Origin of the sequence: Bifidobacterium tibiigranuli (assembly GCF_022655035.1) — a bacterium.
In the GTDB taxonomy this organism is placed as follows: domain Bacteria; phylum Actinomycetota; class Actinomycetes; order Actinomycetales; family Bifidobacteriaceae; genus Bifidobacterium; species Bifidobacterium tibiigranuli_A.
In genome coordinates, this window is sequence record NZ_JALCUA010000001.1 from 287,362 (window position 1) to 343,987 (window position 56,626).

Here is a 56,626-nt window from a genome sequence, read left to right on the forward strand (position 1 = left end):
CGCGCGAAGCGATGATCGCCTGATGGTCGATCGCGTAACGTATGGCCTGGCGCACGCGCCTGTCCGAGGTCTTCGCGCCCTTGGAGTTGAACGCCAACACGAACTTGTCCGTGCCGTCGCCCGCCTGAACCGTGTACTTGCCCGTGTCCTTGCGGAAAGGAGCTGCCAGATTGTCGCTTATCGGCGCAAGCACCTGCACATCCCCGGACTTGAGCGCATTCACGGCGGCGTTGTCGTCGGCGAAGTAGCGTATGTAGATATTCTCGATTTTCGCCTTGTTCGGCCCCCAGTACTTGGGATTGGCCTTCAAGGCTATCGAATTGTTGGTCACAAAGCGCTGCACCGTGTACGGCCCCGAGCCGACGGCGGTGGTTTTCGCATCATACTGCGCGTTTTTGTCGAAAACCAGCCCGGGCCTTCCAGTGAGCGTCCACAGCAAACTCGAGTATGGCGCACTCAGCGTGATTTCAACGGTTTTGGCGTCCACGGCTCGCACGGATTGGAAGTTGCGCAGTGACTCGGAGTCGTGATACTGCTTGGCGATGAGTTCGTTGATCGACCACGCCACGTCGCTGGCGTCGAGCTTGTCGCCGTTGGAGAAGCTCATGCCGGTGTTCAAGTGGAAGGTGTAGCTCTTACCGTCCTGGCTCACGTCCCAGCTTTTGGCCAGCGCGGGCACGACCTGATTCTTCGCGTCGCGCGCCACGAGGCCTTCGTAGACGTTGCCGATGAGAATCTGGTCGAGCGCGGACCCAGACTGATTGCGAATGTCAAGATTGGTCGGCGCCAGTTTGAGGCCGATAGTGATCGAATCCTTGGCACTGGCTGCTGGCGCGGTTGTGCCCGGCCGGTTATTGAATGCGAGTATGGCGGCGACGATTGCCACCACCGCTACGACCGCAATCGCAATCCATACCCATGGCCTGCGCTGGCTATGATCCGGCTTGCGCGGCTTGATGCTGGCGTTCAGCTCGGCATCGGTTCCTGCATTGGTTGCATTGATACCGCCTACGCCAATGCCGGCCTCATTGGCCGTGCTGGCGGTATTGTCTGTGTTGCTCTTGGTTGCGTCGGCATCGCCGTACGCACCGTTCTGCTCTGTCATCATTGCCTCGAATATGACTCGGTGTCGTTATGTTTTCAGTTCTACGCTGGCCGCCCGCATGGGTCGTCCGCATAGGCCTAGCATAGTCCTATGATGGGAAGTCGAATAGGCTCATAGCTTGTCACAGCACGTAGCAGTTGGTCGCAACTAGTCACAACTAGCCGCAACTGTTCACGGCATATGACGGCACGTCGCAAGCAATATCACCGGTCTGGAGGCCCCATGCTTATCGCGGTTGACATCGGCAACACCAACATTGTGCTCGGCTTCCTGCGCGGGCAGGAGGTCATCGGCACCTACCGCATGGCCACCAAGGTGAGCCATACCTCGGACGAATACGGCCTGATGCTCAGGCAGTTCCTGACGTTGAGCGGTCTGGAACCCGATGATGTGGACGATGTCATCATCGCTTCGGTGGTGCCCAAGGTCATGCATTCCTTCCGTTCAAGCATTATCAAGTTCCTGCGCATCGACCCGATGATCGTGGGGCCGGGCCTCAAATCGGGCATCGGCATCCGGCTCGACGACCCCAAATCGCTGGGCGCGGACTGCCTGGCCGACTGCGCCGGGGCATATTTCAGCTACGGCGGCCCAGTGCTGGTCGCCGATTTCGGCACCGCCACGACCTTCAATTACGTCAATGCCAAAGGCACTATCGTTTCCGGGTTCATCGCCCCGGGCATCCGCACCGCCGCCGCAGCGCTGTGGGGCGAGACCGCGCAGCTGCCCGAAGTCGAGATCACCCGGCCGGACTCCATTCTGGCCACCGACACCAAAACCGCCATGCAGGCCGGGCTGTATTACAACTTCCTCGGCGGCATCGAGCGCACGATTCGGCAGTTCCATGACGAGATCGACGAGGAGTTCACCGTGGTATCCACAGGCGGACTCGGCAGCATCTTCATCAACGACACCGATCTAATCGACATCTATGACCCCGAGCTCATGTTCAAGGGCATGTACGCCATCTACCAGCGCAACGTCAAATAATGAACGGCCAACTTATCTGATGGTGAAGCCCTGATTGACCCCGTACTCCTTGAGATCCTTCTGCCATAGGGCGATGCCGTCGCCCAGCGAGACCTGAGGCCCCGGCAGCTCGGGCAGCGTGATCTGGCTGCCATCAGGGTTGAGGGCCCCTGAATCGATACGAGACTGCGTCCGCGCGAAATCCCGCTCGGCGGTGGACCAGCGGTACGCTTTGCCCACAGTATCGTTGAAATCGCTGCGCGCATACACTTCGAAGGGCAGATACTGGTAGCCTACCGACACGTTTTCCGCAGCCTGGGAGAGCACTTTATTGAACTCCTGGCCGCCGAAGTACGGTACGTCGATGCCGCGCGCATCCCTGATGGTGGTTTTCGAGAGGAATCCGGGAGCATTGAGCGAGGCCGTGTCGGCTGGGAAGGAGCCGCCGTCCACGCGCGTGCGGATTCCGGCGGATTCGTGGCAGACGTATTCGACGAAGCGGAAGGCCGCATTCGGCCTGCGACTGGATTGCAGAATGCCCAGCGCCGAACCTCCATTTTCTGAATTCGTGGACGCTCCATCGGCGGTGGGCATCGGTGCCACACGCCACAGCCCCGCAGTCCCCGGCACATCCGCGAGCATCAGCGAAGGCATCCACGCCCCGGAAAACACCGAGGCCACATCGCCGGAGCCCAAGGCCTGCTTCCACCCGTCGGACCACGTGGGCAGATGAGTGTCGATAAGCCCTTCATCGATCATCTTCTGCCAAAACGCAGTGAAGGTCTTCGTGCCCGAGTCGCCATCCAGATTGACAGTTACCGTCTTGCCGTCGACCGAAGTGTGGAATGGCCGGCCTCCGGCGAGCCAGATCATCGCGGCGTAGAAGCTTGCGTCGCCGGAGTCGGCCGCGATGTACACGCCTATCGATTTGAGCTTCTTGGCCGCCTCGTAATAGTCATTCCACGTATGGATCTTCGAGGCATCCACACCCGCCTGATCGAAGACGTCCTTGTTGTAGAAGAACGCCATCGGCCCTGAATCCATCGGCAGCCCATACACCTGGCCATTGAGCCGCACGGAAGCCCAGGTGCCCGGCGTGTAGGCACCGCCGTAGGCCGAGGTTCTGTCGGTGAGATCACGCAACTGCCCGCTGATCGCATACTGCTGCAGCGCGAAGTATTCGAGCTGCACGACGTCGGGCATGCCATAGCCGTCCTGAATCGCCGTGTTGAGGTTCTCGTAGCCGCTCGTCCCCTTGATATCGACGCGAATGTCCGGATTCGCTGCCTCGAACCCGGCAGCCAACGCCTTCATGCTCGGCTCCCATGACCAGACCGTGACCACGGTGCGCGTGTCCTGCTGCCCGCAGGCCGCAGAGGCAAGCAGCATCAGCGCCGCAAGCCCCAAGGCCAACGCACGCTTTGCACGCTTCAATCCCATGCCTCGATCCTTTCCGCCGCAGCTAGTCGTCGCGCATCTCACTCATGTCGGCCGTCGCAACCGCTGACGTCGAGTCTACGACATTGGGCGTAGAACATGCGTGGGCCGCGCACTACTCGCACACCGATTCCTATAGTGCGCACGAAACGCACATTGCCCGTCTCAGCTGATTATCACGCAACCTTTTGCTCAGCAAGCTTCGCGCGGGAATGCAATCTGACTGACATGTGCGTTTCGTGCGCACTATGCAACGGCTCAGGCGCGTAGTGCACATCATCCCCATCCCAATCCCACCCGCGACACGAAGCGACGGGGCTCGTCAGTGATCGGGTCGATGAATTCCAGCGATCTGGCGACCAGTTGCAGGGGCTGCGAGAAGTCGTCGTAGGCGCGATTCTGGATGCTCGGGTAGAGCTCGTCGCCGGCTATCGGCAGGCCCAGCGCGTTCATATGCACCCGCAGCTGGTGCGTTTTGCCGGTTCTTGGCTCGAGCATGTACCGGCGGTAGCGCAGCGGCCAGGCTCGCGGCGTGCCCGCAGCCACGTCCGCGCCCACATCCGCCAGCCGAATCACCGTTTCGGCGTTCACCTCGCCGGGTTCCTCGTATGCCTGCAAGATGCCGCGCTGCTTGACGATGCGCGAGCGTCGCAGCAGCGGAAACACGGCGGGCGGGTCAAGCCGCGTGATGGTGCCAAATCTCGGGCGAGTAATCGGCGCGCTCGGTGCTAGGCATTCGTAGGTTTTCATGACCGTATGCTTTTGGAAGAGCATCTGGTAGGTCTTGCGCAGCCGGGGCTTGCGCGTGAACACGACGATGCCGGCGGTCGAGCGGTCCAGGCGATGCGCCGGCGTGATGTCAGGCTCGCCGAATTGCTCGCGCAGGCGAATCAGCGCGGTCTGCCGGTACCACATGCCGCGCGGCGTCGTGGCGAGGAAATGCGGCTTGTCGATGACGATGATGCCGCTGTCCTCGTACACGATGTCATATTCGAAAGGGATTTCCGGCTCGTCGCCCACCCAACGGTGTCCCTGAACCATGATTCGCCCCTTCCGCTCCGATTTTCCCCTCTGACGCTATCTGACTATATGAACAGGAACCATGAGCGCACATCCCACCACAGCCATGCGTTGAAAACCGGCGGGTCGGTGCGGAATAGGCTGAAGAACAGGAATGCGTAAGCGCACAACGCCCCGATAACGACGAAAACCGTCATGATTCGCGAGATATCGGACATCGCCGGAAGCGCTTGTGGCAAGGTCCGCGCTGCGCCTGCCTCCGAAATCCGTACCTCGCTCGTGCCTGCTCCGGGTATCCCGCGCATCAGGAATCCCTGCGGATCGCGATCCGCGGGTCGCACCATGCCTGTCGGCTCGCGCGGCCGGCAGGCATCGGCGGTGAGCAGATACATCGCAAGCATCAGCATGACGGCCCAGCCGAAGTCCAGGGTGTAGCGCACGTCGTATCCGGCGATATGTGCATTGGCGACGAGCACGGCCACCGCGTACAGCAGCACCGTCATGAACAGCGCGTTCATATGCGCCCGCTTCAGGCTCCCCCGCCATGCGATGGCAGCAAACAGCACGCAGGCGAACGGGGCGAGCGCCACGAACAGCCCGCCGTAGCTGAAGGTCTGCGGCAGCAGCCACACCGGCATGGGCTGCACCGTCTGATCGATGAAGGGGAATTCGGTCTGCACATTCGGCGGCTGCGCAAGATACAGCCAGACATAAGTGAAGACATGCGTCCAGGGGAAGGCCTGATGTGCCATGTCGAAATTGGTGAGATTGTATTTCGCGCCGAAATCGAGCAGACTGCCGAACCGCGCCTTGTTGTACAGCAGCGCCGGAATCACCGCTGCGATGAATGGCAGCAAGGCCGCAGCCCATACCGCGAGTTCCGTTCTGATGGCTTGCCGGGAGGAGCGCCCGTTTCGCCACAGCCGCACGATGTCTCCCCAGAACAGCGCAATCGCGATAATCGCCGCGAAGGCCATCTGCGGCCGGCACGAGACCACCAGACCCATGCATAGCGCCCCAGCAGCGAGCCAGCGCCTGCTCAGGCCGCGCATCGTGGACTCCATCCAGCATGACAAGGCGAGCATGATGAGCGTTATGCCCATCGTCTGCGGCAGCTGGTGGATGATGATCTTCTTCATGTCGATGAACAGCGGATAGCCGAGCATCATGGTGCTGGCGACGAGCAGCACGCTGCCGAGGCTCGGTGCGCCGATCCTGCGCGCGATGAGCCGCGTGAGTTGGACCAACAGCAGCATCGAGCTTGCCACGACAAGCAGCGCGAGCACCAGCACCGCCACCCCCAGTTCAAGATTCATGCCTGTCAGCAGCTTGTAGGGTGCGAACAACACCAGCGCCGGCAGCACGCCGAAATAGCTGTAGTATTTCCCGTTCTTGAACGCGACATCGACAGGAATTGGGACACCCGAGTGCGTATGGGCAGCAATCTGCTGGCGTGAAAGTGTGTCGTACGGGTTCGCCATAGCCGCCAGATCCGGGTTGACGGGGAAATCGAGCGATACATGACCGTGAATCAGCGCATCGGCCATCTGGTTGTAAAGCCCCGGGTCGTAGTAGTCCCCCGCTGGCGCTGGGCGCAGCATCGGCACGGCATGATTGCCGCCGAACAGCAGCCAGATGACTATGACAATCGCAATCTGCAGCAGGAACACGGCCGTCAGCCCCATCGCGCAGCGCCGGTCCCGCAGCGAGAAACGGTATCGATACAATCGCGAGCCGGGGCGGAACGCGATGAGGAACAGCGCCGCAAGCAGCTCAAGGCACACGCGCACCGGGGCAAGGCTGAATGGCATGCGCGGATTGACGGTGAAAGAGTTCAGCGCAACGGTAGCGCCGTTATGCGTCTGATAGTGGAAGCGAATGGTGTTCATGCCCCCGCCGATGCGGATGTACTGCGAATCCTCATACCACGGCGAGTACTGCTTGACGCTGTCGGGATTGCTCCGCAGCCCGCCCGCGGCCTTCTGCTTCGCATCCATCGTCCATGTGACGACGTCCGTCGTGTTATCCGCTGCGGCGACGCCCGACTCGGCATCGCCTGCTATGTGCCCCGCCGGCGGATTGACCCGCAGGTACTCAACCGGCGCGTCGCTCGTTATTTCAATCCACGCCTGATTCGCATCAGTGACCTTCGCCGCGGCATGGCCCTGCGCTTTCAGCCCCGGACCGAGCGTCACCTGCCCTTGCGCGATATGCGTCGGCGTGCTGGTCATCATCCGCCAGAACGGCATGTTGAACACGAATACCTCAGCGCATATCGCCAGCAGAATGACGGCGATATCGATGATGTGGGCAGCGAAAAAAGCGCGGCTGCGTTGGCGCATAGGCTGGCGCATAAGATCAGATAACTATTCCAACAGTACTTATCGAGCCGTGCTTATTCCACAGTCACGGACTTGGCGAGGTTGCGCGGCTTGTCGACGTCGTAGCCCTTGAGATTGGCCATATCCATGGCGAACAATTGCAGCGGGACCACATCGACCAACGGGCTGAGCAGCGTCGGGCAAGCCGGCCGCCAGAAGACCACATCGGCGTAGCGCTCGGCGTCGGGGTCGCCCTCCTCGGCCACAACGATGGTAAATGCGCCACGCGCCTTGACCTCCTCGATGCCGGAGATGACCTTGTTGTGCAGCGTGTTGCGGCCGCGCGCCGAAGGCACGATCACCACGACCGGCTCGCCTTCGTCCACCAATGCAATCGGCCCGTGCTTGAGCTCGCCGGCCGCGAAGCCTTCGGTGAAGGTGTAGGCGATCTCCTTGAGCTTGAGCGCGCCCTCCATCGCCACCGGGTATCCCACATGCCGACCCAGGAACAGGAAGGAATGCGCGTTGAGCATACGCTTGGCGGCCTTGTCGACCGTCTCGGCCTGCGTGTCGAGCACCCATTGAATCTTGGCGGGCATGGCCTTGAGCTGCGCGACGATGCCGCGAATCTCGTCGGGAAACATCGTGCCCTTGATCTGCGCCAGATACAGGCCAAGCATGTAGGCGGCCACGATCTGCGCCACGAAGGCCTTAGTGGAGGCGACCGCAATCTCCGGCCCGGCATGCGTGTAGAGCACAGCGTCGGATTCGCGCGGAATCGTGGAGCCTTGCGTGTTGCAGATCGCCAGCACGCGCGAACCCTGCTCGCGGGCGTGCCGCAAGGCCATAAGCGTGTCCATCGTCTCGCCGGACTGCGAGATGGCGACCACAAGCGTGCGCGGGGTCAGAATCGGGTCGCGATAGCGGAATTCGTGTGCCAGTTCGATTTCGACCGGGATGCGCACCCAGTGCTCGATCGCATATTTCGCGACCATGCCGGCGTAGCTCGCCGTGCCGCAGGCGACGACGATGATCTTGTCGATGGATTTGAAATCCTCAAGCGCGATGCGCACCTCGTCCAGCACGATGTCGCCGGCCGCGTTGAAACGGCCGATAAGCGTATTGCCCACGGCCTCGGGGTCCTCATGAATCTCCTTGTCCATGAACGACGGCCAGCCGCCCTTCTCGGCGGCGCTGGCATCCCAGTCCACGGTGAAGCGCTTGGAATCCGTGACGACGTTGCCCTCGAAATCGGTGACGGTGACGCTATCGGCGCTGATGCACACGGCCTGGTCCTGCCCCAGCTCCATGGCGTGCTTGGTGTAGGCCACGAAGGCAGCGACGTCGGAACCCAGGAAGTTCTCGCCCTCACCCAGTCCCACCACAAGCGGCGAGTCGTGCCGCGCGCCGACGACGATATCCGGCTGCCGGTCATCGACGGCCAGCAAAGTAAAGGCACCGGAGAGCATGCGTGCGACGCGACGCAGCGATTCGAACAGGTCCGCCTTGCCGGTCTCCTCGATGACCGTGGCGGCGACTTTGCCCAGCAGCTTGGCAGCGACCTCGGTGTCGGTGCCGGAAACGAAGGCGTAGCCTTCGGTCTGCAGGTTGAAGCGCAGCTCGTTGGCGTTCTCGATGATGCCGTTGTGAATCAGCGCGATATGGCCGTCGGCGCTGGTATGCGGATGCGCGTTGACATCGCTCGGCTCGCCGTTGGTCGCCCAGCGCGTGTGCCCGATGGCCACGGTCGCATCCGGCATCGGGCGACGCTCGAGATCCGTCTCAAGATTGGCCAGCCGGCCGGCCTTCTTGCGCACCGCGACCGAACCCATGCCGGGTGCCGTAAGCGCCACGCCCGCGGAATCGTAGCCGCGGTATTCCAGACGACGCAGACCCTGCAGGCAGACTTCCAAAGGCTTGCCGCAGGCGGTCGTGACATTTCCTGCATATCCAACGATTCCACACATGGTTCACCAGTCTATGGGAATTTTTGGAGACACACCCCGCTTCGCATGAATATTCACGCAGTCCGTATATTCACAGTCGTGTACGTGCCGTTATTACCAGCATTCAAAAATCCGAGCCACTACAGCACGTGGTTGAGGAAGTCCTTGAAGCGCGGCTCCTTGGGATTGTCGAAGATCTCCGGACCGCCCTTCTCCACGACCACGCCGCCATCCATGAAGACGATCTGGTCGCCCACCTCGCGGGCGAAGCCGATCTCGTGCGTGACAACGATCATCGTCATGCCGCCATCGGCCAGCGAGCGCATAACGCCCAGCACTTCGCCGACGAGTTCAGGATCGAGCGCCGAGGTCGGCTCGTCGAAGAGCATAATCTCGGGGTGCATCGCCAACGCGCGGGCAATGGCGACGCGCTGCTGCTGCCCGCCGGAAAGCTGCGAGGGATAGTAGTCCAGTCGTTCGGCCAGGCCGACTCGGGTCAGCTCCGCGATGGCTTCCTCGCGCGCCTTGGACCGGGATTCCTTCGCGACATGCACGGGGGCTTCCATCACGTTCTCGAGGGCCGTCTTGTGCGGGAAAAGGTTGAAGCGCTGGAACACCATGCCCAATCGCTCGCGCTGGCGGGCGATCTCCTTTTCGTTCAAAGCCTGCAGGCATTGCTCGCCATGCTTGGTGACCGGGCGGAAGCCGATGAGCTCGCCATCGATGGTGATGGTGCCCGCCGAAATCGTCTCCAGCTGGTTGATCAAGCGCAGGAAGGTCGATTTTCCGGAGCCGGACGGCCCCAGAATCACGGTGACCGTGCCCGGCATAACAGTCATGTCAACGCCTTTGAGCACTTGCAGGGAACCGAAGCTCTTCTGCACGCCGACGGCCTGCACGGCGGGCCTGGAAGACTCAGCCTCCCCGTCTTGGCTGAAATCAGAGGAATCGATCTGAGCGTCGTCAAATGATGTATTCGTTGTGGTTGTCATCATGCCTCATTCACGCGTTCAGGCCCACGAAGGTGGCCTGGTTGCCTTTGCTCACATCGTTCTTCACTTCGCTTTCGGTTTTGCCCGGCAGCGGCACGGCATCCTTCTGCGGCCACACGTGCCGCTGGTCGAAGCCCTTGCCGAAGTGACGCTCCAAGTACGACTGCCCGACCATGAGAATCGAGGTGATGAGCAGATACCAGATGCACGCCACGATCAGCAGCGGAATCGGCTTGTAGATGCGGTTGGCGATGGCGTTGGTGGCGAACTGCAGTTCGAGTCCGAAGGGCACGGCGGTGACCAGCGAGGTCGTCTTGAGCATGCCGATCGCCTCATTGCCCGTCGGCGGCACGATGATGCGCATGGCCTGCGGCAGGATGATGCGGCGCATGATCTTCGTGCTGCGCATGCCCAAAGCCTTCGCGGCCTCGGACTGACCGGGGTCGACCGCCTCAAGGCCGGCGCGCACGATTTCGGCCAGATACGCCGCTTCGTTGAGCGCCAAGCCCAGGATGGCCGGCAGAAGCCCGGCCTGAATGGCCTGGGTGAAGTGATCGGAGTCCATCGACCAGAAGCTGACGCTGGTGAATGGTATCCCCAGCGAAATCTGCGGAATCAGCACGGCGAACAGTCCCCAGAACACCAGCTGGGTCCATACAGGCGTGCCGCGGAAGAACCAGATGTAGAACCAGCTCACGCCACGTAGCACCGGATTTAGGGATTTGCGCATAACGGCGAGCAGCACGGCCAGAACGATGGCGATGAGCATCGAAGCCACCGTCAAGATCAGCGTCCAGCCGATGCCGTTGAGCACGTTCGTGTCGAACAGGTACTTCCAGACGATAGGCCAGTCCATGTTCTTGTTGGTGACCATGCCCTGAATCAGCATCAAGGCCAGGAGGGCGACGATGATGCTGGCCACGAGGGTTCCTGTATGCCTTACCGGCAATATCTTGGCACCCTCGTAGCTATCCGCATCGGATTTACTGTGTTGCGACATGAATATCCTCTTTCCGATCTGGGGTTCCCGACGCCCGCCGCCACGCGACCAGTTCCACCCGGCCTTCACGCGTCTTGGCGGCAGGTGGGACTACTCGACGCTGGGGTTGATCTCGGCCTTGTCGATGGCGCCGGAGGCAACGCCCCAGTGGCTGAGGACCTTCTTGTATGTGCCGTCGTCGATGAGCTTCTGCACGGCCTTCTGCACCGCCTGTGCGGTGGCCGTGTCGCCCTTCTTGACGACGATGCCTTCAGGAGTGACATCGACATCCTTGCCGATGGTCTGCAGGGTATTGTTGGTCTGCACAATCGCGTAGCCGGCGACCGGGGTATCAGCATAGAAGATATCCGACTTGCCCGAGGCCACGGCGGTGGTCACATCGGTCTGCGCCTTGAAGGACTGAATCTGGATGGACTTCTTGCCCGCAGCCGTGCACTGCTTATCGATCGTGTGCGCCGCGGACTCCTGGGTTGTTCCCGTCTGGACGGCGAGCTTGGCGCCGCACAGGTTGTCGGTGTCGATCTTCTTGGGATTGCCCTTCTGCACGACGAAGGTGGAGCCGGCATTGAAGTAGGTGACGAAGTCGACGGCTGCGAGGCGCTCCTTGGTCACGGTGAAGGAGGACATGCCGATATCGTATTTGGAGCCGACCGAAGGAATGATCGAATCGAAGGTGGAGCTGACGGTGACTCGTTTGAGACCGAACACGTTCGCGATGGCCTGGCCCAGATCGACATCGAATCCGATGGGCGTCTTGCCGTCGGCATCGAGGAATTCGGCCGGCGCATAGGATGTATCAGTGCCGATGGTAAGCGTGCCGTCCTTGGTCACCGAGGAGGGCAGCATGGCGGCTATGGCGTCATCCTTCTTGACGGAGCTGACATCAACGCCCTTGGCTGCTGCGGATGAGGACGACCCGCTTGAGGAGCCTGCATTGTTGGTGCCGCAGGCGGCCGCCGATACGATCATGGCTGCGCCGAGCGCGACGGCCGAAATCCGTGTGATTATCTTGCTGGACATACCCACATCCCTTTTTCTCTGGTGTTGCTCTTGTCTCGTTCGGCACATGGCCTGCGCCGCTCTGCGTTCACACACTAGGCACGCATTGCTACGAAAGCGTTACATGCCCATCATAGGGCAGCTGACAGAAGAGAAGGGATGCGGGCGGCAGCCCGGTTTCGCCGGTCAGACTGCGGGGTTGATCTCGGCCTTGCTGATGGCTCCGGAAGTAACGCCCCAGTGATCGAGGATCTTCGTATACGTGCCGTCATCGATGAGCTTCTGCAGCGCCTTCTGCACCGCCTGCGCGGTGGCATCGTCGCCCTTCTTGATGATGATGCCCTCGGGCGCGACATCGACATTCTTGCCGATGGTCTGCAGCGTGCCGTTGGTCAGCTTGACGGCGTATCCGGCGACCGGACTGTCCGCATAGAAGATATCCGCCTTGCCGGTGGCTACGGCGGTGGTCGCATCGCTCTGCGCTTTGAAGGACTGAGTCTGCATGGGCTTCTTGCCTGCGGCCGCGCACTGCTTGCTCAGCTCGCCTACTGCGGTCTCCTGGATGGTTCCCGTGCCCACGGCGAATTTGGAGCCGCACAGGTCGGCAGTGTTGATCTTCTTGGGATTGCCCTTTTTCACGACGTACGTGGAGCCGGCGTTGAAGTAGCTGACGAAGTCCACCGACTTGAGGCGTTCCTTGGTCACCGTGAACGCGGACATGCCGATGTCGTATTTGGAACCGACCGAGGGGATGATCGAATCGAAGCTGGAGGGGATGGTCTTCTCCTTGAGTCCGAGCACGGCCGCAATGGCCTTGGACAGGTCGACATCGTAGCCGATAACCGTCTTGCCGTCGGTATCGAGGAGTTCGGCCGGCGCATACGAAATGTCGGAGCCGACGGTAAGCGTGCCGTCCTTGGTCACCGAGGCAGGCGCGATGGCGGCTATGGCGTCATCCTTCTTGATGGAGCTGACGTCAAAGCCTTTGCTGGCTGTGGATGACGACGAACCGCTTGCATCCCCATTGTTGGTGCCGCAGGCCGCGGCGGATACGATCATGGCCGCGCCGAGTGCGACGGCGACAAGGGCTTTGAGCCCTTTGGCATAGTGGGACATGGCTTTGATTCTTCTCTCTGTGATTTCTCTGTGGTTGCTGGGATTACGCTGCGTTCATGCTGCGTTCATCAAAATACTGCACTATTATGACCGCCGTGTGTATAAGGCCGCTGTTTGACCGCTATGTGACCACAGCATGGCGTCATATCGCTGTGCCGTCACACCACTGTGACGTCATATCGCTGAGTCGTCCTCAGCGCATCATCGTTCTGCGCTAAGAACGCGAGCGCAGGTTCTTGTAGCGCATGGCTCGCTGTGCCTCGCGCTTGTCTTGTTCCTCGCGCAGCGCCTGGCGCTTGTCGTATTCGCGTTTGCCGCGTCCTACGGCGATTTCCGCCTTGACCCGACCATCCTTGAAATACAGGCTGAGCGGCACGATGGTGTATCCCTTGGCCTCGGTCTGACGGGTGAGCTTGGCGATCTGCGCGGCGTGGAGCAGCAGCTTGCGCTTGCGCTTGGGGGCGTGGTTGTTCCATGTGCCGTTGAGATATTCGGGGATGTTGGCGTTTTCCAGCCATACCTCGCCACGGCGGTCGATCGAGACGAAGGATTCGGCCAGCGACGCCCTGCCTTCGCGCAGCGATTTGACCTCAGTGCCGGTCAGCGCGAGGCCCGCTTCGTACCGATCCTCGATCTCATAGTCGTGCCGCGCCCTGCGGTTGAGCGCGATCGTCGTCGTTCCCTGTTCCTTGGCCACGCTATCCCCTCCTCTCTGTGCATGCTCTCAAGTTTGTGCATGCCATCACGATGACATGCTATCAAGCAGTGTGCATTCATCAGTGTCATTCACTCAGCGCACACTCATCAGCGCAATCTATTTATAGCGCGGCCGCACCATGAGGTACGACCGCGCTATGAATATGAATATGTGCTGGGTGAACTCTTTAATAATGCACTTTAGTAGTGCACGTACTGATAGTTCCACGAGTCGCTGATGGTCTCATACGCCGGGAAGCTCGCGAAGCCTGTGCCGCCTTCGGAGATCAGCACGGAACCGTCGGAGTTGACGCGCTCGACGACGGCGACGTGGCCATACTGCCAGTCGGCGGTCCAGTGGCCGCCGACGCTCTGGCCCGGGGCGAATACCATCGCAGCGCCGACATGCGGCGTGTTGTTCACTAGGTAGCCCATGCCGCGCGCCGTAGCGGCCCACTGGCCGCCGTTGCCCATGTAGGATCCGACCGGCAAGCCCAGTTCGGAGCGGCGCAGATAGGCCCACAACGTGCACTGGCGCGAAGGATAGGCGCTGCCGCCCGCCGTATTGCCGGTGTAGTGCCCGTAGCAGAATGAGGAGCCCGAGGGGCAGTTTCCAGGAACGCCGTAATTCATGCCGTTGGCACCGCCGCCACCGTTGTTCGGGGCAGGGGCCGGCGCGGGAGCTGGCTGGATGGGTGCTGGTGCAGGCGTGTAGCCGCCGCCACCCGAACCGCCGCCGGCATTGCCGCCGCCCGTGGTCTGCTGCTGGCCGCCGTTGCCCGGATCCGGGGCCGCTGCCGCCTGGGCGGCCATCTGCTCGTTGTAGGAGTCGATCTGCGATTTGAGCGTGACGATGTCGGCGGCCTCCTGAGCCGCCTTGCTGGTCAGTCCGCTCTTCTGCTCTTCCAGACTGGCACGGGCCTGATTGCCTTGCTCACGCAGCGCCTGGAGCTGCGTCTGCTTGTCCTGGGCGCTTTGCGCGGCGCTCTGGGCGGATGCGGCCTGCGCGTCGGCCTGTTGCTTGAGATCGGAGATCTGCTGCGCAATCGCGTTGAGGCGCTCCTTGCGGTTCTTCGATGTGTTGAGCGTCGTGGCGGCACTGTCCGCAGCATTCGCCTCGCTGCGCGTGATAGCCGCATCCGACTGCATCGAATTGACGAACTGATCGGTCGTCTTGGACTTGGTGACCACGTCCATCACCTGGGAGGCGCTGGAACCGTGGAAGCTGTCGCGGGCGAGCTGGGCGACCGCTTCCTTGGCGTCGTCATAGTCGGCACCGGTCTGCTTGATTTTCGCTTCGAGGTCACCTTGGTCTTTTTTGGCCGCGTCAAGCCGCTCGCTGGTAGCCTGGGCAAGGCTCTGCGCCTGATCGGCCTGCTGCTGGGCGGAATCCGCAGCCTGCTGAGCCTGTGGAATCTGATTCTCCGTCAAATCGTTCAATGACAGAATCTGGTCCGCCAGATTCTGGTTCACTCCGGCAAGCTGCTGCTTGAGATTCTCCTGATCCTGCACCTTGTTCTGATATGCATTCCAATCAGGCGCAGCCTGCGCCTGCGGCACTGCTATCATCGTGCCCATCGTGCCGGCGGCAAATATGCTGGCCGCAGCCAGCGCAATCCCCACAGCGGCGTTAATGCGTTTCGCGTGCGTCATTCTTGTAAAGCCTTCCTTAGCGCTTGGATTCCACAGTATCGTTGCATGTCACTATGCAGTTCAGTTGTACAACAGTTCACTTATCATCGTGCCGTTCAGTTGCACAACAGTTCAGCTATTATGCGGTTCAGTTATATAGCGTCATCACGCTGCACAGCGTTGTTAGGTAGCCCAGTGTAGTAAATGATTCTGAGCATGCCAAGGGTTCCGCGTGTGCCCAAGCATTGCAGGGCCTCTCACGCCTTGAGATAGCGGCGCAGCGAGAAGGCCGAGGCGAGCGCCGACAACGCCATCGCGCCAAGCACGAGCACCGGCGCTATGATCCAGACGGTTCGCTGATCGATATACGGCATCCACTGCACCGTCTGCGACAAACCGTCGGTGATGAACACCTTGACGATGCCGCTCAGCGCGCCGCATGCCATCAGGGACCCCAGGAACGAGGCGATGACGCCTTCCAAGATGAACGGCAATCGAATCGTCCAGTTCGATGCCCCGACCAGGCGCATGATCTCGGTCTCGTTCTTGCGCGAGGCCGCGCTCATGCGAATCGTCGTGCCGGTGAGCAGTATGGCGACCACCACCATCACGGCCGCCAGCACCACGGTGACGATGGTCGCCTTGTTGAGCACATTGAACACCGGATCGAATATCTGCCGCTGGTCGACCACCTCCTCGACGCCGGTGCGCCCGGAAAGCACTTCGGAGACGACCTGATACTTGGTCGGGTCGGAGAGCTTGAGTCGCAGCGTGTCCTGCATATTCGCGGCGGTCAGCGTGCGCCCCTCGAATACGCCGTTGGGATGCTGCTTGAGAAATTCGTTCTTGTAGAAGTCCGCACGGCTCTGATACGTGATCTTCGAGACCACGCTGCCCAGCTCCTGGTGGATGACGTTTTCGAGATCGACGATCTCCTGATTCGTCGGAGCCTTGCCGGAAGCGCAGGAGGCCGCCTGACTGGTGCCGTCGGGGCACAGCCACACCACGATCTCGACCTTGTCGTACCAGTCGCCTTTGGCCTTGGTGACCTGCGCCTGCATCAGGCCCGAGGCGCCGATGAAGAGGAAGGAGATGAAGGTGACGAGCATCACCGACAGAATCATCGAGACGTTCTGCTTCAGGCTCGTCCAGGTCTCGGAAAGTATGAATCGCGTCCTCATCGTCTACTGCTCCTCATGGTGGATGGTCTCGGTCTCTTGCCCGCTGCCGTCTGCGGCGTCGGCATTCTGGGGCACTGTATTCTGCGACACTGCGTTCTGAGACACTGCGTTCTGAGACACTGCGTTCTGAGACACTGCGTTCTCTGTCTCCGCATGCTCGGATGCCGCATCCCCGTCATCGGTCGCTGCGTCTGCGCCGTCGACCTGTGCGGATTCGGCATCTCCCGATTGCGCGGAATCGCGCGTCTGCTGCGCCGGCGGCGTAGGCGGTGCCGGCGGAACGGGCGGCATGGAATCTGCACCCTGCTGCTCGCCTTGACTCTGCTGCTCGCCTTGCTCCGGCGTATCGTTCTCCGGCGCATCATGCTCCTGCGCGGACGGCACATGCGCATCGATTTGGTTCTGCGCATCATCCCCCTGCGCAGGCGGTACATCCACATCACCTTGGGCCGCGATTTCGTCGACGTCCAGCCCACGCCCCCAGGTCATCGTCGTTTCGACCGATTTGAAGGTCTCGCCGTAGCGGCCCTTCCGCCCGGAATGCACCGACTTCGCCAGCCGCGCGATGCCTCCGTCGTCCTCGGAGTCGTCATGCATCGCCTCGACCACGGCGTTCATCGCCTGGAAGGTGCTGGCGTCGTGCTCCGGCATATTGCTCGCTGCCTCCACGGCCTCGATCGCACCCACGCCTGTGACCGTCGGCGCCGACGTCGCGACGACCTGCTGCGCCTTGGATTTGGACTCGGTTTCGGAATCAGGGAAGAACAGCGCGGAATCATAGGAGCCATGCTTCTGGTCGCGCACGATTTTGCCGTTGTGCAGCTCCACGACGCGCTTGCGCATCGAGTTGACGATCTCCTCGTTATGCGTCGCCATCACAATCGTGGTCCCGGTGCGGTTGATCGCCTCAAGCACCTCCATGATGCCCAGCGAGGTCGTGGGGTCGAGATTGCCGGTCGGCTCGTCGGCCAGGAGTATCTGCGGATGGTTCACATAGGCCCGTGCGATGGCCACGCGCTGCGCCTCGCCGCCGGAAAGCTCATGCGGGTAGTTGCTTTCCTTGCCCACAAGCCCTACGGTTTCCAGCACCTTCGGCACCAAGGAGCTGATCGTGGAACGGCTGGTGCCGATCACTTCGAGCGCGAAGGCGACGTTCTGCCAGACGGTCTTGTTGTTGAGCAGCTTGTAGTCCTGGAACACGAAGCCTATCGAACGGCGGTACTGCGGCACCTGGCTGTTGGCCAGCCGACGCAGGTCGTTGCCGGCGACGCGAATCTCCCCGTCCGTGGCCTCCTCCTCGTGCAGCAGCAGGCTCAGCAGGGTCGTCTTGCCCGAGCCCGAAGCCCCCACCAGAAAGACGAAGTCGCCGCGGTCGACATGCACCGTGACGTCGTCGAGCGCAGGTCGAGTGCCTTTGGGATAGACCTTGGAAACGTGGTCCAGCGAAATAAGTGCCATGCTATGCCATCCTTACCATTCACTCTGCTTTCAGGGTTTACTTCCCGGCAGTCTCTTCGGCTTCGGCCGCCTCGCGGCGCTGCTCATGCCGCCAGCGAATGCCCGCGTCGATGAACCCGTCGATATCGCCGTCGAAGACCGCCTGGGTCTGCGAGGTCTCGTAGCCGGTGCGCAGGTCCTTGACCATCTGATACGGGTGCAGCACATAGGAGCGCATCTGGTCGCCCCAGCTGGCCTTGATATCGCCGGCAAGCTCCTTCTTCTTCTTGGCTTCCGCCTCGTGCCGCATCACGAGCAGCCGCGACTGCAGGACGGCCATCGCGGCCGCGCGGTTCTGAATCTGGCTGCGCTCGTCCTGCATGGTCACCACGGTGTTCGTGGGCAAGTGGGTGATGCGCACCGCGGAATACGTGGTGTTCACGCCCTGGCCGCCGGGGCCCGAGGAGCAGTAGGTATCCACGCGGATATCCGAATCCGGGATGTCGATGTGATCGGTCTCCTCGACCAGCGGCACCACTTCGACAGCGGCGAAGCTGGTCTGGCGCCGGCCCTGATTGTCGAAGGGCGAGATGCGCACCAGCCGGTGCGTGCCGCCCTCGACCGAAAGCCGGCCGTAGGCGTACGGCGCGTTGACCTGGAAGGTGGCCGACTTGATGCCGGCCTCTTCGGCGTAGGAAGTGTCCATCACCTTGGCCTTGTAGCCGTCGCGCTCGGCCCAGCGCAGGTACATACGCAGCAGCATCTGCGCGAAGTCGGCCGCATCGACGCCGCCGGCGCCCGAGCGAATCGTCACGACAGCCGAACGGGCGTCGTACTCGCCGTCGAGCAGGGTCTGGATCTCCATCTCGTCGAGATCCTTCTGGATCGCGCCCACTTCGAAGCGGGCTTCGGCGAGCGAATCGTCATCGCCCTCCTCCTGGCCCAGCTCGAACAGCGTCTCAGCATCGTCAAGACGCTCCCCCAAGCTGTCCAGCTTCTTGACCTGCGACTGCTCCGCCGACAGTCGGCTCGTCACCTTCTGCGCGTTTTCAGGGTCATCCCACAAGCCGGGCGCGGACGCCTGGCGTTCGAGATCCTCGATCTCGGCCTTGAGCCGTTCGACATTCAGCGCCTTGGCGATGGACTCGTACTTGGTCCGCGCCTCGCCGAGCGCCTGGGAAAAATCAAAATCTGCCATCATTACCACCATACATACGTACTGTTTGAAAATATCATCGTCGACCACGCGTCAACAGGGCCTGCACAAACCGGCCCGCATGATCTGCCCGTCCGGCAAGCCCTGCTCGCACTATGCAGCATCGGGCCGCGAACCTGCCCAAGCGTATTCAGTGCATGGCGTATGAACGGGAATCATGCCGAAAGAGCCGCGTCAAAGCCCGGCGTAAATCGCCGGAATCACCAGCGCGAGCAGCATTGCTACGGCCAGCACGATGCACACCGTGCGCGTCACCACGCGCCGGCGGTTCTCGCGCCGCAGCCGATCATCGCGTTCCTTGCTCATAGGGCTTCACTGTACTCATGCGTGCGTACGAGCGGCAGAATCCGAGTGGGCGAAGCCGTGGCAGGCCGGTACTGGTGGATGTAGCCGTCCTGCTGCCTTCACCGGCACACTCTCATCGATGCAGGCGCATGTTCGGTATCGTACGTTTTCCTAATCGTTCATGGACTCCGTATTGGATAACGTACGCTTACTCGCATTCAGCGTACGTTATCCAATACGGAGTCCATAAGCATGCCATGCAACGTACGCTCGCCTAAGCTTCGTTGTATCGTGTGTGGTGATTATGGGACGGCAGAACGCACCGCCGAACCGGTATAACGAAATGCACATATGTAAAGGAGCACACATGAGCGACGAACGCACTGCATGGGGCTGGGGACTTGCCTCGATTGACGAATCCGGGGCCACCCTGGACGCTTGGTATCCCGAGCTGCACTTGGAAGACGCGCCGAGCGAAGCCGCGCGGCCGAAGCACGGATTCGATGGCGTATTGCATGAGGAGCCGGATGCACGAGGCGTGAGGCGCGTCCCGGTGTTCACGGTTTCGCAGCTCGATGGCGAGATTGTCGATGCAGCCGACGCCTACCTGCGTCTGCACCTGCTGAGCATGCGGCTGGCCAAACCGAACACGCTGAATCTGGATGGCATCTTCGCCAAACTCACTAATGTGGTGTGGACGAATTACGGCCCCTTCGCCGTCGAAAACTTTGCCCAGCGCAAGCTCGATGTGGAAGCAGCGGCAATGCGCACCAACCCGGGTGTGCCGCACGCAGCCGTCAACGTGCTCTCGATCGACAAGTTCCCGCGTATGGTCGATTACGTCGTGCCCACCGGCGTGCGCATCGGCGACGCCGACCGCGTGCGGCTGGGCGCCTACCTGTCCGAAGGCACCACGGTGATGCACGCTGGCTTCGTGAACTACAACGCCGGCACGCTGGGCACCTCTATGGTCGAGGGTCGCATCTCGCAGGGCGTCGTCGTGGGCGATGGCTCCGACATCGGCGGCGGCGCCTCGACGATGGGCACGCTGTCGGGCGGCGGCAAGCTGCGTAACTCGATCGGCGAGCATAGCTTGGTCGGCGCGAACGCCGGCATCGGCATCTCACTGGGCGACAACTGCGTGGTGGAGGCCGGCCTCTACGTGACCGCCGGCACCAAGATCACCGTCGTAGACAAGGCCAAAAAGGCCGCGGGAGAACCCTTCGACGTGGTCAAGGGCGCGGACTTGTCCGGCAAGGACAATCTGCTGTTCATCCGCAATTCGATCACCGGCGGCATCGAAGCCCGCCAGCGCAAAACCGGCATCGAGCTCAACGCCGCCCTGCACAAGAACTAGGCTGCCCAGATTCAGCTACCAAAGACTAATGGCACGAAAAGGCCGTTGACCAGTACTCAGCGGCCTTTTCGTGCCATTGCAGGAAGACTGCCGGCATAATAGACACAACCTGTGGTCCATTGAGCCCATTACGCCGCCGCTTATCCGCGCACGATGCGTTCGGTGGCCCCAGCGTATCGGTGCAGCAATTGCAGATTCGCGCCTGCGACAGCCGTTACCACAACAGTCCAGATGATGGCGGGAATCACGTCAAGAGCGTGGGCCGTAACGACCATCACCCCGATATTAATGGGCAGCATGACCGTGGCGGTGACGCTCCCCGGATTCCATGACCGCGAGCGCAGCGCGAACCCAAGATGTCCCAGCAGATGCAGCGAATTCGCAAATGTCACCGCAAACACCACTGGCGCAAAGGATACGAGGCCTGCGCAGAACATCGCGACACCATACAACATGATTTCCTCCGCTATGCAGGCAGCCAGCGCAGGAGTCGAAGGGTAATATTCCCTGTTCCTGATCCAATAGTCCCGCGCATACCGTTTATCGCTGGCATGCCTCTCGATCCAAGGCCTGCAGCGGACAATCTCTTCGAACTCATGAATCACGAATAACGCGAATGACACATATGCCAACCCCATGATGCTCATCGTTGCCGCCCTTCCCTGGTACGCCGCGCCGTCATGCATCTACGATGCCGAATATACCCCTATGCGTCAGCTAGAAATATCATGTGATTTCATAGGCATCTCATCCGATGATTGTTTGGGCAAATACCTTTACCTTCTGCTCGGTCATAAGGCGCAATGTACGATCGAAGATTGGCGGCGAGCTCAACGAATTGTTGAGCACCAACACATTGTTATACAATATGAATACATTCGTCATACGAATAGCTGAAAGAAGGTGAATACCTATGGCCAGTGCAACCATCGCCGTCCGCACTGATCCGGACACCAAACGCCAGGCTCAGGAGATCTTCAAAGATATGGGGCTCGACATGAGCACCGCCGTCAACATGTTTCTGCATCAAACCGTTCATGAACACCGGCTGCCGTTCCATCCCGGGCTCACTCAGTTCGAACAGGCCGTGCTCGAAGCCGACAGCGAGCCAAAACGCCGATTCGACAGCGTTGATGAGCTTATGAAAGAGCTTCGCAGTGCTTGAACACATTGAGCGATCGAGTTTATTTCTGCGACAGGTGAAGAAGCTGCGACGCAAGCATTACAACCTCGACCTCTTGGAAGCGGCAATACGGCACCTTATGTCGGCTGACAGGAGCATGCTCATTACCCATTACCGCGATCATGCTCTCACTGGAAACCTTCAAGGATATCGTGAACTGCATATCGACAGCGATTGGCTGCTCGTGTATCGCATCGAGAACAACACGCTTACGTTGGTGCTCGTCGCCACAGGAAGCCACGACGAACTGCTGTGACTGGTTATCAGTTCCACTGCTCTCGGTCAGGAATCTGATGGGTCAGCACAAGAACCACAGCAATCGCGGCCATGACGACCCACGCCACCCAGCCGAGCAGACCCACTACGGCTGGGTCCGAAGGAGCACCGGCGGCCGAAAACAACAGGAGCGCCACGCCCGCCGCATTGAACGCACCGTGGGCGACAACGGAGGGCCAGATATTGCCTGAGCGGATGCGGAGCCATCCGACGAGCACGCCATAGGCGACGCAGCCAATCACCATCAGCAGCAATCCAACGAGATTCGGACGGTTGAAGTTATAGCCGAGCAGGGCAATCGGAGCATGCCACAGCGCTCAGCGACCCCTTCGTGCCAATAAGCATGAGATATCGCTGTAAAGGAGCTACCGCTCCTCCATCGGGACGTAGTCACGTTTGGCTTCGCCGGTATAGACCTGGCGGGGGCGGCCGATTTTGGCGTCGGGGTCGGCGAGCATCTCGCGGTATTGCGCGATCCAGCCGGGGATGCGGCCCAAGGCGAACAGCGTGGTGAACATGGCCGGATCGAAACCGATGGCGCGGTAGATCAGGCCCGTGTAGAAATCGACGTTCGGGTACAGATGCCGGGAGACGAAGTACTCGTCGCTGAGCGCAATACGCTCAAGCTCGGTTGCCACGTCGAAGAGCGCACGCTCCTCCTGGGAGAGCTTGAGCGTGTCCTCGCGTTCGAGCAGCTGTTCAAGATACTGCCGTGCAATCGCAGCCCTGGGATCGTAGGATTTGTAGACGCGGTGCCCAAGTCCGGAGATGCGCCGCCCCTCGCTTTTAGCCTTGTCTACGAATTCCTTGACGCTCAGGCCGCTGTCGCGAATGGCTTTGAGCTGGCGCAGCACGGCCTCGTTCGCCCCACCATGCAGCGGTCCGGAGAGTGCGTTGATGCCTGCGGCGATGGAGGAATACAGATTGGCATGGGCGCTACCCGCGATGCGGACCACCGAAGTCGAGCAATTCTGCTCGTGATCGGCGTGGATGATAAGCAGCCGGCCCAGCGCGTGCACGTAGAGCGGGTCCGATTCGAACGGTTCGTAAGGCACAGCGAAGCACATGCGCAGGAAGTCGTCGACGTAGCCTCGCGCGTAATCCGGATAGAGCATCGGCTCATCGCGCCGGCGGCGGAAGATGTAGCTCACGATGGTGCGCACCTTGGCCATGATGATGGTCGCAGCCTCGTCCAGCTGGTCGGAATCGTTGGGATCCGTGGTATCCGGGTAGAAGGTCGCCAGCGCGTTGACCGCCGAGGCGAGCACGCTCATCGGGTGAGCGGCGCGCCGGAAGGATCCCAGGAAAGTGCGGAAGTCCTCCCCCACCATCGTGCGATGATTCACGTCAGAGCTGAAATTGTCGTACTGCTCCTTCGTCGGCAGCTCGCCGAAACGCAGCAGCCATGCGACCTCCAAGAAGTCCGATTGATCGCACAACTGCTCGATCGGATATCCCCGATAGCGCAGCACCGAATTGTTGCCGTCGATGTAGGTGATCTTCGATTCGCATTGCGCGGTGGTGAGGAAACCAGGGTCAAGCGTCACCCAGCCGTCGTTGCGCAGGCTGGAAACCACGATGCCATCCGGGCCGGCTGTGGCCTTGACTACTGGCAGCTTGAATTTATTCGTGTCGATATCCAACTCGGCTGTGGCCATCGGCGCTCCCCTTTCGGATCAGTCCGGCTGCTCGCAGCGACATGGGGCGCGCAATTGGCGTGTCCCGGCAGCTGGCACAACACCGTCAGCCCGTCGGATGGCGAGACCCGCGCATACGGGTACCGGGAAAGTCATACTATCAGACCAACACGCGCAATTCGGTAAACAATGTCACGGATCATCAGCCGTCATTGGCTGCGAACTGGCGGAATTGCGCGAAAACGTGTAGGCGGGCCGCCGCAACATGTGCGACGACCCGCCTACAGCAGTCTCGAAACTGCCTGACTAGCCTTTATTCAAGGTATTCAATTCTTCAGTCAATCAATCGCGCGTGGTGAGAATAACCGGCCCGTTGTCGGTTATGGCGATTGTGTGCTCGGTGTGCGCGCCGCGCGAGCCGTCAGACGAGCGCAGCGTCCAGCCGTCCTTCGGATCCTGATAGATCTCGTTGGTGGTCTTGAGGAACCACGGTTCGATGGCGATGACCAAGCCCGAGCGCAGACGGTACCCGTGGTGCGCCTTGCCGTCGTTGGCCACATGCGGATCGCCATGCATGATATGACCGACGCCGTGACCGCCGAAATCGAGGTTGATCGGGTAGCCTTGCAAGCGTGCGACGTCTCCGATCGCGTTGGAGATGTCTCCCAGCCGATTGCCCGGCTGCGCCTGCGCGATGCCAGCCACGAGCGCGTCCTCGGTGCACTTGATCAGCCGCAGATCCTCCGGATCCGCATCCCTGCCGACCACGAAGCTGATGGCCGAGTCACCGACCCAGCCGTCCACGCTGATCGCGAGATCAAGCGAGACCAGATCGCCGTCCTTGAGGTTGTAATCGTACGGCACCCCGTGCAGCACGGCATCATTCACCGAAATGCAAATGTAATGCGCGAAGGGACCAGTGCCGAAGTCCGGCGCATAATCCACGTAGCAGGATTCGGCGCCCTTGCGGTCGGCGATGCGTTTGGCGACGAGCTCATCAATCTCAAGGAGATTCGTGCCGACTTTCGTCATGGCTTTCAATTCCTTGAGAATGCTGCCGACAAACCGGCCGGCAGGCTTCATCGCTTCGATTTCCGCAGGTGTTTTCAGCTCTATCATGCCTTCACCCTACTGCGCGTGCCTAACAACGCCTAACAACAATACCTCGTCGTTTCCTGCGACGCCGTCAGGCTTCCTGTGCCACAGTCGGGCTTCCTGCACCGTCACCGAGCGGCTCGGTTTCGTTCTCAGTTCTTCTTGGCCTTCGCAGACCTGCCGAAGGAGAAGGCGCGGATAACCGCCGAAATGCCCATGACAACCAGTGCGATGCCTGAGAAGAGCATGAGGAAAGCCGTCGAGCTGAAAGGAGAGACCAGCACCACGATACCGGCGATGATCGAAAGCACGGCATACAGCACGCCCCAGCCTGAGCCTGGCGTCCGCCAGGATTCGGCGATGGCCATGATGCCCTCGATCAGCCAGCCCAGTCCCACGGTCATCGTCACCAGCACCGCCACAGCCGCTCCTGAAAGCACGGCGTTCTTCAGGATGACCACGCCGCCAACGGCCAGCAGCAAGCCGACCAGAATATCCAGCACGCGCCAGCCGCTGGGCAAGCCCAGCCCCACGATTGCGCTGACGATGCGGATGACGCCCGATACGACGAAGTAGATGCCCAGCACGACAGCCATTACGGACAGCACTCTGACCGGCCAGAACAGCAGCGCCACGCCGAGGATGACCGCTGCAACGCCGACCACGCCGTACACACCGCGCACCGCGTTGGTCGCCTCCTTGGAGAGCTGTTCTTCGACGAGCCTGAACGGGTTCACGGGCTGTTGCGGAGCATTATTCGAATCAGGGGTTGAGGCATCGGTAAAATCCGACATAACCACACCATCTTTCCTTTGTATTATTATTTCCAGATCATCCGCTATCTGCGAACGGGCACTTTGCCTACGTTCACACTATAAGCTTTGGTGCCAATCCTCAAGCAGTTTCAAATCGGCGTTCGCTGACGCAGGATTGTCACCGAACGCCGATAGGGTGAGGTCATGGAAACAGCTATGATCTCAGGCCTCGACCCGGCCTCTTTCTCTTCAGTCATCAAACCCGGCGACGACCTGTTCCGCTACGTCAACGGCCCGTGGATCGACACCTATCGTCTGCCCGACGACCGTTCGCGCTTCGGCTCCTTCGACAAGCTCGCACAGGACGCCGAAGAGCAGATTCGCGACATTCTGGAAGACGACGACTGCCCAGCCGCGAAATCGCAGGCGCTGTACCGCTCCTTCTGCGATACGCAGACCATCGAGCGCAATGGCATCGAGCCAATCAGGGCGGACCTGCAGGCCATCGACGCCGTTGGGAGCAAGGCCGAGCTGACTCATCTGCTCGGTTCGCTCAACCCCGCCGGAGGCCCTGACCTGTTCGGCATCGGCATCTATGGGGACCCAGGCGACCCGGATACGAATATCGTGCATATCGAGCAGTCGGGTCTCGGTCTGCCCGACGAAGCCTACTACCGCGAGGATCGCTACGTTCCCATCCGCGAGCAGTACACCGAGATGGTGGCCAAGCAGCTGCTGCTGGCAGGCTACGGCGACAAGCAGGAAACCAAGCAGCAGGCCGCGCGATTCCTGAGTGCCGAGACCCGCATCGCGGCGCAGCACTGGGACAACGTGGCCACGCGCGATTCCGAGAAGACCTATAACCCCACCGATTACGCCGCGTTGTCCGCCGCCTTGCAGCATTTCGACATTGACGCATGGGCACAAGCGTGGCAGGAGACCTACGCTGCGACAGCCGCCGCTCGCAGCCTGCATGTGGATATGATCGCCGCTTTGCAGCACACGATCGTGCATGAGCCCAGCTTCCTGACGGGACTCGATGAATTCTGGAATTCCGCCGATCTTGAGGATTTGAAGCTCTGGACGCGCGTGCATACGCTGACCGGTTGGGCCGGCATGCTTAGCCACGACTTCGACCAGACCAACTTCGACTTCTACGGCAAAGTGCTCTCGGGCACCACACAGCAGCGCGACCGCTGGAAGCGCGGCGTCTCCCTCGTCAATGGCATCTGCGGCGAGGATGTCGGCCGCGAATACGTCAAACGCCACTTCCCGGAGAGCTCCAAGGAACGTATGGAGCAGCTCGTCGGCAACCTCATCGAGGCCTACCGCGTCTCGATCTCGAACAGCGCATGGCTAGGCGAAGCCACCAAAGGCAAGGCGCTTGAGAAGCTCGCGAAGTTCACGCCGAAAATCGGCTACACGCAGCACTGGCGCGACTACAGCGCCTTGGACGTGCGCGACGACGCGGGGCTTATCGGCAATATACGCGCCGCTTCGCTCTACGAATCCGGCTTCCAGCTGTCCAAGGCCGGCAAGCCTGTCGACAAGGACGAATGGCTGATGAACCCGCAGACGGTGAATGCCTACTATGAGCCTTCGCTTAACGTCATCGTCTTCCCCGCCGCCATTCTGCAGCCTCCGTTCTTCGATCCGCAGGCCGAGGACGCCGTGAACTACGGTGGCATCGGCACCGTCATCGGCCACGAGATCGGCCACGGCTTCGACGATCAGGGCAGCAAGTACGACGGCGACGGCAAACTCAACGACTGGTGGACCGCGGAGGACCGCAAGAACTTCGAGGTCTTGACCTCCAAGCTGATCGAGCAGTACAACGCCTTTGTGCCCAGCCAGCTGGCCGCCAAATATGCGGACGAGCCCGGCAAGGCGCCGCATGTCAATGGCGCGCTGACCATCGGCGAGAACATCGGCGACCTGAGCGGCGTGAACATCGCGCTCAAAGCCTACGCCTTCGCACTCGATGAAGCTGCCGGACGGGACAACGACGGCTCGCAGGCCGCCATCGAGCGCACGCTCGGACAGGCTCCGAGCATCGACGGGTTCACCGGCTTGCAGCGCTTCTTCCTCGGCTATGCGTCCGTCTGGCGCTCGACGCAGCGCGACGAGCTCGCCGAGCAGTACCTGCAGATCGACCCGCACTCCCCTGCCGAGTGCCGCACGAACGGCATCACGCGCAACGTCGACCTGTTCTACACGGCCTTCGGCGTGGGCCCCGAAAACCGCATGTGGCTCGACCCGGAGCAGCGCGTACACATCTGGTGACTGACTCGCCTCAGAATTCGGGGCCGGCGAACTCCTCGGCATTGCGGGGTTCGCCGGCCTCGGCGTTTTCGCCGTCATATTCCTGCCCGCTGTCTTGCCCGTCGCCCTGCTGATTCGCAGGAGGCCCCGCCGACAACGCTGATGGCTCCGCCGACTGTCCAGTCGACCCAGCCGACTCCGCTGACTGTCCGGATAACTGTCCAGGCGTCTGTCCGCGTTGTGCGTTCTGCCGTTGGAACGAGCCGACGCCACGGCTCAGATCGTGCCCTATAGCGCTGGCTTCGATGACGATGCGGCTGCGATTGCCGCCATCCTGCTGCCATTCCTCAGTGTTCAGCAGTCCGGAGACGATAACCGGATCCCCTTTGCGCACCGAGGCAAGAACGTTCACTGCGAGCGTGCGGAACGCTTTTACCGTCAGCCAGGTCGTGGGTTGGTCTTTCCACTCCCCGCTCGCGGCGTGGAAATAGCTGCGCGTCGAGCCAACGCGGAACGAGCAGCCGCCAGTCTTCCCTTCTCGGCCGAAGCCGATTGGGTTTGCGCCTACGAAGCCGGTTATCGTGATTATTCCCTGCTGTGCCATGACTCCTCCATTCGTCGTTGAATACAATCGCCCGGACTGCAGCTTTTGCGCTGCAGTCGTTGGACCGCAGGAGACACGGCGAGGGATGCCGTCGTACAGGAAATATATCAAGCTGGCTGCGACGCCAGCCGGCATCGGCCTGAGCCGTGCTTCCCGCGGTGACTCCACTATGCAGCCTGGAGGCGAACCACCGCAAACGAAAACGGATCATGTGGTCGAAGGCTACGAATCCGGCGTGTTGTGGATACGATGTGGACAATATCGAGTTATCCACACTGCATGGGCGTCGACCACAGCGCAATTACTAAACTGAATTGCACTGCAGCCGACGCCCATCCACAACCTACAGCCCGCTATATCTCACTCATAGTCATAGAAGCCGTGCCCTGCGCCTTTGCCAAGCCGACCCTTGTCGATGTATTCGGTCTTGATCTTCTCAGCGAACTCGCGGCTGACCGGGTCGCTGCTGTCCTTGTTGAGCATGTACGGGGTCATCATGCCGACGACATCGTAGATCTGGAAGGGACCGAGCGGGGCCCCGGTCGCGATGCGCCAGGTCTTGTCGATATCCTCGGTCGAGGCGACGCCGCGCACCCACAAGTCGGCCGCAGCGCCGAGCAATGGCACCAGCAGCGAGTTGAGCACATAGCCAGGCTGCTCCTTGCGCACGCGAATCGGCACCATGCCGATCTCCTCGGCGAATTTGGCGACGCTTTCGAAGACCTCCGGATCGGTCTGCGGCTGCGCCATCACCTCGCCGGTGTTGTTCTTCCATATCTCGTTGGCGAAATGCAGGGAGAGGAAGCGGTCGGGGCGGTCGGTGAACGGCGCGATCTTGCTGGGCAGCAAGGTCGAGGAGTTCGTGCAGAACACCGTCTTGGCCGGGGCGGCTTCGCTCACCTTGCGCCAGGTACTCTGCTTGATGTCAAGTCGCTCGGGGACCGCCTCGATGACGATATCGGTGTCCTTGAGCGCATCCTTGAGATCGGAGGTCGCGCGAATGCGGGAAACGGCGGCATCAAGCGCCGCGTCGGTGGCATCGGGGATATCCTGACGGTACGCCTTTTTGAGGTATTCCCAGCGCTCCGGAAGCTTGGCGAGGATATCGTCGCTGATATCGTATGCCACGACGTCCTTGCCCTTGTACGCCGCTTGGAAAATAATCTGGGAGCCGAGCACGCCCGTGCCCAGTACAGTAACTTGTTGCATCTTTGCCTTCTTTCAGGCCCTGCTTAAGGGGCCATATTTATTGTATGCTGGCATCGCCTCCTTGGGATGCAGACACGACTTTATGCTTTGTGACAAACCTCACGCGCTGCGCCACATCCTGCGCCACGTCCTGCCACGCTCTGCGCCCAGGAATGCTCTTGGCAGCATCGTATGCACGATAACGCGCAACGGGCGACGCCAATGCATGACGTCGCCCGTATCTCTAGCGCTGCAATCCTTGCAGCATTATTCCATCAGCAGTTGTCGCAGACCAGCTGCACCAGCGTCACTGCAGCGCGGCAACCCGCTGTGCCAGCACGTCGGCAGCCTGCGCTACCGGCACGGCCACCGAATCGGAGCCGTCGCGGTTGCGGATTTCAATGGTCCCGTTGTTCACAGTGTCACGGCCTGCGACTGCCACCAGCGGCACGCCAATCAGCTCGGCATCCTTGAACTTGACGCCAGGCGAGACTTTGAGGCGGTCGTCATAGAGCACTTCGATGCCACGTGATTCCAGCTCGGCGACCAGCTGCTCAGCGGCCTCGAATGCCTCTTGGTTCTTGCCGGTGGCCATGATATGCACCTGCGCAGGTGCAATGTTAACGGGCCAGGCCAGGCCCTTGTCGTCATGATGCGCCTCGGCGATGCAGGCGAGCACGCGCGAGACGCCGACGCCGTAGCAGCCCATCCACACCGGCACGGCCTTACCGTTCTGGTCAAGCACTTTAAGACCAAGCGCGTTGGAATACTTAAGTCCGAGCTGGAAGACCTGCCCGATCTCCACGCCGCGTTCCAGGCTCAGCGGACCCGAGCCGTCCGGGCTCAGATCGCCGGGGCGTACCTCGACGGCCTCGACAACGCCATCCGCCTCGAAATCGCGCCCGTAGACCAGATCGTAATAGTCGACCTCATTCTCGTCGGCACCGGTGAACCATGCGGACCCCTTGGCCACATGCGCATCTATCAGATACCGCACCGGATGCTCGATGCCGGCGGCCTTGGCCTGCGGCCCCAGCGCCATCGGCCCGATATAGCCCGGAACGAGTTCAGGATGCGCCTTGAGGTCGACTTCGTTGGCCTCCTCGATTTCGGCGGGCGCGAACTGGGCCTCAAGCCGCTTCATATCAACCTGGCGGTCGCCGGGGACGCCGATAGCCACCACCTCGCGCCACGGCTTGTCGTCCTCGCCGCCATCGGGGTGCTTGACCGCGATGACGACGTTCTTGAGAATGTCCGTAGCGGCCCAAGCGCGGCCGTCAGCACGTTGATAGCGCGCATCGGCAAGCGCGATCATGCCGTCGATGGTTTTGGCATCGGGCGTGGCGCGCTTCTCGGCGGCCGGAATCTGCGCGTAGTCGATATCGTCCAACTTCGGGGTGGTAAGCGCCTCGACATTCCATGCCTTGCCCGAAGGGGCAAGCGCGAAGGTGTCCTCGCCGATGGCTAGCGGGGCCAAGAACTCCTCGGACTGCGAGCCGCCCATAGGCCCGGACATCGCGCTCACGATCACGTAGTTGACGCCCAGCCGCTGGAAGATGCGCTCGTAGGCGCCGCGTTCGTCGTTGTACGCCTTGCGCAGCCCCTCCTCGTCGATGGTGAAGGAGTATGCGTCCTTCATGATGAACTCGCGGCCGCGTACCAGTCCTGCGCGGGGGCGGAACTCGTCGCGGTACTTGGTCTGGATCTGGTACAAGGTGACCGGCAGATCCTTGTACGAGGAGTACATGTCCTTGACGAGCAAGGTGAACATCTCCTCGTGGGTGGGAGCCAGCAAGTAGTCCGCCTCGTGGCGATCCTTGAGCCGGAAGATGTTGTCGCCGTATTCCTCCCAGCGATGCGTCGCCTCGTAGGGCTCGCGCGGCAACAGCGCCGGGAAGTGCACCTCCTGCGCCCCGATGCCGTTGATCTCCTCGCGTACCACGGCCTCGATCTTGTTCAGGACTTGCAGGCCGAGCGGCAGCCAGGTCCAGATGCCGGGGGCGGCCTTGCGGATATAGCCGGCCCGCTGCAGCAGACGCGCGGAATCAACGTCAGCGTCGGCGGGATCCTCGCGCAAGGTGCGCAGGAACAGAGTTGACATACGAAGTGCTGTGGAATTCATGGCTCAAACCTATTCGTTCAAGAGGACAACGCCCGCGAAAGGAGCGGGTTAAAGGGACTTTCGCGGTGTTTTAGGCCATGCCTCCGCCAGCGCCTCTGTGCAGAGCGGGCAGGGACTACTGGAACAAAACGACCGCTGAGCTGCGGTCAGTGGCACATTCCTGCCAGTTGCATGGGCTGCTGCAACAAAAACAGTGGCCCGTACCTGTTCACGCAAAGTCAACAGGTACGGGCCACAACGGGTAAGCGCTATCCGCAGGAATTACTGCTTACTGCGCTGACGAATTACCGTTCAGCGTCTCGTGCATCGGGTCGATGGCGGACTCGATGGTTTCGGCCGTCGCATCGCCTGCGGCCTGCACCGAGATTTCCTCGACGCCGCTGATTTCGGAGATCTTCTTGGCGCGAGCCTCCTGCGCCTCCACATACTTGCGCGGCACGACATAGACCGGGCCCACGGAATGCTGAATCAGCCCCTGGCTTGTCGAGCCCATGATAAGCCCCGTGAAGCCGCCGCGGCCGCGCGAACCCACCACGACGACGTCATGGTCATAGCTGGCCTTGGTCAGCGCGTTGACGGCAGTGTCCGGCACGATGGTCTTGTCGATGTGCAGATCAGGATGGGCCGCCTGCAAGGGCTTGATGTTTTCGCCCAAATCCTCCATATACGAATCCGTGACGCCCTGCTCGCCTTCAAGGCCCTTGATATTGGGCACGGCCTGAATCACGTCAAGCGAAGCATCCCAGGCGCTGGCGAAATCGGCGGCAATCTCCAAGGCCTTGAGGCCCCACTTGCTTTCATCGATGCCGACGGCCACCTTGACGATCGTGTTGTTGAGGTGCATCACCTTGCCGTCGTCGTCGGTGTAGGGCACAACGACAATCGGGCAGTAGGCATATGCCGGCAGCGAGGAGCTGGTGGTGCCCAGCAGACGCTCGGCCAGGCCGCCCTTGCCCCGGTTGCCGATGACGATGAGATTGTAGTTGCGCGAGAGCTCGACGAATACTGAAGACGGGTCGCCTGTCACGATCAGCGTCGCAGCCTCGACACCCTGCTCATCCGCGATGGCCTTGGCCTTGGAAAGAATCTCCTGCGCGTCACTGTGGGCGGCGTTGTCATCGCCCATCGCCGTATAGGTCGCGTCGAACGATACCGCCGCATAGCTCGGCAGCGAGTACGCGCATACGATCTGCAGGGTCAGCCCCGCATGTTTGGCGTAGTTCGCCGCCCACCATGTGGCCTTGTAGCTGGCATGCGATCCATCGACGCCTACGAGAATGGCTTTTTCGTTGATCATGGCGAACCTCCTTGGAGTAGCGGCCGAAGCTGCTGCGCAACCGGCCTTCTCCCACTAGAATACCGCGCGACGCGTGCGAAGTGCAGAAGCTGGCGTAAACATCGTGTCGAAATCGATCATGCACAAAGCCGCTGGGCTTCACGCACGATCATCCTGCGCGAAGCTCAGCGGCCCACTGTGTCATCTCAATCAAGATATCGCCATATACCTCGGCTATTGTCAGCGGCTACCTCAGTGGGGCACCACTTCGGGCGGGATCACCGAGGTGTAGGTCGAGCCATCGAGGTCGCGCTCGAAAGCCTCTCGCGCGGCCTTGAGCAGATCGGGATTCGTCAGCGCGTCATACGCCGTGAGCGCAATGGTCTTCGCGCCCAGCACCAAGCCCTTGTGCGCGACCGAAGACTTGCCATTCGCGACCCATTGCCAGGAATGCGGCGACATGCCCTGCGGCTCGAAGCCGACTGCCACGTATGTGGTCGGCGTGCACCAGCTCACGTCGCCCACATCGGTCGAGCCTCCCCCCTTGGTGTCGGATGTATAGACCAGCGGGAATTTCGGCACGGCGATGCCGCTGTTCGCCATGTCGTCGATCTCCTCGGGGCTTTTGTCCGGGAACGCTTCCTTGGCACGCGCGGTCAGCTTGCCGATAAGGCCCGGCTGGGCGCTGTGGAGCTGGATGTCTTTTTCGAAGGCGAGCTCCTCCGCCGTCAATTGCAGCGGGCCGATCAAGTCGAGATTCGCGTCCATCGCCTCGCTGAGCGGGTGGTTGGGAATGTAGTTCGCGCAGGCCGAATCGAAGTCGATATTGAGCGTGGTATCGGTCATGAGCGCCGCGCCTTTCGCGATGTTGACCACGCGATCGTAGATCTCCTTGACCTGCTCGAGCCGGGGCGCGCGCACGAAGTAGTAGACCTTGGAGGAGGGATGCACGACGTTGGCCGATTCGCCGCCAGCGTCGAGGAAGGCGTAGTGGATGCGCGCCTGGTCGATGATATGCTCACGCAGGAACTGCACGCCGACGTTCATCAGCTCGGCGGCGTCCAGCGCGTCGCGGCCCATTTCGGGGGCACCTGCGGCGTGAGCGGCGACGCCGGTGAACTCGAAGTTGGCCTGCATCACGGCCAGACTGGCGGAACCCGCCACTGCGGTGATGTCGCCGGGGTGGCAGGTGAACGCGGCGTCCAGATCGTTGAACACGCCGTCACGCGCCATGAAGGCCTTGCCGTAGCCGCTTTCCTCGGCGGGGCAGCCGTACAGCCGCAGCGTGCCCGTGAGCTGTTTCTCCTCCATGAGGGTTTTCAACGCGACCGCAGCGCCCAGCGCCGTGGTGCCCAGCACATTGTGCCCGCAGCCCTGCCCGGCGCCGCCCAGAACCAGCGGCTTGCGCTCGCTGTTGCCCGCCTCCTGGCTCAAATTGCCCAAGGCGTCGTATTCGGCCGTGATGCCGATCACCGGGCTGCCGCTGCCATAGGTGGCGATGAAGGCGTATTCCATGCCCGCCACGCCTTTGCGGATCGAGAATCCTTCCCGTTCCAGCACCTCGTAATAGGGCTGCACCGACTCTTTCACCGCGAACCGGGTCTCCGGGGTGCCCCAGATCCGGTCCGACGCCGCAATGAATTCGTCTTGCTTGTCGTCGACGATGTCCATGATGCGCTGCTTGTCATCCATAGTCGCATATGCCTTTCTGCTGTTCGCATGCGCTGCCTGTCGCCGGCGAATACAAGCCGGCAGGCCCCACGTGCAGTGTTCAAACGATTACGGCATGTGATTATGCCAAATGATTGTGTCCAATTGCATCCGGATAGCGAAACGGCATGTCCCCGCGAGGACATGCCGCTAGAATCTCAGCTCCGTTACGTCTACAGCACGCGACGAATCGAATAGCTGCCGACGAAGGCAATTGCGACGCTGGTATAGTCTGTGCCCGCCGACGGATTCAGCGCATTGACGACCATGCCATTGCCTACGTAGATACCCGCATGCATGCCATTGGCGATGATATCACCGGGCATGGCTTGGGCCAGACTAGGAACCGCAGTGCCCGCAGTGGCCTGCGCGCCGGATGAATGGGGCAGTGAGATTCCGATGCTGGCAAACACATACTGCACGAATCCAGAGCAGTCCCAACCCGAAGGCGTCGCGCCTCCCCAAGCATAGGGGGCCTTATGCACGAACTGGCCGGCGAAAGACACTACCGAGGCTGCAGAGGCGCCGTTCGGCGGTGCAATAGCAAAGCTCTGGCTGCTCGTCGAAGATGTCGACAGCGGCTCGCGCTCCGTGGAGCGGCTCGCAGCAGCATCTTGCGCCGCCTGCGCTGCAGCCGCCTCAGCAGCTTTGCGCGCCGCCTCGGCGTCCTTTTCGGCTTGCGACTTGGTCTGCGGCACGTTGAGGCCCTGTGTGGCCCAGTCTCCGTCATTGGTGGTCGAGGTGGATTCCTTAAGCAGGTCGCTCTTCGGGTGCACGGCCGTGAAAGAGCGCGAAGACGCCACAATGGCGGAGGACCCGACGCTCGTCGACGAATCTGACGACGCGGAGTCACCGCTCGCTGCGATGGCGGAAGGGGCAAACGCGGTGAGCATCGTGCTCATCGACACGATGGCTACAGCTGCGGATAGGGACTTGCTTTTTTTCATCATTAATTTCTGAAAATAGCATACCTTCCCTACACATCAACGGGGCATCGTGTCCTTTTCGTTGCCATTGACGGGGACACGCGGCAGGATGCTACAGTCGGCCCGCTCTGATTCGCCATCGCTTCATGCGGTAACCCCATGCAGTAGACGGAGCCGTCATTGGCTCAGAGCAGTCCAGACAAGGTAGGAAATGGGGCTGGGTCAGCGCGACAGCCGCGCGCCGATCAGTAGTGAATCAGTAATCAGTAGTGAATGATGTCGTGCTGCGCGACCTGCTGCGCGCTGTACGTCTTGGAATAGGTCTTGCCGTCCATCACCGAACCGCATTCCGAAGTCTCAACCGAGCCATCGGGATTGATCTTCTCGATGATCGCGACATGGCCGTATGCGGCATCGGCACCATCCTGTCCTGCTGCGAACACCATGATATCGCCGGTGTGGCGGGCCTGATGATCGACCCAATAGCCCAAAGCGCGCGCCGAATTACCCCACATGTTGCCATTGCCCATATGCGAGCCGGCTGGCAGCCCCAGCTGATGACGGCGCACGTAGACCCACCAGGTGCACTGGCTGAACTCGTAGGCGTTGCCGGAGTCTCCTGTGGCGTGATTGGGATCGAACCCTGCTGGCAAAGCGTCATGATCGCCGTCCATCAGCGCAGCGACGGCCGGATTGTTGGCAGTGGAGCGGGACATGCTGTTCACATCCAGGCTGCCGCTCGAATCGCCCAGCTGCCAATTGCCCTCATTGCTGCTGGTCTGCGTGGCGGAAGACGTCTGCGCATCCGCGCCGCTCAGCGGCTCGCGATCCTGGGAACGGGATGCGGCCTCGTTGGTGGACACACGTTTGAGCTGCGTGGTCGTCGTTGGCGCATCAGTGGCGGCCAGCGCGCTGTCGGCGGGTTTGGCGAAGGCCATGGCCGTCGCCGCCGTGCCTACGAGGGCAGCCAGCGAGGTCGAGGCGATGATATGCGAGCGTCGTTCCGCAGCACGGGCCGACTCGCGCATTGCGCGGCGCGTAAGCGGAGCCACTTCGTTGATCCTGGCGGCGAGCGCCTGATCGATTTCCACGGCCATCGTGCCCGAAGGCGTCTGAACAAGGGCAGCCTTTGCGGTGTGCGTGCCATGCTCCAAGGCGAACAGCCGACGCGATGCGCCTTCTCGTTGTTCTTTTCCTTGGGAAACCTTGGCCGCCTTATGCGCAGCATGCTTCATACGTGCCCAGCTCCTTATCGGGTTCAGGGTCACGCGGCATGCGGCGACCCGGTACAAGCTCAAGAAGCACCTTACATGGTGGGCTGGTCCAACGCTTGGGCATTCGGTCTGCTCCCCCACGGGCATGTCAGCCGACGCCGCGTAGCGCAAAGGGGCCGAAACCGCGCCCTTGCGCCTCTTCAAATGTCTACTGCGTCACAAACCGTCCTCGGCGTGTCTTGAGCTGCAGCCGGGCATGGCCGAAGCGTGAACAAGCGCCACTGTCGGTGCGCCCACCTTGCTACTCTTGGCAAGTATGGCCAAAACAGTGACGATACCCGAATCCCTACGACCCCACGACGCACGGTTCGGCTCCGGTCCCAGCAAAATACGTCCCGAGCAGATACGCGCGCTTGCAGAGGGGGGCGCCACGCTACTGGGCACCTCGCATCGTCAGGATCCAGTGAAGCATCTGGTCGCCTCGATTCGCGAGGGGCTGTCCGACTTCTTCTCGCTGCCGTCCGGATATGAAATCGTGCTTGGCAACGGCGGTGCGAGCGCCTTCTGGGATCTCGCCTGCGCCTCTTTGATTGCGCGCAGGGCCGCATTCGGCAGCTATGGATCCTTCAGCGCCAAATTCGCCCAGTCGGCCTCCTCCGCGCCGTTCCTGGACGACCCGGTGATCTTCGAGGCCGAACCCGGCTCCTACCGCATCCCCGAACGCACCGAGCATGTGGATGCCTACTGCTGGGCGCAGAACGAGACTTCGACAGGCGTGGCGGCACCGGTGCGCCGCGTTGAGGGCAGCCGCGAGCAGAAGGCCCTGGTCCTCGTCGATGCGACCAGCGGCGCTGGCGCGCTGCCCGTGGATGTCTCCCAATGCGACGCCTACTACTTCTCCCCGCAGAAGGCCTTCGGCTCGGATGGCGGGCTGTGGGTTGCAGCGCTTTCCCCTGCCGCGCTCGACCGCGCCTACAGCCTGGCCGGCGAAGCCGAGCGCGACGGCTCGACACGTTGGGTGCCGCCCTTCCTTTCCCTGCGTTCGGCCATCGAGAACTCGCGCAAGGACCAGACGCTCAACACGCCGGCCATCGCGACGCTCATCATGCTTGCCGAGCAGGTCCGCTGGCTCAACGCCAACGGCGGCCTGGCATGGTCCACGGCGCGCTGCGCGCGTTCCGCGAACCTCCTGTACCAGTGGGCTCAGGCCAGCGAGTACGCATCGCCGTTCGTAAGCGACCCTCAGGCCCGTTCGCATGCGGTCGTCACGATTGATCTGGATGGTGCCATCGACGCCAAGCAGGTGATCGCCGTGCTGCGCGACAACGGCATTCTCGACACGGCCGGGTACCGCAAACTAGGGCGCAACCAGCTACGCATCGGCGTGTTCCCCTCCGTCGAGCCCGACGACGTCGAGGCGCTGATCCGCTGCATCGATTACGTGGTTGAACGCCTCTAGGCGCGTCTCTAGACAGGTCTCTAGGCCTGCTCAGAGACCCGTTTGTTACTCGTTAAGACCGGTTAGGCAGACCCGTTACCCGTTAAGAGGGACCTGTTACACTCCCTTACCGCTGCGTCGAGGCCATGATGAACGAGCCATTGGCCGCGAACGGGGCATGGGGCGAGTCGGGGTCGCAGTCGACGGCATCAACGCTCAGCCAGCCCTCCTGGGCGGGAATGAACACGGACTGCCCGCGCACCAGCACCCGCTCGTCACTCGCGCTGACGCAATGCACCGCACCTTGCGTGCACAGCAGCACGCGCGGGCCCTGCTCTCTGGGAACCAGCGGACGCCCGTTGCCGATCTGGCGAACGAGCTTGCCATAACGGCGAATCAGCCGCTCCACCATAGGCCACTGCTGGTGCTGCGCGTCCACATGCCCATAGGAAAGCATGAATTCCTCGAGCTTGGGCTTGTACACCACCACATCGCGCATCATAAGCGCAACCAGATTGGTGGCTGCCGGGTCGATGGGCGCGCCCGATCTGCAGTCAAGCGTGCGCAGCAGGCTGGGGATGTCCTTGTGCTTGACGGTCATGCCGGCGCGCAGCACATTATCGGAATTGGTCATGATCTCCGCGCCCGTGCCATGCAGATAGACGTGCGGGGTGCCTGCGGGGATGAACACCGACTCCCCTTCGTCAAGCGTGACCGGATTCAGCATCAGCAGGCTCAGCACGCTGGCGTCGTTCTCGAACGCCCGTGCGGCGATGAGTGCGTGCTCGAAGGCGAGGTGCGCGCGCGGGTGGGTGGCCTGGCTCGCTGCGGTTTCCAACGCCGGCAGCAGGTCGGCACTCTCGTCGGCGGTTATCGCCGCATGGAAGGCCCGGAACACCTGCCTTCTCGATTCAGGCCAGACCGAGGCGGCAACCGGCATCATCGCGTCCGCCTCCTCGAAGCCCTCCGTGCTGCGCGCCCGCATCGCGAAGCGCGGCGCGAGCGCCTGGGCCATGCGCGCGGCAAGCGGGTGGTCGACCAGCCTGAGGTTGCGCAGCATGAAGGGTATCGATGCGAAGCCGACCGAGGCGCTGAACGGCTCCATGGCGACGACCATCTCGCTTTTCGCCACCGGGTCCTTGAAGGAGCGCACCGGCGAATCGAAGGGCACGCCGGCCGCATTCTGCGCGTTGTACCCCGCACGGGCTTCAAAGCCGACCGGATGCACCTGCAGCGACAGCGGAATCCTGGCGGAGATCACCTTCAGCAGATACGGCAGCACCGGGCCGAAACGATCGGAGTTGCGCTGCCCCACCATGCCCTTGGGATCCTCGTGAATCGCATCGGTGACGCTGATTTCGCCGCGCGCGGGAATGCTCAGCGTCGACGGCCACTGGGGATGCCCGCTGAACCACATCTCGGCCACAGGCCCCTCGAACGGCTGCTCGAACTGCGAGGAGAACATGGCTTGCAGCCGGTCATACGATCCCCAGGCATACTGCTTGACGACAGGACGAATCGGGTACACAGTCATTCCTTTCTTCCTGGCGGACGACGGACTGCATCAAGGTTACCCCGCAGGCCACGGTGCACGCTACAGTGATGGTATGAAATTCGCGCCGATCATCAACCCCGACGTTCGCAAGCCGGCACCCAGCGCGGTGCGCGTGGACTTACGTAAAGTGTTCCTTATTGGCACTGGACTGTGGCTGCTGGCGACCGCCGTCTGCCTGGTGCTCATGGCCTGCGGATTCGCTATGATGCAGCTGCTGATCATCTGCGGCTCCGGCGTTGCCGCTGGCCTGCTGATGCTGCTCTGGGAGCATTTCGACCGGTGGAATTATCGACGGCTAGGCGAATAGCGCATTCAGCAGGCCAGCGGCAGCATCAAGGTAAACGTGCTGCCCTGCCCGGGCACGCTCCACAAGGTGGCGCTGCCGTGATGCGTCAGCGCCACATGCTTGACGATGGCCAGTCCTAGCCCGATGCCCTCGGCACTGCGGGCATTCTGATTGCCACCGCGATAGAAGCGCTCGAAGACGCGCGGCTGCTCTGCCTTCGCGATGCCCTTGCCGCGATCGAGCACGCGAATGAGCACCTGCTTGCCGTCCTTGGAACGCTGCGCGGATATGCTCACCGCAGAACCTTTGGGCGAGTACGCCATGGCGTTCTCAACAAGCTTGCGCACGGCGGCGCGAATCTGCTCACGCTCGCCATTGACGCTCAGTCCGTTCTCGCAGCTCACGACAATCGGCGTGCCGAACTGGCTGCTCTCCTCGGCCAGCGTGTCGGCGACCCAGTCCAACTGCTCCTTGACGTCAAGCCGATTCGATTCGCTTGGCGTGACCGGCTCCTGCGCCTTGATGAGCAGCAGCAGATCGGACACCATATGGCTCAGATACCGACTCGAAATACGCACCTGCCGGGCATGGGCGCGTATCCACTCGAGATCCGCATCGTCGCGTTCCAGCGCATCGGCCAGCTGCTCGAGATCGCGCTCAGGCGCCAGCAGCTGCTCGGATACGTTCACGATAAAGGAATCGCGCAGTTGGGCGAACCGCTTCAGCTCGCTCACATCGTCAAGCAGCACGACCACGAAATGCTCGTTGATGCGGCCCACGGTAACCTTCAGCCAGTTCGGCCGGCTCACTGCCTGCACATCGTTATTTCGCGCACCCTCAGCAGACGTGTCGCCGGTGGACGTGTCGCCGGCAGGCCCCTGGCCCCCGTGGCCGCTGTACTCAGGCGTGTCGTCCGGAAGACCGACGAATCGCTCCGGCGTGCTCGTCGTGAGATCGAATTGCCGACGGCCTCCCTTGGCACGGACCAGTCGAATCTGCTCAAGCACGCGTTCGTTGACAATCGCGTCGTCATCCACAACCCCCAGCACATAGGCGTCGGGGGTGGCCCGCACGACGCCATCGGACTCATCCACCACAATCGAAACGGTGTTGAGCATCGAAATCAGCGCGGCCGTCGAATCGTCCAGATCGTCGCCCGCCTCATCATCCGCCTGCCAACGCGCCAGCCAGCGACGCAACGATCCAAGGCGCTCAGGCAGCACCGAGCCTGCGGAACCGAACGCACGCTTCACAAGAGGCCGCAGCCAATCGAGCACCGAGTACAGCGCTACAACGACGATGGCGGCGGCAAGCAGGCCGAACACCGAGAAAATCAGGACGGAGGACATGGTCAGGGGCATGCCCCCCATTCTCCCATATCCCGCCGTGCGCCGTCCCATGCGACATGCGACGCTCCGTGGCGGATGCCATATATATGCCATATATATGCGCGGCCCCTGCCAGCTGGCAATATGAATGGCAGGTGAACGCCGCGGTGAATTCTGCAACAACAACACCGCGCGAAGACATGTCGATGTCGCGCCGAAGAGGTGTTGCCCATACACTGGTACAAGGTAATAGTCGCGAATCCCACAGCAGGAAGGCTGAATTATGCGCGTTATTTTCAACGAGGAGTTGAAGGCCGTGGCGGATGACCTCGACCATATGGCACAAGATGTGCGCAAGGCGATCAACGCTTCGGGCGAGGCATTGCTCAATGCCGATCTGGATGCCGCACAGAACGTCATCGACGGCGACATCAAAATCGATGCGTTGGAAGCCAACATCATCAACCAGTGCGTGAGTCTGCTCGCCAAGCAGAACCCGGTGGCCACCGATCTGCGTGTGGTCGTCTCTTCGATGCGTCTGGCTTCCACATTCGAGCGCATGGGCGACCTGGCCCGGCACATCGCCGAGGCTGCGCGCCGCACCTACCCGCTTTCGCCCGTGCCGGACGAGGCCAAGGATCTGTTTACGCAGATGCGCGATTTCCTCGACAAGACCGCTGACCGCACGGTGAGCATGCTCGCCGACCGCGATGCCGATGTCGCCGAGCAGATCATCCTCGACGACGACATCCTGGATGATCTGCATCACCAGACCTTCTCGATGGTGCTGGACGACTCGTGGGCAGGCACGAAGCAGCAGCTCATCGACGTGGTGCTGATCGGCCGGTTCATGGAGCGCCTGGGCGACCACGCCGTTTCGGCCGCGCGTCGCGTGACGTTCATCGTCTCTGGCTTCGATCCCAGCAAGGCCCCCAAGCGCGATGAAGGCACCGACATCGACTGAGCATCATAGCGTCATAGTGTCATAGCTGACCGTATAGCGCGGTCACGCCCATCACACGAGGCGGACTCCCGATTGGCGGGGTTCCGCCTCGTTTTGCGTATTTGCGTAGCGTTGCCAAGGGCTATTGGAACGAAAACGCCGCTGAGTTGCGGGGGTGCGGCGCTTTCGTTCCAATAGGCAATGCGAAATGCAAAAACCGCTGCTGTTCAATCGACTTGCGATGGACGGCAGCGGTTTTCTGCGTTGAAGCGTTGAAGCAGCGTCAGATGCCTCTCAGCTGGTTCACTTCTTGCTCTGGCCCTGCGCGGCGACTGCGGCGGCACCGGCTGCGGCGGCCTCGGGATCGAGGTACTCGCCACGGGGCTTGATCGGCTTGAAGTTCTCGTCCAGCTCGTAGAGCAGCGGGATGCCAGTCGGAATGTTGACCTTGGAGATCTCCTCTTCGCTCAGGCCGTCGAGCATCTTGACGATGGCGCGCAGCGAGTTGCCGTGCGCGGCGATCAGGACGGTCTTGCCGGACTTGAGCTCAGGCTCGATGGCCGACTCCCAATACGGGGTGACGCGGGCCACGACGTTGGCCAGGGCCTCGGCCTCGGGCACCGGATCACCGGCGTAGCGAGGGTCCTTGTCCTGGGCGTACGGGTCGTCGGGGTTGATCTCGGGCGGCGGGGTAGCGTAGGAACGGCGCCAGATCATGAACTTCTCGTCGCCGTACTCCTGACGAATCTCGGACTTGTTCTTGCCCTGCAGTGCACCATAATGACGCTCGTTGAGACGCCAGCTGCGCTGGACGGGGATCCACAGGCGATCGGCCTCATCGAGGGCGTAGTTGGCCGTGTTAATGGCGCGACGCAGCAGCGAGGTGAAGACGATGTCGGGAAGGACGTTCTTCTCCTTGAGCAGCTGGCCGCCGTGCTTGGCCTCAGCGACGCCCTGCTCGGTCAGCGGGACATCCACCCAGCCGGTGAACTGATTGGTTTTATTCCATGCGCTCTGACCGTGTCGGAGCAGTACTAGTTTGTAAGACATGCCCCAATCATAATGTGCATCGGCGACACTGTGGGCAGTATCACACTCCGGCACGCGTGCACGCTCACATGAGGGAGGATGCTACATGAGATACAAGGTACCGAAGGCAAAAGCCAGTGCAAGCGAAGCGAAGGCGCATAACGGCAAAGCCGCGCGATATTTCTCCCGGTGCACGCAAATCGCAGCCGCCAGGCACACGATGCAGGCCAGCGCAAACGCCACGGCAGTCACCACGAACAGATGCTGCGTATACGCGACATGCGAATAATCGCATACCTCTTTGCCCACGAAATCACTCGGCGAAGCGTATTGCCAGCCACACGCGGTCTCGACTTCCTCAGCGGCAGCAGTCCAAGGATGACCCATGGCGAACTCCGCCGCCAGCATCAGCGCCGGTACCACAATCAGCGTCTCGGTGAACTTTTTCCCGCCGCTTCTGCCCATGCGCACCATCCATGTGCGCTTGCCGTGCGCTGCATCCTCATCGACATCGCGCAGATTATTGACGGACAATACCGCGACGGCAAGCAGTCCTTGTGCGATGGCGACCCAGATGACGACATACGGCACCGTGTCGGACAGCGCATACGATGTGCCGCAGGTGGCAATCAGGCCGAAGAATGCGAACACCGAAATCTCGCCCCAGCCGTGATAGCCGTACGGATGCTTGCCGCCGACATAGAACCAGCCAGCCACGATGCACGCCACACCAAGCGCGAGGAGCCACCAATGGCCGGTGAGCGCGATGATCGCCAGACCGCACGCGCAGGCGAGCGCCGCGCTGATGCCTGCCGCGGCAAGCACCTTCTTCGGCGCGACGCCCGACGCGACGAGGCGCGATGGGGCCTGCCTGCGTTGTGCGCCTTCGGCGGCTGCCGATTCCTTGGCCAACTGTTGAGACTGAGCTTGAACTTGGGATTGGGATTGATCTGCGCCGGACTGGCCTGCGCCGTCAGCAGCATCTGCCAAAGAAACGCCTTGCATGCCCCGCCCGCTGTCGACCCCGCGCACGCCATCCGAGTAATCGTTGGCAAAATTCGCGGCGATCTGCAGGAAAACCGCAACGCCTGCGCACAGCAGGGTCACGGCAATGTACCAGCCGTGGGAGGTCAGGCACCGGCCGTAGTTGCTGGCCAGATCGAGACTCGGCCTGCCACCGAACACCGGGCACGGCTTATGGTCATATGACCCGCCGTATACGCCCACGAACACGGTCTGCCACATCGTCATAGCGGCGGCGATAACCGGAGCCAGCCCCAGCGGCAGGGTTTTCGGCCGCGCCCCTTGTATCCACAATCCAAGCTTCATGGCTCCCCACCATACGCCGAGGGCAGGTTCGTCACGAGTCTTTCGCACATCCGCACACCGTCCGGCGCCTTCCCGCTCTGCGCCATCCCATATAATCGCGACTCGCGGTTTGCGTCGCTTTTTGTACGCTAGCGCGAAGCTACCGTACAAAAAGCGACGCAAAACAGCCGCAAAACGTTACGAAACGTACGTTAGCCTCTCGTTAGCGTACAAAAAGCAACGCCGCGCATGCTGACGTACGGAACGCACCGTCAGCAGCCTAGAAGTTCATCGGCTTGACGAGCGGGAAGGTGACGGTTTCGCGGATTGTCGCGCCGGTCAGGGCGATGAGCAGGCGGTCGACGCCCATGCCCATGCCGCCTGCCGGGGGCATGCCCACACCGAGCGCCTCGAGGAAGTCCTCGTCGATATCCATGGCCTCCTCGTCTCCGGCCATCGCATCGCGGGCCTGAGCGACTAGACGCTCGCGCTGCACGACCGGGTCGTTGAGCTCGGAATAGCCTGTGGCGAGCTCGAAGCCACGCACGTAGAGATCCCATTTCTCGACCATGCCCGGCTTGGAGCGGTGGGCCTTGACCAGCGGGCTGGTCTCGACCGGGAAATCGCGCACGAAGGTCGGCGCGTAGAGCTTATCCTCGTAGAAGTGCTCCCACAGGTGTTCCACAAGCTTGCCGTGGTTCTCCACCTCGTCGCGCTCGACACCGAGCTTGTCGGCAATCGCGCCAAGATGCTCAACCGAGGTTTCCGGCGTGATTTCCTCGCCGAGAGCTTCGGAAAGCGAGCCGTACATGCTGATCTGCTTCCATTCGCCGCCGAGATCGTACTCAGTGCCGTCCAGCAGCGTGACGGTCGTGGAGCCGAAGACGTCCATGGCGGTCTTCTGGATGAGCTCCTTGACAAGCTTGGCGATGGTGTCATAGGTGCCGTAGGCCTGATATGCCTCGATCATGGTGAACTCCGGAGCATGCGTGGCGTCGACGCCCTCGTTGCGGAAGTTGCGGTTGATCTCGAACACGCGATCGATGCCGCCCACGAGGCAGCGCTTGAGGAAGAGCTCGGGCGCGATGCGCAGGAACAGGTCGATGTCGAAGGCGTTCATATGCGTGGTGAACGGGCGGGCCGCAGCGCCGCCGTGGATGGTCTGCAGCATCGGGGTCTCGACCTCGATGAAATCATGCTCGTCGAAGGTGCGACGCAGCGAGGAGACGACCTTGGAGCGGTTGCGCACCATGTTGCGTATCTTCTCGTCGGCGATCATGCCGATATAGGGCTTGCGCGTGCGCGTGTCGTCGTTGAGCTCCTTGTGCAGCGCGGGCAGCGGCTGCAAGGCCTTGGCGGCGATGCTCCATTCGGTGGCGAAGACCGACAATTCGCCGGTTTTCGACGCGATGACACGGCCGCGAAGATACAGATGATCGCCCAGATCGACCAGCTGCTTGAACTGCTTGAGCGAATCCGCGCCGATTTCCCGCTTGGCAATCATGCCTTGGATCTTGGTGCCATCGCCTGCGCACAGCTGCACGAAGCACAGTCCGCCAGCGTTGCGGATGAAGAGCACGCGGCCCGCAATGCCGACCATGTCCTCGGTCTCCTCGCCCGGCTGCAACGTGCCATCATACTTGGCGCGCACGTCTTCAATGCGGTCGCTCACGTCAAGATGGACCGGATAAGGCTGCAGGCCCTCTTTGAGCATGAGCGCACGCTTGGCCACGCGCATCTGCACCTGCTCCGGGTGCGCGAGCGGGCCGTACGTGGCATTGCTCGGGTCGATCGCCTCATCGAGGCTCGCGCCGCCGTCAATTGCGTTGCGGATGCCCTCATCTTGCTGCAGCAGCATATGGGCCCGCTCGACGGTGGTCATCGCGGAAGCCTGTTCGGCGCTCTCTTCGGTTATTGCGCCAACGTTCTCAGTCGTTTCACTCATAACGCACCACTCTATCCAAGTGCCGATACACGAGGACGATGGCATGAATGATGCATGGGTGCAGATTGCCCGCTTGACAGTCCTCGCGATGCGTAATCACAATCTGGTTGCTTGTCACTCATCGCTCCGTCTTCGGCTCCTTAGCGGAGCCTCACCTCGCCTACGAGCAATCCACCGGATTGCTCGCTTAACGGCTCAGCCCACGGCCTTAGCGGCCGCTCGGTCGAACCTACAGACAGCCCACCGGGCTGTCTGCTTAACGGTTCGACACTCCGCTTTGCCATGTCCGGCTACGAGATGTAGTATTGCCCACGTTGCCAAAACGGGCTGTAGCGCAGCTTGGTAGCGCGCCTCGTTCGGGACGAGGAGGCCGCGAGTTCAAATCTCGCCAGCCCGACAACTGCGGTTTCACGATTCGTCGTGAGGCCGCTTTTTTCTTACTGTCTATTGGCCTTGCAGGCTATTTGCCGCTCTAGGCTTATTGCTCAGATTACCCCGGAAATCACCCGAATATGCCATAATAAGGACACACATAAGGACATACGAGGGGGGGCGCTATGAGCAGGGCGGCACGTGGGAGTTGGGGAACGGTCACGCCCCGGTATAAGCGTGGCACGAGGCAGCGCGTCGGTTGGATCGCCCGCTATTATTCTCCGCTCCCCGGCGACCGTAGCCGCATATCGCGCAACTTCGGCCCTGACGACAAGGGTCAGGCTTATGCGTGGCTCGAAGCCGAGCATGAGCTAGTGAGGGCCTACGAGCGTGGGGCCTCCGATTGGAAGAAGCCAGCGGATCGCATCAAGGCCAAGGAACGAGATAATACGATGTTCGAAGATTACGCCGAACGATGGTTCGCTGGGCATCGGACGAAGACCGGCGCGGAGCTTCGCGGCACCAGCAAACGCAAGGTGCGAGTTGACCTTGACCACTTGCTGCCCGTGTTCGGCGATATGCGGATGACCGATATCAAGCCCGGCGATATAGGCGACTTCCTCGACCGCAACGACCTCGAAGGCGAGTACGCGACTTTCAACGCCTACAAAACACTCAAGCAGGTCATGCGTGCGGCGACATTGCCGGGGCCAGACGGGGAGCCGCCGCTAATCGACGCTTCGCCCTGCATCCGTGCGCTACCCACGCCCGAGTCGAAGCAATCAGAGATAGACCCGCCCTCGCCCGAAGAATTGAAGAGGATCTACGAGCTGATGCCCGAGCGCACGAGGATATCCGTGTATATTTCCGCAGCCGCCGGCGGGCTGCGCGTCAGCGAGGTGTGCGCCTTGCAGCGCCGCGACATTGACATTAAGCACCGTATCCTTCATGTGAGGCATAGCGTGAACCGTGGCGAAACCGACCGGGGAGAGCTTCGGCTAGGCGACACCAAGACGAAGAACAGCGTTCGGGATGTTACCATCCCCGCCGCCCTCATTCCCCTGCTCGAACAGCATCTAAAGGGATACGTCGGCCCGCGACAGACGGATATGCTGCTTCCCGCCCCCAAGAGCGCGATGATCTCCAGACAGACCCTCTACGCGCAGTTCAAGCGTGCGGCCAAGGCAGCCGGACGGCCTGATCTTCATTTTCATACGCTCCGAGCCACTGCGACCACGGAGGCGATTCTAGCCGGGGCAACGCTCGCAGAGACCATGCACTTGGCCGGCCATAAGGACTCGAAGACCGCAGTCGAACGCTACCAGCGCGTGTTAGGTGAGCATGAACGGCAAGTTGCGGACACTCTCGGTGAGATGCTTATTTTGCCGGATCGCACGCCCGAAGTGATCCGCGATGAGATCAAACAAGTCGAAGCGCAGATCAAGGAATTGCAATCAAAGCTAACGTCATTGCACGAGGAGCTTGCCGAAGATGAAGATTAGAAAGTTGATGCACCGTTCGATCTTTTAAGACCGTATTTGCTCTCGTACCGCTGCGCCTGCTCCTCGGTCACAACGCCCTTCTGTCGTGATATCGTCACAATGAGCGCAACGCGATTTTCAAGTTCACGTATATGTCTCGCCTCGGATTCCGGGATGACGACGTGCAGCCCTTTAAGAAAATCACGATACGTTCTCACGTCGTCCAACGCCAGCGTCGCGCCGGATTCCGTGCCGGCGTTTTCTTCCGCAAGGTATAGCGCGTCATCATCGTCAACCGGCTCGCGCTCTGAGCCATCCGGCCCCTTTACTATTTTCTCGTAACGCTTCACCGCGTCAAGCGCGTTCGCAATCGATAGATTGTACTGCGCAAAATTCCATAACACAGAACTCGCATTATCCATGCGCCCACCGTAGTGCGGAAGACTCAGATTTACGAGCATCCTGTAGTAGATCTGGTAATTCAACAGGCCAGCGAATACCGGGTTGGCGTCCGAGAACCACGGCTGTTCGCAATCGACAATGAGCGCAACGGGCGACACGTTCAGCGCGTGGGCAAGTTGCACGATCCGCTCGAAACTCACGTCAGCCCCTCGGCCGTTCTCGATATTTGCGATCACTGATCGGGTAATTGATTTTTCGCCGTACAACTCGTTTACTTTCTCGGCAAGTTGGGTCGCGCTTAACCCGGTTTCGCTATCGGTCTTGACGGTTCGGTATCGACGCAACCGTTCTCCGAGCGACGACACGCCGGCACTAGCTATCTCAGAATCAGCGGTTTCGGCTATTTTCTGCGGTTTCTTTATTTCCATACACACATTTTAGGTCATTGTGTTGAAAACTGCAATAACCCGTGTTAAGGTGGGTGTCATACACAAGATAAACATTAGTGTGTATGACACCGCAGCTCCGGTTGTTGGCGCAACCGAGCGGTGTCGCCCCATTCAGTTCGAGAAAGGTTCGACATGGCTAAACCTACCACGCAAACATTTGAAATACCTGAGACGTTGACCGTTTCGGAGACCGCACGAACTCTGCGACTCTCGCGCACGAGCATCGACAGGCTCATAAACTCCGGCAAGCTGCGGGTGTATAAAATCGGGAAGCGCCACGTTTTGGTGAACGCCGAAGATGTGCGCTCTTTCTTCTCCCAGCCTAGCAATTTTCGCGTTATCGACTGAAGGCGGCGCGTTTTCGTGGGAGAACTATACATAAAATCGCGGTACCCATTGGCGCTGCTCTGCATCCTGCTCGGTGCCGGTTTCACCAGCGCCGGGAACATGCTACCCGCCGCGATCTGCGCGCTGATTGGCGTCGTGGCCTCTGACTGCCCTGAGCAGTTCTACAACTGGCTACATCACGTGCGCGAAGCCGAGGACGCCGCGCTTGACGGCATCGAGCCGGACGGCCACTACGAGGGCGACGGCGTGCCCAGAGACGCCAGCGGCCACGAGTACGAGCCGCTCTCGTGGGGGAGGTTGCAAGTATGAGCCAAGCCACGATCATCGCCGCGATGGACAAGTGCTTCACAGCTTCTCAAAATCTCAGCCACACCATGCGAACAGTGCATCCGATATCGCCCGATACTGAAAAGCTCAAGGCCCGAGTGTGGAGCGAAGTAGACGACGCTAACAAGGCGCAGGCCGAGGCATATCAGAAAGCCAAGGATCTAAGGAAGACCGCCACGACGAAACCACCAGCACCCGCTGCGAACGTTCCCGCACCGCTCTCGAAGCCGCATCCGTCCGGCAAGCACGCCACGCTCACTGCCGCATCCGACGTGACCATCGAGAAGCCCCGGTTTATCGATCAGCCCATCATGCCGCTGGGCGTCATCACCCTGTTCGCGGGCCGCGCCGGAGTGTCCAAGAGCACGCTTTCCATCGACCGCGCCGCCAAGGCCACCAGAGGATTACTGGAAGGCGATTGCAAGGGTCATCCCGTCAACGTGGCGTTCAGCGGAATCGAGGACTCGCTATCCATGCAGAAGGCGCGGTTGATGGCGGCGGACGCCGATATGAGCCGCGTGCAATTCCTTACCATGCAGAACACGGTCAACGGCACGGATATCACCACAGGGCTTAGCCTGCCCGACGACCTGCCAGAGATCCGCAAGCTGCTCATAGACGCCGACATTCGACTTTGGATACTCGACCCCATCACCTCCTGCATCAGCGGCAACACCGACAAGCGGGATGATGTGCGGGCGGCGCTCGACCCGCTGGCAGCGCTGGCCGAGGACTTGGACATCGCCATCGTCGGCATCCTGCACTTCAACAAGGGCGCGGGCTATGCCTCCGATAAGGTCAGCGGCTCGCACGCCTTCCGCGACATCTGCCGAAGCCTGCTATTGGTCGCCAAAGACGACGAGGACGGCAGCATCATCGCCACCCTCGACAAAAACAACTACACCTTGGCGCAAGGCGCTTCGTACTCGTACGGCCTCACGAGCGTGGATATCACCGACGATCTGGGCCAGTCCATGAGCGTGCCGAAAGTGACGGGCTTCATGCCCTCCGAGCGCACCGTCAGCGAGGTCATCAACAGGAACATCGGCCAAGGCGAACAATCCGGCAACGGCCGGGCCGAGTCCGGCGCGGTGCTTTCATGGCTGACTGATTACCTCGGTGACGAAAAGGTACCGTTCTCCCAGATCAAGAAGGACGCCAGCAGCCTCGAAGGGTACACGCCCAAGCAATTGCAGAACGCGCGGGACAACTCCAACGGCGTCATCGCCACAGAGCGCGACCCCGGTTACAAGGGCCGTGGCAAGCAATATCTATGGCTTGTTCAATCGAACACAAACGAACATGAATGATTAGAACTTAATGACTTCCGTGCACGAAAAGTAGTAATCAAGTACTAATGCTTAGCCTTACTCCCGTAAGGGATTCAGATTAGTACTTGATTAGTACTTTTCAGATACGCAAGTAGTGAAAGTACTAATCAAAACAGCAGTGAAAGGAACAAAAGTGAACACGAATGAACACCCCAATCTGATGCCGCCGATACCCGCCGACGCCGAATGCGTCATGCATATCCGAGCCGAGGAACCCGGCCCGGACGGCACCACATGCCGATGCCTCTGCGGGTGCGAAGTCACCATAAGCCATGATATCGAAACCCACTTCGAGGACACCGGCCAATGGTTCAGCTGTCCTCTCTGCGAGGCTGCGTTGCTGCTAGCTGACGTGAAGCTGCCTGTGCCGACAGTACAGGGGACGCTATGGTGACCGTGCAGCGACCACCGTATCGCGGCCATGTGTTTCGCTTCCTGCGCGCTGCCTCATGGCCGGAACCGTATCAGCCGCCAGCCTGGGCACGAAACCTACAGCGCGTCGAACTGGACGACGGCACGACTGCTTACCGCTGCTTTCCGCCCCGCCTCGACGCCACGGCCTTCGCGGACTTCACGCTGCTCGACCGGTGCGGCTGGTCGGTGACCGTCACCCGTCACCCCGCTGGCATCGCCGTCACCATCGTATTGAAATCTCGCCCCGGCCCGGCGTTAAACAGGCCAGACACAACCGATATTCCCAAGGAGGAATCATGATCTACATGCCGGAAACACTCGCCACCGCACGCGCCATCCGCGCCCTGCTCGCAGAAAAGGACTGGACCATCAAAGCAGTGGAGGAGTCAGCCGGATACGCTCGCGGCCACCTTAGACGACTCTTAGGCAACCCGAGCACCATCACATTCGAAGACCTGCACATCATCGCGGAAGTGCTGCGCGTGCAACCGGAGAACATCACGAATCGCGCACAGCGCATCGCTGAAGGGAGATTCGATGTCTGATATTCAACACCAGTACAAGCGCCGTGAACGCCTCTACCGCCATGCTCTCCACCGGTTCCCCAGTGGCGACATCTCGCATCAGCTTCAGACAATTATCCAGCAGCTAGACCGAATCATCGACCAGCAGGAGGGCGACGCCGATGGAAAGTGAGCCGACCGAGCAGGAGCAGACCGAGCACGCGCCCCGCTGGCTCTTCCCGAGCGTCATCGCCAAGCTCCCCCCAGAAGAACAACCAGAACAATGGGAGCGCACGGCCCGCTACCTGCACCAGCGTGCCAAGACCCTGTATAAGGGCCGGGCCACATGGAAGTCCCGAGCCGAAGCATATTCAGAAGCGCTCGACGCCATCATCGAACTAGCCCAGAACGCACATATAACACTATGAAGGAAATCATAATGACGGAACCCAAATACACGTCCACCGGGCTGAACCCGGACATAACCGAAGCCGAAGTAGACAAACTGCCTATCGCAGAGCAGATAGCGTACTGGAAGCACCGGAGTCGAGCAGCCGAGAACCAGTACAGGCGCAACCGCAAGACCGCCAAGCTGCAAGCCAAGCTCGACCGACTCACCAAGGAATGGGAACGCAAATGACCACGACGCTGCTGACTGCACCCCGCCCTGTGCTCCACTTAGCGCACGCGCCGGGGTGGGGCGGACTGGACGACCCGTGGCTGTTCCGTTCCACCAACGCGAAGTTCGGATACACCTTCACCTGCTCCGCCGATATGGATGGTGTCGCGCAGATGGCGCTAATCAACGACTACACCGACCGCGCACCAACATATTCATCCGTGCTTGATTTAGGCGCGCACCTGCAAGACCTGCAAGCATGGCTAACCGATATCGCGCGCGTAGTGGTATGGGCCACAGTCTCATCACGCGACTGGGACGCGGCCCGCGAAGCATTCGCAACCGCCTGACACACCATCATTAAACCGCCCCAAATCAGGGCAAGAAAGGGTCGCTATGACCACCGAAACAACCACAACCACAACCACCGCAACGCCCGCTGAAACGCCCGCTACGCCGCCCACAGAGCAGCCAGACGACACCGCAGCCGACACCACGCCTGAGGAGAACCCGCAGGCCGAGGAACAGCAGCCGGAGCCGAACCCGAACCGCGAAGCCGCCAAATACCGCGTACGCCTGCGCGAGACCGAGGAGGAGCGCGACGAACTCAAACGGACCGTGAAGAATCTGCAACTTATCGCGCTGGGCAGCGTCCTCGTGAAAGGCGAGTACAAGGCCGCAACGGGCGCGCAAGAGGCGATCATTGAAGAGCTTGGGAACTACGATTGCTGGGACGCGGACAAGCTCGACTACGCCGAAATGACAGAAGCGCTGGGCAGCATCCAGGAGCGAAAGCCGTACCTGTTCGACTATAACCAGGTGAAGAACCGGAAATACGCAATCGAAAAAGCCATCGAAGAATACCCCGTCATTAAGCAGCAGCTCTTCGACCACGGTATTTGCCCGTGCGAGGACGACGAGGAAATCGCCGAATGGTGCAAAAAGTTCAGTTCGTACGTACACAATTGGCTTCCTGACCGCGAGGATATCGAGAACGCCAAGCGCCGTAACGCGTCCCAAGCCATGAAAGGGTATAACCTCGCCCTCAGGAACGTGAACCGGATGGGCAACAGCAACTCGGTCGCCCAGGCGATACGCGAAAGCACCAGCAAACACTGACGCGCCGAAACAGATTAGGCGAAACACCACACCAGTGGTATACTATGCACTCCCCGAAAAGTGTGATACAATAATACGTAGTTAACGGCTGTGCCGCTGACCGCGACAGCTCCAGAGGACGTCGCAACTTAGCATCATTCGATGTTGGTTGTGGCGTCCTTTCGCGTTCTCCAATCAGCATCACTACAGATTCGGAGACATACACTTATGGCTATCACAACCTCGCTCGGCGGCGAAGCCGCATTCCCTAATACCAGCTGGGTCAAGCCCGCCGAAGCCATCGGCGAAGCGCTGATCCTCAACCCCGCAATCGCCACACAAGGCCCGCTCATCGAGGGAGACGCGCCATCGCTCCGCATTCCCATCATAACCGCAGACCCGACGGCGACCATCGTGGCAGAAGCCCAGCAGATCACAGAGAGCCAAGCCGCGCTATCAGAAGTGGTGGTGCAGACGCGGAAGCTCGCCCTGCTCACTTCCATTTCCAACGAGGCAATCGGCTCTGGCAACGGCTCGGACATGCTCGGGCAAGGAATCACGCGCGCGATGGTGAACGCAGCAGACGAGGTGTTCCTAAATAATCCGGGTGACAACGGCGAACCCACCGGAATCGTCAACATCGCGGGCCAAACAACCACCGCGAACGCAGACCTTGATAAGAACGGACTCAGCCCAATCCTGGACATGATCGCGCAACTGACTGATCTCGGCGCGAACGTCACCTCACTTCTCATGCGCTACAGCACTTGGGCAAGACTGCAAGGACTCGTAGCAACAGACGGACGACCGGTCATCACGCCCGACGTCGCGCAGACCGCAGCACCAGTGCTCTTCGGCGTGCCAGTAATCCTCAACGCGCACGTGCCCGCCAACACCATCGTGGTCAGCGACAACAGCAACATCGTCGCCAGCGCAAGCGAAGTAGGCGTCGCCACCAGCACCGACGCGCTGTTCAGCAAAGACATGTCTATGCTCCGCGCCACGTCGCGCATCGGGTTCGGTCTCGTGCAGCCCAATCGCAACGGCATCATCACTCTGAAGCCCAAGGCATAGCAACCTAGAGCAAGCACAGCAGGCTTTATGCATTCATTTCATCTGCAAGCTGCTTGCAATCCTGCGCAGACCCCGCTGATTTTGCCCCTTTCAGGCCAGCGGGGTCACCTCTATCTACCCCCACCGCCCCCGGGCGGGAGAGAGCCCCCCGGGTATTTGTCTAAATGGCCGCAGGGGGTCCGGGTTCTGCCCGCGAATGCGTTCCGGGACCCATAAACTTATCCGTCACAAGGCGCACGATGCTTACTGCCGATTGGCATGAGGCGTGTCGGCAATCGTTCGATAAGCGTCACAGGTGAACCACACGATAGGAGATCATATGAGAAAGATATCAGTCCACAAGTGCCCCGAATGCGAATACTGGTTCGACTCGTACCGCAGCGACGCGGTGTGCTGTTCGCACCGTTGCCGAATGCGCCGTATGCGCCGACTGCGCCGCGAGGCGAGGGCGCTCCCTAGTAAGTCCCCAGTAATTCCCTAGTGGCTTCCCCGCGTGCGCGAGGCGAGAGAGCAACCTAAGCATTTCTTAAGTTGCTCAGAAGCGCGAACCACCCGTGCCCACACCGTGCCCACACTCGACGGTGTGCACCACCCGTGCCGACATTCGACAGTGATGATGAGTGACATCCAGTGAGTGACACTGAGAAATGTTTGCATCACGACACGCCATTTCCCTTCGCTCGAAGGACATACATAAGTACACACCTTCGCAGGAATGGCGTTATTGCAACAGTTCTTCAAATCTCACCAGCCCGACAACTTAGGCGGATTGTTGAACTATCAACAATCCGCCTTTTCGACTTTCTGCTGCAGACAGGCCTGCCGCAGCGTCACCGCGGCGAATAGTTCTTGCGGTAGGCGGAGGGCGTCAGGCCGGTCTCTTCCAGGAAGCGCCGGTTGAAGTTTGAGGCGTTCGAGTAGCCGCTCATCCGCTGTATGCGCGCAACCGGCATATCTGTGCACGACAGGAGCCGGCAGGCGCGTCCGATGCGCAGCCGGCGCACGAAGTCGGCGAAACCGATGCCGGCCACGCGCTTGAAGAACCGCGAGAAGGTGGAGGGGCTCATGGAGGCGGCGTCGGCGGCATCCTGAAGGCTGACCTCGTCCAGATGCTTGGAGATATAGGAAATAGCGGCGTTGATGCCGTCTTCGGCACCGACCGCCACCATCGGATTGTATTCGGGCGTCACCAGCGTGCGCGATTCATCGGGCGAGGCGTGCTCGAATATCGAGAGTATGGCAATCAGATCGGCCACACGACGGTCCTCGTCATGCTCCCCCATCGCAACCAGCAGATCCGCCGCCTGACGGGCCGACTCGCCGGAGAGCACCACGGCATGCAGGGCGCGGCGCAGCACCTGCTCGAATCCGGCGGTCTCAGGGAATACGGAGGACAGCATGCGAATGGTCTGCGGGCGC

At 61.0% G+C, this 56,626-nt stretch carries 54 protein-coding genes, 1 tRNA gene and 1 pseudogene (2 of these 56 running past the window's edge); 22 read left to right on the top strand and 34 right to left on the bottom strand.

Annotation, left to right across the window (positions count from 1 at the left end; genetic code table 11):
• On the bottom strand, positions 1–1,105 hold the 5' portion of the coding sequence (locus tag LKK40_RS01195; protein WP_304308933.1) for an ABC transporter substrate-binding protein. It extends 590 nt beyond the left edge of the window; 1,105 of the gene's 1,695 nt are visible here — the first part of the coding sequence; the start codon lies at positions 1,103–1,105; its stop codon lies beyond the left edge, outside the window.
• A 222-nt stretch (positions 1,106–1,327) separates the two neighbouring features.
• Here LKK40_RS01195 and LKK40_RS01200 point away from each other — a divergent pair, with 222 nt between their 5' ends.
• The gene (locus LKK40_RS01200; RefSeq protein WP_304308508.1) at positions 1,328–2,095 is read left to right on the top strand and encodes a type III pantothenate kinase; all 768 of its coding nucleotides are present in this window, start codon (positions 1,328–1,330) and stop codon (positions 2,093–2,095) included.
• A 12-nt stretch (positions 2,096–2,107) separates the two neighbouring features.
• Here LKK40_RS01200 and LKK40_RS01205 read toward each other — a convergent pair whose 3' ends face one another.
• The 14 genes from LKK40_RS01205 to LKK40_RS01270 all read right to left on the bottom strand — a co-directional run bounded on the left by LKK40_RS01205 (position 2,108) and on the right by LKK40_RS01270 (position 19,373).
• Complete coding sequence (locus tag LKK40_RS01205; RefSeq protein ID WP_304308510.1) at positions 2,108–3,514, bottom strand: ABC transporter substrate-binding protein; 1,407 nt, start codon at positions 3,512–3,514, stop codon at positions 2,108–2,110.
• Positions 3,515–3,787: 273 nt separating this feature from the next.
• A complete protein-coding gene (locus LKK40_RS01210; RefSeq protein WP_304308512.1) occupies positions 3,788–4,552 on the bottom strand; it encodes a pseudouridine synthase in 765 nt (254 codons plus the stop codon).
• Between the two features lie 44 nt (positions 4,553–4,596).
• Positions 4,597–6,873 (bottom strand): hypothetical protein, encoded by a 2,277-nt coding sequence (locus tag LKK40_RS01215; protein ID WP_304308514.1) that lies wholly within the window; start codon positions 6,871–6,873, stop codon positions 4,597–4,599.
• A 53-nt stretch (positions 6,874–6,926) separates the two neighbouring features.
• On the bottom strand, positions 6,927–8,819 hold the full coding sequence (gene glmS, locus LKK40_RS01220; RefSeq protein ID WP_152580969.1) for a glutamine--fructose-6-phosphate transaminase (isomerizing): 1,893 nt from the start codon (positions 8,817–8,819) through the stop codon (positions 6,927–6,929).
• A gap of 119 nt (positions 8,820–8,938) precedes the next feature.
• Complete coding sequence (locus LKK40_RS01225) at positions 8,939–9,790, bottom strand: amino acid ABC transporter ATP-binding protein (protein ID WP_304308935.1); 852 nt, start codon at positions 9,788–9,790, stop codon at positions 8,939–8,941.
• Between the two features lie 10 nt (positions 9,791–9,800).
• Positions 9,801–10,790 carry an amino acid ABC transporter permease gene (locus LKK40_RS01230; RefSeq protein ID WP_304308516.1) on the bottom strand — a complete coding sequence of 330 codons (990 nt, stop codon included), beginning with the start codon at positions 10,788–10,790 and terminating at the stop codon, positions 9,801–9,803.
• 90 nt (positions 10,791–10,880) lie between these two features.
• Positions 10,881–11,810, bottom strand: a complete 930-nt coding sequence (locus tag LKK40_RS01235; protein WP_304308518.1) for an ABC transporter substrate-binding protein — start codon at positions 11,808–11,810, stop codon at positions 10,881–10,883.
• Positions 11,811–11,975: 165 nt separating this feature from the next.
• Positions 11,976–12,905 (bottom strand): ABC transporter substrate-binding protein, encoded by a 930-nt coding sequence (locus LKK40_RS01240; protein WP_304308520.1) that lies wholly within the window; start codon positions 12,903–12,905, stop codon positions 11,976–11,978.
• Between the two features lie 214 nt (positions 12,906–13,119).
• Positions 13,120–13,602 (bottom strand): SsrA-binding protein SmpB, encoded by a 483-nt coding sequence (gene smpB, locus LKK40_RS01245; RefSeq protein WP_304308521.1) that lies wholly within the window; start codon positions 13,600–13,602, stop codon positions 13,120–13,122.
• A gap of 200 nt (positions 13,603–13,802) precedes the next feature.
• Positions 13,803–15,254, bottom strand: a complete 1,452-nt coding sequence (locus tag LKK40_RS01250) for a CHAP domain-containing protein (protein WP_152580973.1) — start codon at positions 15,252–15,254, stop codon at positions 13,803–13,805.
• A 236-nt stretch (positions 15,255–15,490) separates the two neighbouring features.
• On the bottom strand, positions 15,491–16,414 hold the full coding sequence (gene ftsX / locus LKK40_RS01255; RefSeq protein ID WP_273221834.1) for a permease-like cell division protein FtsX: 924 nt from the start codon (positions 16,412–16,414) through the stop codon (positions 15,491–15,493).
• Positions 16,415–16,417: 3 nt separating this feature from the next.
• A complete protein-coding gene (gene ftsE / locus LKK40_RS01260; RefSeq protein ID WP_304308524.1) occupies positions 16,418–17,872 on the bottom strand; it encodes a cell division ATP-binding protein FtsE in 1,455 nt (484 codons plus the stop codon).
• Between the two features lie 37 nt (positions 17,873–17,909).
• A complete protein-coding gene (prfB, locus tag LKK40_RS01265) occupies positions 17,910–19,049 on the bottom strand; it encodes a peptide chain release factor 2 (protein ID WP_304308526.1) in 1,140 nt (379 codons plus the stop codon).
• Between the two features lie 192 nt (positions 19,050–19,241).
• Positions 19,242–19,373 (bottom strand): hypothetical protein, encoded by a 132-nt coding sequence (locus LKK40_RS01270; RefSeq protein ID WP_272869822.1) that lies wholly within the window; start codon positions 19,371–19,373, stop codon positions 19,242–19,244.
• A gap of 346 nt (positions 19,374–19,719) precedes the next feature.
• Between LKK40_RS01270 and dapD the strand changes: the two genes are divergently transcribed.
• Positions 19,720–20,709, top strand: a complete 990-nt coding sequence (dapD, locus tag LKK40_RS01275) for a 2,3,4,5-tetrahydropyridine-2,6-dicarboxylate N-succinyltransferase (RefSeq protein ID WP_304308529.1) — start codon at positions 19,720–19,722, stop codon at positions 20,707–20,709.
• Positions 20,710–20,849: 140 nt separating this feature from the next.
• On the opposite strand, the gene LKK40_RS01280 is transcribed toward dapD, so the two are convergent.
• Positions 20,850–21,395 carry an HXXEE domain-containing protein gene (locus LKK40_RS01280; RefSeq protein ID WP_368491452.1) on the bottom strand — a complete coding sequence of 182 codons (546 nt, stop codon included), beginning with the start codon at positions 21,393–21,395 and terminating at the stop codon, positions 20,850–20,852.
• 227 nt (positions 21,396–21,622) lie between these two features.
• On the opposite strand from LKK40_RS01280, the gene LKK40_RS01285 reads away from it, so the two are divergent.
• Together LKK40_RS01285 and LKK40_RS01290 are read left to right on the top strand one after the other, a co-directional pair.
• Positions 21,623–21,874, top strand: coding sequence for a type II toxin-antitoxin system RelB/DinJ family antitoxin (locus LKK40_RS01285; RefSeq protein WP_304308534.1), 252 nt, complete (start codon positions 21,623–21,625; stop codon positions 21,872–21,874).
• A complete protein-coding gene (locus LKK40_RS01290; protein ID WP_304308536.1) occupies positions 21,867–22,148 on the top strand; it encodes a type II toxin-antitoxin system RelE/ParE family toxin in 282 nt (93 codons plus the stop codon). Before LKK40_RS01285 ends, LKK40_RS01290 begins: the two co-directional genes overlap by 8 nt.
• Positions 22,149–22,155: 7 nt before the next feature.
• Here LKK40_RS01290 and LKK40_RS01295 read toward each other — a convergent pair whose 3' ends face one another.
• The 4 genes and pseudogenes from LKK40_RS01295 to LKK40_RS01310 form a co-directional block, all read right to left on the bottom strand.
• Positions 22,156–22,482, bottom strand: coding sequence for a CPBP family intramembrane glutamic endopeptidase (locus tag LKK40_RS01295; protein WP_304308937.1), 327 nt, complete (start codon positions 22,480–22,482; stop codon positions 22,156–22,158).
• Positions 22,483–22,533: 51 nt separating this feature from the next.
• Positions 22,534–23,826 carry a citrate synthase gene (locus LKK40_RS01300; RefSeq protein ID WP_304308537.1) on the bottom strand — a complete coding sequence of 431 codons (1,293 nt, stop codon included), beginning with the start codon at positions 23,824–23,826 and terminating at the stop codon, positions 22,534–22,536.
• 321 nt (positions 23,827–24,147) lie between these two features.
• Positions 24,148–24,924: a type I methionyl aminopeptidase gene (map, locus tag LKK40_RS01305; RefSeq protein WP_304308538.1), complete on the bottom strand. Its 777-nt coding sequence runs from the start codon at positions 24,922–24,924 to the stop codon at positions 24,148–24,150.
• A 128-nt stretch (positions 24,925–25,052) separates the two neighbouring features.
• A pseudogene (locus tag LKK40_RS01310) lies at positions 25,053–25,634 on the bottom strand (HdeD family acid-resistance protein); the annotation flags it as partial.
• 225 nt (positions 25,635–25,859) lie between these two features.
• Here LKK40_RS01310 and LKK40_RS01315 point away from each other — a divergent pair.
• Positions 25,860–27,938, top strand: a complete 2,079-nt coding sequence (locus tag LKK40_RS01315) for a M13 family metallopeptidase (RefSeq protein WP_304308540.1) — start codon at positions 25,860–25,862, stop codon at positions 27,936–27,938.
• Between the two features lie 10 nt (positions 27,939–27,948).
• Here LKK40_RS01315 and LKK40_RS01320 read toward each other — a convergent pair whose 3' ends face one another.
• From LKK40_RS01320 to LKK40_RS01350, 7 genes are all read right to left on the bottom strand, one after another.
• A complete protein-coding gene (locus LKK40_RS01320) occupies positions 27,949–28,521 on the bottom strand; it encodes a single-stranded DNA-binding protein (RefSeq protein ID WP_304308543.1) in 573 nt (190 codons plus the stop codon).
• Positions 28,522–28,881: 360 nt separating this feature from the next.
• Entirely contained in the window at positions 28,882–29,730 is an 849-nt protein-coding gene (locus LKK40_RS01325) for a 3-hydroxyacyl-CoA dehydrogenase (RefSeq protein WP_304308546.1), read from the bottom strand.
• Between the two features lie 286 nt (positions 29,731–30,016).
• Positions 30,017–31,831, bottom strand: coding sequence for a proline--tRNA ligase (locus LKK40_RS01330; RefSeq protein WP_304308548.1), 1,815 nt, complete (start codon positions 31,829–31,831; stop codon positions 30,017–30,019).
• Positions 31,832–32,099: 268 nt separating this feature from the next.
• Entirely contained in the window at positions 32,100–33,128 is a 1,029-nt protein-coding gene (locus tag LKK40_RS01335; RefSeq protein ID WP_304308550.1) for a universal stress protein, read from the bottom strand.
• A gap of 231 nt (positions 33,129–33,359) precedes the next feature.
• Positions 33,360–34,799, bottom strand: coding sequence for an amidohydrolase (locus LKK40_RS01340; protein ID WP_304308552.1), 1,440 nt, complete (start codon positions 34,797–34,799; stop codon positions 33,360–33,362).
• 191 nt (positions 34,800–34,990) lie between these two features.
• Complete coding sequence (locus LKK40_RS01345) at positions 34,991–35,767, bottom strand: C40 family peptidase (protein WP_304308554.1); 777 nt, start codon at positions 35,765–35,767, stop codon at positions 34,991–34,993.
• 239 nt (positions 35,768–36,006) lie between these two features.
• The gene (locus tag LKK40_RS01350; RefSeq protein ID WP_304308556.1) at positions 36,007–36,978 is read right to left on the bottom strand and encodes a CHAP domain-containing protein; all 972 of its coding nucleotides are present in this window, start codon (positions 36,976–36,978) and stop codon (positions 36,007–36,009) included.
• A gap of 295 nt (positions 36,979–37,273) precedes the next feature.
• On the opposite strand from LKK40_RS01350, the gene serC reads away from it, so the two are divergent.
• A complete protein-coding gene (gene serC / locus LKK40_RS01355) occupies positions 37,274–38,416 on the top strand; it encodes a phosphoserine transaminase (RefSeq protein WP_304308557.1) in 1,143 nt (380 codons plus the stop codon).
• A gap of 106 nt (positions 38,417–38,522) precedes the next feature.
• Here the strand turns inward: serC and manA are convergent, their stop codons facing one another.
• A complete protein-coding gene (gene manA / locus LKK40_RS01360) occupies positions 38,523–39,929 on the bottom strand; it encodes a mannose-6-phosphate isomerase, class I (RefSeq protein WP_304308559.1) in 1,407 nt (468 codons plus the stop codon).
• Between the two features lie 73 nt (positions 39,930–40,002).
• On the opposite strand from manA, the gene LKK40_RS01365 reads away from it, so the two are divergent.
• The gene (locus LKK40_RS01365) at positions 40,003–40,257 is read left to right on the top strand and encodes a DUF2530 domain-containing protein (protein WP_273192874.1); all 255 of its coding nucleotides are present in this window, start codon (positions 40,003–40,005) and stop codon (positions 40,255–40,257) included.
• A 5-nt stretch (positions 40,258–40,262) separates the two neighbouring features.
• On the opposite strand, the gene LKK40_RS01370 is transcribed toward LKK40_RS01365, so the two are convergent.
• A complete protein-coding gene (locus tag LKK40_RS01370; protein ID WP_304308563.1) occupies positions 40,263–41,597 on the bottom strand; it encodes a sensor histidine kinase in 1,335 nt (444 codons plus the stop codon).
• Between the two features lie 250 nt (positions 41,598–41,847).
• Between LKK40_RS01370 and phoU the strand changes: the two genes are divergently transcribed.
• Positions 41,848–42,528, top strand: a complete 681-nt coding sequence (gene phoU, locus LKK40_RS01375) for a phosphate signaling complex protein PhoU (RefSeq protein ID WP_304308566.1) — start codon at positions 41,848–41,850, stop codon at positions 42,526–42,528.
• Positions 42,529–42,810: 282 nt separating this feature from the next.
• Here phoU and LKK40_RS01380 read toward each other — a convergent pair whose 3' ends face one another.
• The 3 genes from LKK40_RS01380 to lysS all read right to left on the bottom strand — a co-directional run bounded on the left by LKK40_RS01380 (position 42,811) and on the right by lysS (position 46,789).
• Complete coding sequence (locus LKK40_RS01380) at positions 42,811–43,557, bottom strand: phosphoglyceromutase (RefSeq protein ID WP_152581136.1); 747 nt, start codon at positions 43,555–43,557, stop codon at positions 42,811–42,813.
• A gap of 81 nt (positions 43,558–43,638) precedes the next feature.
• Positions 43,639–44,865, bottom strand: coding sequence for a 1,4-dihydroxy-2-naphthoate octaprenyltransferase (gene menA / locus LKK40_RS01385; RefSeq protein WP_304308568.1), 1,227 nt, complete (start codon positions 44,863–44,865; stop codon positions 43,639–43,641).
• A gap of 259 nt (positions 44,866–45,124) precedes the next feature.
• Positions 45,125–46,789: a lysine--tRNA ligase gene (gene lysS / locus LKK40_RS01390; RefSeq protein WP_434735098.1), complete on the bottom strand. Its 1,665-nt coding sequence runs from the start codon at positions 46,787–46,789 to the stop codon at positions 45,125–45,127.
• Positions 46,790–47,112: 323 nt separating this feature from the next.
• On the opposite strand from lysS, the gene LKK40_RS01395 reads away from it, so the two are divergent.
• Both LKK40_RS01395 and LKK40_RS01400 read left to right on the top strand, forming a co-directional pair.
• Positions 47,113–47,186: transfer RNA gene (locus LKK40_RS01395), tRNA-Pro, on the top strand.
• Positions 47,187–47,346: 160 nt separating this feature from the next.
• Positions 47,347–48,663 carry a tyrosine-type recombinase/integrase gene (locus LKK40_RS01400; RefSeq protein WP_304308569.1) on the top strand — a complete coding sequence of 439 codons (1,317 nt, stop codon included), beginning with the start codon at positions 47,347–47,349 and terminating at the stop codon, positions 48,661–48,663.
• On the opposite strand, the gene LKK40_RS01405 is transcribed toward LKK40_RS01400, so the two are convergent.
• The gene (locus LKK40_RS01405; protein ID WP_304308571.1) at positions 48,660–49,472 is read right to left on the bottom strand and encodes a helix-turn-helix domain-containing protein; all 813 of its coding nucleotides are present in this window, start codon (positions 49,470–49,472) and stop codon (positions 48,660–48,662) included. The genes LKK40_RS01400 and LKK40_RS01405 overlap by 4 nt on opposite strands.
• A gap of 153 nt (positions 49,473–49,625) precedes the next feature.
• Here LKK40_RS01405 and LKK40_RS01410 point away from each other — a divergent pair, with 153 nt between their 5' ends.
• The 12 genes from LKK40_RS01410 (at position 49,626) to LKK40_RS01465 (ending at position 55,207) form a co-directional block, all read left to right on the top strand.
• Positions 49,626–49,841, top strand: coding sequence for a helix-turn-helix domain-containing protein (locus LKK40_RS01410; RefSeq protein ID WP_304308574.1), 216 nt, complete (start codon positions 49,626–49,628; stop codon positions 49,839–49,841).
• A gap of 15 nt (positions 49,842–49,856) precedes the next feature.
• The gene (locus tag LKK40_RS01415; protein WP_304308576.1) at positions 49,857–50,150 is read left to right on the top strand and encodes a hypothetical protein; all 294 of its coding nucleotides are present in this window, start codon (positions 49,857–49,859) and stop codon (positions 50,148–50,150) included.
• Complete coding sequence (locus tag LKK40_RS01420) at positions 50,147–51,478, top strand: AAA family ATPase (protein ID WP_304308577.1); 1,332 nt, start codon at positions 50,147–50,149, stop codon at positions 51,476–51,478. The genes LKK40_RS01415 and LKK40_RS01420 overlap by 4 nt, the downstream gene beginning before the upstream one ends.
• Before the next feature lie 154 nt (positions 51,479–51,632).
• Positions 51,633–51,893, top strand: coding sequence for a hypothetical protein (locus tag LKK40_RS01425; protein WP_304308578.1), 261 nt, complete (start codon positions 51,633–51,635; stop codon positions 51,891–51,893).
• On the top strand, positions 51,887–52,213 hold the full coding sequence (locus tag LKK40_RS01430; protein ID WP_304308580.1) for a hypothetical protein: 327 nt from the start codon (positions 51,887–51,889) through the stop codon (positions 52,211–52,213). The genes LKK40_RS01425 and LKK40_RS01430 overlap by 7 nt, the downstream gene beginning before the upstream one ends.
• Positions 52,210–52,458, top strand: coding sequence for a helix-turn-helix domain-containing protein (locus LKK40_RS01435; protein WP_304308581.1), 249 nt, complete (start codon positions 52,210–52,212; stop codon positions 52,456–52,458). Before LKK40_RS01430 ends, LKK40_RS01435 begins: the two co-directional genes overlap by 4 nt.
• Positions 52,451–52,609 carry a hypothetical protein gene (locus LKK40_RS01440; protein ID WP_304308583.1) on the top strand — a complete coding sequence of 53 codons (159 nt, stop codon included), beginning with the start codon at positions 52,451–52,453 and terminating at the stop codon, positions 52,607–52,609. The genes LKK40_RS01435 and LKK40_RS01440 overlap by 8 nt, the downstream gene beginning before the upstream one ends.
• Positions 52,599–52,844 carry a hypothetical protein gene (locus LKK40_RS01445; RefSeq protein WP_304308585.1) on the top strand — a complete coding sequence of 82 codons (246 nt, stop codon included), beginning with the start codon at positions 52,599–52,601 and terminating at the stop codon, positions 52,842–52,844. The genes LKK40_RS01440 and LKK40_RS01445 overlap by 11 nt, the downstream gene beginning before the upstream one ends.
• 11 nt (positions 52,845–52,855) lie before the next feature.
• Positions 52,856–53,056, top strand: coding sequence for a hypothetical protein (locus LKK40_RS01450; protein WP_304308587.1), 201 nt, complete (start codon positions 52,856–52,858; stop codon positions 53,054–53,056).
• Positions 53,053–53,385 carry a hypothetical protein gene (locus tag LKK40_RS01455; RefSeq protein WP_304308589.1) on the top strand — a complete coding sequence of 111 codons (333 nt, stop codon included), beginning with the start codon at positions 53,053–53,055 and terminating at the stop codon, positions 53,383–53,385. The genes LKK40_RS01450 and LKK40_RS01455 overlap by 4 nt, the downstream gene beginning before the upstream one ends.
• 46 nt (positions 53,386–53,431) lie before the next feature.
• A complete protein-coding gene (locus LKK40_RS01460) occupies positions 53,432–54,154 on the top strand; it encodes a hypothetical protein (RefSeq protein WP_304308591.1) in 723 nt (240 codons plus the stop codon).
• Between the two features lie 207 nt (positions 54,155–54,361).
• On the top strand, positions 54,362–55,207 hold the full coding sequence (locus LKK40_RS01465; protein ID WP_304308593.1) for a phage major capsid protein: 846 nt from the start codon (positions 54,362–54,364) through the stop codon (positions 55,205–55,207).
• Positions 55,208–56,037: 830 nt separating this feature from the next.
• On the opposite strand, the gene LKK40_RS01470 is transcribed toward LKK40_RS01465, so the two are convergent.
• Positions 56,038–56,626: the 3' portion of an AraC family transcriptional regulator gene (locus LKK40_RS01470; protein WP_304308594.1), read on the bottom strand. The gene runs 311 nt beyond the window's last position; only the last 589 of its 900 coding nucleotides appear in the window; the start codon falls outside the window, past its right edge; the stop codon is at positions 56,038–56,040.

What these genes read in the sequence shown, in the direction of transcription:
- LKK40_RS01200 (WP_304308508.1), top strand. Translation starts at nt 1,328, where the DNA reads ATGCTTATCGCGGTTGACATCGGCAACACCAACATTGTGCTCGGCTTC.
- LKK40_RS01205 (WP_304308510.1), bottom strand. Translation starts at nt 3,514, where the DNA reads ATGGGATTGAAGCGTGCAAAGCGTGCGTTGGCCTTGGGGCTTGCGGCG.
- LKK40_RS01210 (WP_304308512.1), bottom strand. Translation starts at nt 4,552, where the DNA reads ATGGTTCAGGGACACCGTTGGGTGGGCGACGAGCCGGAAATCCCTTTC.
- LKK40_RS01215 (WP_304308514.1), bottom strand. Translation starts at nt 6,873, where the DNA reads ATGCGCCAACGCAGCCGCGCTTTTTTCGCTGCCCACATCATCGATATC.
- glmS (WP_152580969.1), bottom strand. Translation starts at nt 8,819, where the DNA reads ATGTGTGGAATCGTTGGATATGCAGGAAATGTCACGACCGCCTGCGGC.
- LKK40_RS01225 (WP_304308935.1), bottom strand. Translation starts at nt 9,790, where the DNA reads ATGACAACCACAACGAATACATCATTTGACGACGCTCAGATCGATTCC.
- LKK40_RS01230 (WP_304308516.1), bottom strand. Translation starts at nt 10,790, where the DNA reads ATGTCGCAACACAGTAAATCCGATGCGGATAGCTACGAGGGTGCCAAG.
- LKK40_RS01235 (WP_304308518.1), bottom strand. Translation starts at nt 11,810, where the DNA reads ATGTCCAGCAAGATAATCACACGGATTTCGGCCGTCGCGCTCGGCGCA.
- LKK40_RS01240 (WP_304308520.1), bottom strand. Translation starts at nt 12,905, where the DNA reads ATGTCCCACTATGCCAAAGGGCTCAAAGCCCTTGTCGCCGTCGCACTC.
- LKK40_RS01250 (WP_152580973.1), bottom strand. Translation starts at nt 15,254, where the DNA reads ATGACGCACGCGAAACGCATTAACGCCGCTGTGGGGATTGCGCTGGCT.
- ftsX (WP_273221834.1), bottom strand. Translation starts at nt 16,414, where the DNA reads ATGAGGACGCGATTCATACTTTCCGAGACCTGGACGAGCCTGAAGCAG.
- ftsE (WP_304308524.1), bottom strand. Translation starts at nt 17,872, where the DNA reads ATGGCACTTATTTCGCTGGACCACGTTTCCAAGGTCTATCCCAAAGGC.
- prfB (WP_304308526.1), bottom strand. Translation starts at nt 19,049, where the DNA reads ATGGCAGATTTTGATTTTTCCCAGGCGCTCGGCGAGGCGCGGACCAAG.
- LKK40_RS01270 (WP_272869822.1), bottom strand. Translation starts at nt 19,373, where the DNA reads ATGAGCAAGGAACGCGATGATCGGCTGCGGCGCGAGAACCGCCGGCGC.
- dapD (WP_304308529.1), top strand. Translation starts at nt 19,720, where the DNA reads ATGAGCGACGAACGCACTGCATGGGGCTGGGGACTTGCCTCGATTGAC.
- LKK40_RS01280 (WP_368491452.1), bottom strand. Translation starts at nt 21,395, where the DNA reads ATGCATGACGGCGCGGCGTACCAGGGAAGGGCGGCAACGATGAGCATC.
- LKK40_RS01285 (WP_304308534.1), top strand. Translation starts at nt 21,623, where the DNA reads ATGGCCAGTGCAACCATCGCCGTCCGCACTGATCCGGACACCAAACGC.
- LKK40_RS01300 (WP_304308537.1), bottom strand. Translation starts at nt 23,826, where the DNA reads ATGGCCACAGCCGAGTTGGATATCGACACGAATAAATTCAAGCTGCCA.
- map (WP_304308538.1), bottom strand. Translation starts at nt 24,924, where the DNA reads ATGATAGAGCTGAAAACACCTGCGGAAATCGAAGCGATGAAGCCTGCC.
- LKK40_RS01315 (WP_304308540.1), top strand. Translation starts at nt 25,860, where the DNA reads ATGGAAACAGCTATGATCTCAGGCCTCGACCCGGCCTCTTTCTCTTCA.
- LKK40_RS01320 (WP_304308543.1), bottom strand. Translation starts at nt 28,521, where the DNA reads ATGGCACAGCAGGGAATAATCACGATAACCGGCTTCGTAGGCGCAAAC.
- LKK40_RS01325 (WP_304308546.1), bottom strand. Translation starts at nt 29,730, where the DNA reads ATGCAACAAGTTACTGTACTGGGCACGGGCGTGCTCGGCTCCCAGATT.
- LKK40_RS01330 (WP_304308548.1), bottom strand. Translation starts at nt 31,831, where the DNA reads ATGAATTCCACAGCACTTCGTATGTCAACTCTGTTCCTGCGCACCTTG.
- LKK40_RS01335 (WP_304308550.1), bottom strand. Translation starts at nt 33,128, where the DNA reads ATGATCAACGAAAAAGCCATTCTCGTAGGCGTCGATGGATCGCATGCC.
- LKK40_RS01340 (WP_304308552.1), bottom strand. Translation starts at nt 34,799, where the DNA reads ATGGATGACAAGCAGCGCATCATGGACATCGTCGACGACAAGCAAGAC.
- LKK40_RS01345 (WP_304308554.1), bottom strand. Translation starts at nt 35,767, where the DNA reads ATGATGAAAAAAAGCAAGTCCCTATCCGCAGCTGTAGCCATCGTGTCG.
- LKK40_RS01350 (WP_304308556.1), bottom strand. Translation starts at nt 36,978, where the DNA reads ATGAAGCATGCTGCGCATAAGGCGGCCAAGGTTTCCCAAGGAAAAGAA.
- serC (WP_304308557.1), top strand. Translation starts at nt 37,274, where the DNA reads ATGGCCAAAACAGTGACGATACCCGAATCCCTACGACCCCACGACGCA.
- manA (WP_304308559.1), bottom strand. Translation starts at nt 39,929, where the DNA reads ATGACTGTGTACCCGATTCGTCCTGTCGTCAAGCAGTATGCCTGGGGA.
- LKK40_RS01365 (WP_273192874.1), top strand. Translation starts at nt 40,003, where the DNA reads ATGAAATTCGCGCCGATCATCAACCCCGACGTTCGCAAGCCGGCACCC.
- LKK40_RS01370 (WP_304308563.1), bottom strand. Translation starts at nt 41,597, where the DNA reads ATGCCCCTGACCATGTCCTCCGTCCTGATTTTCTCGGTGTTCGGCCTG.
- phoU (WP_304308566.1), top strand. Translation starts at nt 41,848, where the DNA reads ATGCGCGTTATTTTCAACGAGGAGTTGAAGGCCGTGGCGGATGACCTC.
- LKK40_RS01380 (WP_152581136.1), bottom strand. Translation starts at nt 43,557, where the DNA reads ATGTCTTACAAACTAGTACTGCTCCGACACGGTCAGAGCGCATGGAAT.
- menA (WP_304308568.1), bottom strand. Translation starts at nt 44,865, where the DNA reads ATGAAGCTTGGATTGTGGATACAAGGGGCGCGGCCGAAAACCCTGCCG.
- lysS (WP_434735098.1), bottom strand. Translation starts at nt 46,789, where the DNA reads ATGAGTGAAACGACTGAGAACGTTGGCGCAATAACCGAAGAGAGCGCC.
- LKK40_RS01400 (WP_304308569.1), top strand. Translation starts at nt 47,347, where the DNA reads ATGAGCAGGGCGGCACGTGGGAGTTGGGGAACGGTCACGCCCCGGTAT.
- LKK40_RS01405 (WP_304308571.1), bottom strand. Translation starts at nt 49,472, where the DNA reads ATGGAAATAAAGAAACCGCAGAAAATAGCCGAAACCGCTGATTCTGAG.
- LKK40_RS01410 (WP_304308574.1), top strand. Translation starts at nt 49,626, where the DNA reads ATGGCTAAACCTACCACGCAAACATTTGAAATACCTGAGACGTTGACC.
- LKK40_RS01420 (WP_304308577.1), top strand. Translation starts at nt 50,147, where the DNA reads ATGAGCCAAGCCACGATCATCGCCGCGATGGACAAGTGCTTCACAGCT.
- LKK40_RS01430 (WP_304308580.1), top strand. Translation starts at nt 51,887, where the DNA reads ATGGTGACCGTGCAGCGACCACCGTATCGCGGCCATGTGTTTCGCTTC.
- LKK40_RS01435 (WP_304308581.1), top strand. Translation starts at nt 52,210, where the DNA reads ATGATCTACATGCCGGAAACACTCGCCACCGCACGCGCCATCCGCGCC.
- LKK40_RS01440 (WP_304308583.1), top strand. Translation starts at nt 52,451, where the DNA reads ATGTCTGATATTCAACACCAGTACAAGCGCCGTGAACGCCTCTACCGC.
- LKK40_RS01445 (WP_304308585.1), top strand. Translation starts at nt 52,599, where the DNA reads ATGGAAAGTGAGCCGACCGAGCAGGAGCAGACCGAGCACGCGCCCCGC.
- LKK40_RS01450 (WP_304308587.1), top strand. Translation starts at nt 52,856, where the DNA reads ATGACGGAACCCAAATACACGTCCACCGGGCTGAACCCGGACATAACC.
- LKK40_RS01455 (WP_304308589.1), top strand. Translation starts at nt 53,053, where the DNA reads ATGACCACGACGCTGCTGACTGCACCCCGCCCTGTGCTCCACTTAGCG.
- LKK40_RS01460 (WP_304308591.1), top strand. Translation starts at nt 53,432, where the DNA reads ATGACCACCGAAACAACCACAACCACAACCACCGCAACGCCCGCTGAA.
- LKK40_RS01465 (WP_304308593.1), top strand. Translation starts at nt 54,362, where the DNA reads ATGGCTATCACAACCTCGCTCGGCGGCGAAGCCGCATTCCCTAATACC.